Annotated in this window: 47 protein-coding genes (2 of these 47 cut by a window edge); 28 read left to right on the forward strand and 19 right to left on the reverse strand. The window is 47.4% G+C overall.

The features are described 5' to 3' along the window. The 3 genes from QN395_RS07535 to QN395_RS07545 form a co-directional block, all read left to right on the forward strand. Positions 1-485, forward strand: partial view of a CoA pyrophosphatase gene (locus QN395_RS07535; RefSeq protein ID WP_323493100.1) — the 3' portion only. It extends 202 nt beyond the left edge of the window; 485 of the gene's 687 nt are visible here — the last part of the coding sequence; its start codon lies off the left edge, out of view; its stop codon occupies positions 483-485. Between the two features lie 167 nt (positions 486-652). After that, on the forward strand, positions 653-1603 hold the full coding sequence (locus QN395_RS07540) for a CobD/CbiB family protein (protein ID WP_322119572.1): 951 nt from the start codon (positions 653-655) through the stop codon (positions 1601-1603). 251 nt (positions 1604-1854) lie between these two features. Beyond that, positions 1855-2184 carry a DUF3579 domain-containing protein gene (locus tag QN395_RS07545; RefSeq protein ID WP_322119571.1) on the forward strand — a complete coding sequence of 110 codons (330 nt, stop codon included), beginning with the start codon at positions 1855-1857 and terminating at the stop codon, positions 2182-2184. A 19-nt stretch (positions 2185-2203) separates the two neighbouring features. Here QN395_RS07545 and QN395_RS07550 read toward each other — a convergent pair whose 3' ends face one another. Next, positions 2204-3118, reverse strand: coding sequence for a LysR family transcriptional regulator (locus QN395_RS07550; RefSeq protein ID WP_322119570.1), 915 nt, complete (start codon positions 3116-3118; stop codon positions 2204-2206). 244 nt (positions 3119-3362) lie between these two features. Between QN395_RS07550 and QN395_RS07555 the strand changes: the two genes are divergently transcribed. The 5 genes from QN395_RS07555 to QN395_RS07575 all read left to right on the forward strand — a co-directional run bounded on the left by QN395_RS07555 (position 3363) and on the right by QN395_RS07575 (position 9297). Further along, entirely contained in the window at positions 3363-4097 is a 735-nt protein-coding gene (locus QN395_RS07555; protein WP_323492218.1) for a histidine phosphatase family protein, read from the forward strand. 9 nt (positions 4098-4106) lie between these two features. Continuing rightward, positions 4107-4871: an SDR family oxidoreductase gene (locus tag QN395_RS07560; protein WP_322119568.1), complete on the forward strand. Its 765-nt coding sequence runs from the start codon at positions 4107-4109 to the stop codon at positions 4869-4871. 77 nt (positions 4872-4948) lie between these two features. After that, on the forward strand, positions 4949-6178 hold the full coding sequence (locus QN395_RS07565; protein WP_322119567.1) for an acyl-CoA dehydrogenase: 1230 nt from the start codon (positions 4949-4951) through the stop codon (positions 6176-6178). A 264-nt stretch (positions 6179-6442) separates the two neighbouring features. Next, positions 6443-7207, forward strand: a complete 765-nt coding sequence (locus QN395_RS07570; protein ID WP_322119566.1) for an SDR family oxidoreductase — start codon at positions 6443-6445, stop codon at positions 7205-7207. 392 nt (positions 7208-7599) lie between these two features. Then, on the forward strand, positions 7600-9297 hold the full coding sequence (locus tag QN395_RS07575; RefSeq protein WP_322119565.1) for a long-chain fatty acid--CoA ligase: 1698 nt from the start codon (positions 7600-7602) through the stop codon (positions 9295-9297). A 326-nt stretch (positions 9298-9623) separates the two neighbouring features. Here the strand turns inward: QN395_RS07575 and QN395_RS07580 are convergent, their stop codons facing one another. The 3 genes from QN395_RS07580 to QN395_RS07590 all read right to left on the reverse strand — a co-directional run bounded on the left by QN395_RS07580 (position 9624) and on the right by QN395_RS07590 (position 13509). Next, positions 9624-10142, reverse strand: a complete 519-nt coding sequence (locus QN395_RS07580) for a GAF domain-containing protein (protein ID WP_322119564.1) — start codon at positions 10140-10142, stop codon at positions 9624-9626. Positions 10143-10414: 272 nt separating this feature from the next. Next, positions 10415-12283 (reverse strand): signal peptide peptidase SppA, encoded by a 1869-nt coding sequence (gene sppA, locus QN395_RS07585; protein ID WP_322119563.1) that lies wholly within the window; start codon positions 12281-12283, stop codon positions 10415-10417. Between the two features lie 164 nt (positions 12284-12447). Then, a complete protein-coding gene (locus QN395_RS07590; RefSeq protein WP_322119562.1) occupies positions 12448-13509 on the reverse strand; it encodes a S1/P1 nuclease in 1062 nt (353 codons plus the stop codon). Positions 13510-13992: 483 nt separating this feature from the next. Here QN395_RS07590 and QN395_RS07595 point away from each other — a divergent pair, with 483 nt between their 5' ends. Continuing rightward, the gene (locus QN395_RS07595) at positions 13993-14541 is read left to right on the forward strand and encodes a hypothetical protein (protein ID WP_322119561.1); all 549 of its coding nucleotides are present in this window, start codon (positions 13993-13995) and stop codon (positions 14539-14541) included. Positions 14542-14776: 235 nt separating this feature from the next. Beyond that, on the forward strand, positions 14777-16399 hold the full coding sequence (locus tag QN395_RS07600) for a peptide chain release factor 3 (RefSeq protein WP_322121615.1): 1623 nt from the start codon (positions 14777-14779) through the stop codon (positions 16397-16399). Positions 16400-16452: 53 nt separating this feature from the next. Here the strand turns inward: QN395_RS07600 and QN395_RS07605 are convergent, their stop codons facing one another. Together QN395_RS07605 and QN395_RS07610 are read right to left on the reverse strand one after the other, a co-directional pair. Beyond that, complete coding sequence (locus QN395_RS07605; RefSeq protein WP_322121614.1) at positions 16453-17187, reverse strand: YoaK family protein; 735 nt, start codon at positions 17185-17187, stop codon at positions 16453-16455. Positions 17188-18185: 998 nt separating this feature from the next. Then, positions 18186-18347, reverse strand: a complete 162-nt coding sequence (locus QN395_RS07610; RefSeq protein ID WP_322119560.1) for a hypothetical protein — start codon at positions 18345-18347, stop codon at positions 18186-18188. A gap of 312 nt (positions 18348-18659) precedes the next feature. Between QN395_RS07610 and QN395_RS07615 the strand changes: the two genes are divergently transcribed. The 4 genes from QN395_RS07615 to QN395_RS07630 all read left to right on the forward strand — a co-directional run bounded on the left by QN395_RS07615 (position 18660) and on the right by QN395_RS07630 (position 21176). Beyond that, on the forward strand, positions 18660-19025 hold the full coding sequence (locus tag QN395_RS07615; protein ID WP_322119559.1) for a pentapeptide repeat-containing protein: 366 nt from the start codon (positions 18660-18662) through the stop codon (positions 19023-19025). Positions 19026-19118: 93 nt separating this feature from the next. Continuing rightward, positions 19119-19472 (forward strand): DUF5071 domain-containing protein, encoded by a 354-nt coding sequence (locus QN395_RS07620; RefSeq protein WP_323492217.1) that lies wholly within the window; start codon positions 19119-19121, stop codon positions 19470-19472. A gap of 70 nt (positions 19473-19542) precedes the next feature. After that, positions 19543-19788, forward strand: coding sequence for a hypothetical protein (locus QN395_RS07625; RefSeq protein WP_322119557.1), 246 nt, complete (start codon positions 19543-19545; stop codon positions 19786-19788). Between the two features lie 506 nt (positions 19789-20294). Then, positions 20295-21176, forward strand: a complete 882-nt coding sequence (locus QN395_RS07630) for a pirin family protein (protein WP_322119556.1) — start codon at positions 20295-20297, stop codon at positions 21174-21176. Positions 21177-21638: 462 nt separating this feature from the next. On the opposite strand, the gene QN395_RS07635 is transcribed toward QN395_RS07630, so the two are convergent. The 3 genes from QN395_RS07635 to QN395_RS07645 form a co-directional block, all read right to left on the reverse strand. Next, a complete protein-coding gene (locus QN395_RS07635; RefSeq protein WP_322119555.1) occupies positions 21639-23108 on the reverse strand; it encodes an MATE family efflux transporter in 1470 nt (489 codons plus the stop codon). A gap of 124 nt (positions 23109-23232) precedes the next feature. Then, positions 23233-23832: a TetR/AcrR family transcriptional regulator gene (locus tag QN395_RS07640; protein WP_322119554.1), complete on the reverse strand. Its 600-nt coding sequence runs from the start codon at positions 23830-23832 to the stop codon at positions 23233-23235. A 317-nt stretch (positions 23833-24149) separates the two neighbouring features. Then, positions 24150-24752 (reverse strand): LysE/ArgO family amino acid transporter, encoded by a 603-nt coding sequence (locus QN395_RS07645; RefSeq protein ID WP_322119553.1) that lies wholly within the window; start codon positions 24750-24752, stop codon positions 24150-24152. A 100-nt stretch (positions 24753-24852) separates the two neighbouring features. On the opposite strand from QN395_RS07645, the gene QN395_RS07650 reads away from it, so the two are divergent. Beyond that, entirely contained in the window at positions 24853-25752 is a 900-nt protein-coding gene (locus QN395_RS07650) for a LysR family transcriptional regulator ArgP (RefSeq protein ID WP_322119552.1), read from the forward strand. A gap of 63 nt (positions 25753-25815) precedes the next feature. Here the strand turns inward: QN395_RS07650 and QN395_RS07655 are convergent, their stop codons facing one another. Beyond that, the gene (locus tag QN395_RS07655) at positions 25816-26784 is read right to left on the reverse strand and encodes a cupin-like domain-containing protein (RefSeq protein ID WP_322119551.1); all 969 of its coding nucleotides are present in this window, start codon (positions 26782-26784) and stop codon (positions 25816-25818) included. Positions 26785-27693: 909 nt separating this feature from the next. On the opposite strand from QN395_RS07655, the gene QN395_RS07660 reads away from it, so the two are divergent. From QN395_RS07660 to QN395_RS07705, 10 genes are all read left to right on the forward strand, one after another. Beyond that, positions 27694-30435 (forward strand): TonB-dependent receptor, encoded by a 2742-nt coding sequence (locus tag QN395_RS07660; protein WP_322119550.1) that lies wholly within the window; start codon positions 27694-27696, stop codon positions 30433-30435. A 327-nt stretch (positions 30436-30762) separates the two neighbouring features. Continuing rightward, positions 30763-31737 carry a BadF/BadG/BcrA/BcrD ATPase family protein gene (locus tag QN395_RS07665; RefSeq protein ID WP_369124356.1) on the forward strand — a complete coding sequence of 325 codons (975 nt, stop codon included), beginning with the start codon at positions 30763-30765 and terminating at the stop codon, positions 31735-31737. A 73-nt stretch (positions 31738-31810) separates the two neighbouring features. Then, complete coding sequence (locus QN395_RS07670) at positions 31811-32545, forward strand: GntR family transcriptional regulator (RefSeq protein WP_322119549.1); 735 nt, start codon at positions 31811-31813, stop codon at positions 32543-32545. After that, positions 32542-33654, forward strand: a complete 1113-nt coding sequence (gene nagA, locus QN395_RS07675) for an N-acetylglucosamine-6-phosphate deacetylase (protein WP_323492421.1) — start codon at positions 32542-32544, stop codon at positions 33652-33654. Before QN395_RS07670 ends, nagA begins: the two co-directional genes overlap by 4 nt. Next, complete coding sequence (locus QN395_RS07680; RefSeq protein ID WP_322121612.1) at positions 33647-34657, forward strand: SIS domain-containing protein; 1011 nt, start codon at positions 33647-33649, stop codon at positions 34655-34657. The genes nagA and QN395_RS07680 overlap by 8 nt, the downstream gene beginning before the upstream one ends. Before the next feature lie 160 nt (positions 34658-34817). After that, entirely contained in the window at positions 34818-36188 is a 1371-nt protein-coding gene (locus tag QN395_RS07685) for a sugar ABC transporter substrate-binding protein (protein WP_322119547.1), read from the forward strand. A 2-nt stretch (positions 36189-36190) separates the two neighbouring features. After that, on the forward strand, positions 36191-37060 hold the full coding sequence (locus QN395_RS07690; RefSeq protein WP_322119546.1) for a sugar ABC transporter permease: 870 nt from the start codon (positions 36191-36193) through the stop codon (positions 37058-37060). Beyond that, complete coding sequence (locus QN395_RS07695) at positions 37060-37887, forward strand: carbohydrate ABC transporter permease (RefSeq protein ID WP_322119545.1); 828 nt, start codon at positions 37060-37062, stop codon at positions 37885-37887. Before QN395_RS07690 ends, QN395_RS07695 begins: the two co-directional genes overlap by 1 nt. After that, positions 37884-39398, forward strand: coding sequence for a beta-N-acetylhexosaminidase (gene nagZ, locus QN395_RS07700; RefSeq protein ID WP_322119544.1), 1515 nt, complete (start codon positions 37884-37886; stop codon positions 39396-39398). Before QN395_RS07695 ends, nagZ begins: the two co-directional genes overlap by 4 nt. A gap of 290 nt (positions 39399-39688) precedes the next feature. Beyond that, a complete protein-coding gene (locus QN395_RS07705; protein WP_323492422.1) occupies positions 39689-40816 on the forward strand; it encodes a sn-glycerol-3-phosphate ABC transporter ATP-binding protein UgpC in 1128 nt (375 codons plus the stop codon). A 130-nt stretch (positions 40817-40946) separates the two neighbouring features. On the opposite strand, the gene QN395_RS07710 is transcribed toward QN395_RS07705, so the two are convergent. From QN395_RS07710 to QN395_RS07720, 3 genes are all read right to left on the reverse strand, one after another. Further along, on the reverse strand, positions 40947-42227 hold the full coding sequence (locus tag QN395_RS07710) for an MFS transporter (protein WP_322119543.1): 1281 nt from the start codon (positions 42225-42227) through the stop codon (positions 40947-40949). Between the two features lie 544 nt (positions 42228-42771). Beyond that, positions 42772-43641 carry a DMT family transporter gene (locus QN395_RS07715; protein ID WP_322119542.1) on the reverse strand — a complete coding sequence of 290 codons (870 nt, stop codon included), beginning with the start codon at positions 43639-43641 and terminating at the stop codon, positions 42772-42774. A 259-nt stretch (positions 43642-43900) separates the two neighbouring features. Beyond that, positions 43901-44110, reverse strand: a complete 210-nt coding sequence (locus tag QN395_RS07720; protein ID WP_323493101.1) for a hypothetical protein — start codon at positions 44108-44110, stop codon at positions 43901-43903. On the opposite strand from QN395_RS07720, the gene QN395_RS07725 reads away from it, so the two are divergent. Continuing rightward, the gene (locus QN395_RS07725; protein WP_322119541.1) at positions 44109-45794 is read left to right on the forward strand and encodes a diguanylate cyclase; all 1686 of its coding nucleotides are present in this window, start codon (positions 44109-44111) and stop codon (positions 45792-45794) included. The two genes, QN395_RS07720 and QN395_RS07725, sit on opposite strands and share 2 nt — an antisense overlap. A 199-nt stretch (positions 45795-45993) precedes the next feature. Here QN395_RS07725 and QN395_RS07730 read toward each other — a convergent pair whose 3' ends face one another. From QN395_RS07730 to sodB, 5 genes are all read right to left on the reverse strand, one after another. Continuing rightward, complete coding sequence (locus QN395_RS07730; protein ID WP_322119540.1) at positions 45994-47781, reverse strand: glycoside hydrolase family 15 protein; 1788 nt, start codon at positions 47779-47781, stop codon at positions 45994-45996. Between the two features lie 346 nt (positions 47782-48127). After that, positions 48128-48931, reverse strand: a complete 804-nt coding sequence (gene otsB, locus QN395_RS07735) for a trehalose-phosphatase (protein ID WP_322119539.1) — start codon at positions 48929-48931, stop codon at positions 48128-48130. 8 nt (positions 48932-48939) lie between these two features. Beyond that, complete coding sequence (locus QN395_RS07740) at positions 48940-51207, reverse strand: trehalose-6-phosphate synthase (protein ID WP_322119538.1); 2268 nt, start codon at positions 51205-51207, stop codon at positions 48940-48942. A gap of 48 nt (positions 51208-51255) precedes the next feature. Continuing rightward, entirely contained in the window at positions 51256-52359 is a 1104-nt protein-coding gene (locus QN395_RS07745; protein ID WP_323492423.1) for a mechanosensitive ion channel family protein, read from the reverse strand. Positions 52360-52909: 550 nt separating this feature from the next. Then, positions 52910-53488 carry a superoxide dismutase [Fe] gene (gene sodB / locus QN395_RS07750; RefSeq protein ID WP_322119536.1) on the reverse strand — a complete coding sequence of 193 codons (579 nt, stop codon included), beginning with the start codon at positions 53486-53488 and terminating at the stop codon, positions 52910-52912. 348 nt (positions 53489-53836) lie between these two features. Here sodB and QN395_RS07755 point away from each other — a divergent pair, with 348 nt between their 5' ends. Continuing rightward, the gene (locus QN395_RS07755; protein WP_322119535.1) at positions 53837-54376 is read left to right on the forward strand and encodes a DUF3455 domain-containing protein; all 540 of its coding nucleotides are present in this window, start codon (positions 53837-53839) and stop codon (positions 54374-54376) included. Positions 54377-54787: 411 nt separating this feature from the next. Here QN395_RS07755 and xseA read toward each other — a convergent pair whose 3' ends face one another. Further along, positions 54788-56149 carry an exodeoxyribonuclease VII large subunit gene (xseA, locus tag QN395_RS07760; RefSeq protein ID WP_322119534.1) on the reverse strand — a complete coding sequence of 454 codons (1362 nt, stop codon included), beginning with the start codon at positions 56147-56149 and terminating at the stop codon, positions 54788-54790. A 1061-nt stretch (positions 56150-57210) separates the two neighbouring features. On the opposite strand from xseA, the gene QN395_RS07765 reads away from it, so the two are divergent. Next, on the forward strand, positions 57211-57671 hold the 5' portion of the coding sequence (locus QN395_RS07765) for a MotA/TolQ/ExbB proton channel family protein (protein ID WP_322119533.1). 145 nt of this gene lie beyond the right edge of the window; the window shows 461 of its 606 coding nt (coding positions 1-461); the start codon lies at positions 57211-57213; the stop codon falls past the right edge of the window.

Below are 57671 nucleotides of genomic sequence, written 5' to 3' on the forward strand. Positions count from 1 at the left end.
CAGTATTGATCCCCTTAGTCATGCGAGATCAAGGTTTGACATTGCTGCTGACGCATCGGGCTGCTCATTTAAATGATCATGCCGGGCAAATCAGTTTTCCTGGCGGACGATGTGAGGATAGTGACGGCTCGGTTGTAGAAACTGCTCTGCGCGAAGCTGAGGAGGAGGTTGGCTTGCACCGCAAGCACGTTGATGTGATCGGTATTTTGCCTGAATATCTTACCGGAACTGGTTATCAGGTAACGCCTGTAGTGGCATTAATACAGCCACCGTTTGAATTGAAAATTGATTCATCTGAGGTTGCTTCTTTATTTGAAGTGCCATTATCATTTTTAATGGATGGTCAAAATTATCAGCGTCGTGCGTTTGATTTGCCAAATGGGCAGGGGCAACGCGTTTTTTATGCGATACCATACCAACAGCATTTTATCTGGGGTGCAACTGCCGGTATGTTGCGCAACTTGTTCCATCTGCTGCGCGCTTGATTTTGTTTTTCAATAAGTTTCTCAATGAAACTGAATATGGCAAAGCATGAATAACAGTCGGCTTATTAGAAAAATAATCAGGAACTTCATAATCTGAGTAAATCAGTTTACACTTGTCGCATTTGCAAATCCGTTTCTAGCTGGAAACGCTATAAACTTATCCAACCATGACATTCATTTCCATACTTTGTGCCTTACTGATCGAGCAATTGAAACCTCTGCGGGTGGATAATCCGATTTATTTACAAGTACAAAATTTAGCAGTAAAGATAGAAGCTTGGTGTAATGCTGGTAAAGCTAAGCACGGTCGTTTGGGCTGGTGGATTTTAGTCGTTGCGCTTACGCTGCCGACGGCTTTGATCTATTGGCTATGCTTACGCCTCAGCCCTTTTGCTGCTTTGGCATGGAATATTGTTATTGTCTATTTGACGCTTGGCTTTCGTCGCTATAGCCACTACTTCACTTCTATTCAGCTCGCGTTAAGCTCGGGCGATGAAGCTGCTGCGCGTGCCTACCTCGCTGAGTGGACGCACTTAGATACCTCCGATATGGATATCTCCGAAATCTCCAGACTCGCTGTAGAGCGCTCGTTAATCGCTACTCATCGCAATGTTTTTGGCGTGTTCTTTTGGTTTTTAATGCCAGTTGGCCCTGCCTGTGCGGTCATGTATCGGGTTGCTGAATATCTGGCTCGTGCCTGGAATGAGCCAGAACACATGCGTAACGAAGAGTTTGGTCTATATGCGACTAAAATTTTTTATTGGATTGATTGGGTACCAGCTCATTTGACCGCAGTTGCTTTTGCAGTCGTCGGTAATTTTGAGGACGCTGTGTATTCTTGGCGTAATTATGCTGATCGTTGGTCAGATGAGTTGGTCGGCATCATTTTATCTGCCGGCGGTGGCGCATTAGGTGTTCGATTAGGGGATCCGGAAGCAAAAGCGATGGTATTGAGCGCAGACGCTAGTGCGGTCGATATTGATAGCCTGGATATTGAAAGTCAGCCCGGTGCAGAGGCATCGCCAAGATCGCTACAAAGCGCTGTTGGCCTGGTTTGGCGCGCTTTATTATTATGGATGCTGCTCTTGCTGCTGTTATCGTTTGCAGTTTGGTTGTGATCTGGATATTTAAATCAGATTAAATTGAAAATTAAAAAACCCACATGATGTTGATGTGGGTTTTTTACTCTTTACTCGCGATAAAAATGCACTATAGTAAGGAGAATAATTTGGGTTTAATAGATGTCCCGATTTTTATCTTTAGGCGGTTTTTAAACCAAGTCTTCTATAAGATATAATACTCATGTATTTTAAAAGCTAGGCACATCAAAAGCGTGCCCAGGTTAACCTTCTAGCAACGAGCCGCCCACATGGCCGATTCCGACAAAAACAATTTAACTCCGGTACGCGAGTTTTTTATCCAGGGTCTTACCAGCGACGGCAAGCAGTTTCGGCCAAGCGACTGGGCAGAACGCCTGTGCGGTGCCATGTCCTGTTTTCGTCCTGATGCTGGCAGAAACGCACATTTGCAATACTCACCTTATGTTCGCCCGATTTTATTAAATGGTGTGCGCTCTGTTGTCGTGAATGAAGCAATTCGTGAGATAGAGCCGCTGGCATATCATTTTGTGGTGAGCTTTGCCAAAGACAATGACTTGCAAATCATTGATGCTTGTTTGTTGCCTGACCCTATCAAATAATCCCCGATTTTTAAAAATCTCACGCCATCATCGAAGCTTGAAAAGCTAAGGTGATCTGTTCCCGTAACCAGCGATTTGCCGCATCATTTTCTACATTCTGATGCCAGTATAAATACACGTCCCAAGATGGCATCGGCAGCGGTAACGGAAAAATCTGATTTCCGAACTGTTCGTTCGCAATCCTGGCATAAGCCTCTGGCATTGTCAGCAATAAATCGGTCTGACTGGTGACTCTGCATGCAGCGAAATAATGCTGGCAGCGCAAGCGAATACGCCGTTGTAAGCCAAGCCGGCTTAATTCAAAATCCTCCAGCCCAGGCCCTTTACGGCGCGAACTTGCCAGAATATGCTCTGCTTGCAAATAGGTCTCTAAATCGAGTTTGCCTTGTACCAGCGGATGATCTTTGCGCGCCATCACCACTGTCGTGTCTTGCGATATTTTTTGACGACGAATCTCGTTTGGCAGCGGTAATAACACATCAATAGCAGCATCTACTGTGCCTGCCGCTAACTCGCTGACTAGTTCCCTACGTTCAACTTGTATTGCCGCCAGATCAATCGTTGGTGCTTGCTGGGTGATGCTGGTGAGTAGTGGTGGTAGCACGGTCGATTCCAGCACATCGCGTAATGCCAACGTAAATTGTTTGCTCGCAATAGCGGGATCAAATCGACCAGCGTCCGACAAAGTGACTTCCAGTCCGCGCAGAGCCAATCGCACTGGTTCTATGATGCTACGCGCCAATGGCGTAGAAACCATGGCATGTCCCTGCCTTACAAATAGCGGATCATCGAACAGGTTGCGCAAGCGATTCAGCGCATGACTAATCGCTGGCTGCGTCAGATATAGTTTTTGACTGGCACGCGTTACGCTGCCTTCTGTGTAGATCGCTTCAAATACAGAAAACAAATTCAAATCAACTTTAGATATATGCATAAAATTAATGTAATTTAATTATAACTATTCATTTGATAGATTGTAGCGCAAGCTTTACCATGATTCACAAAGTTAATTTGGCAAGTTGATCGACTGAGTTGATTGAATAAATACGTTGAATAAATACCTTGAATAAGTTCATTCAATAAGTTCGTCTACCTAGCCGAACAATTCAGTCAGTCATGAAATCAATCAACTCAGCCAGGCATTTAAATTCAAGTTGGACAATTAAACGGGACAAGCAATGGGACAGATTTATCTGGTACGTCACGGACAAGCTTCTTTCGGTAGTCAAAATTACGATCAATTATCCGAGCTAGGCGTAGCGCAAGCCGTGCAGCTTGGTCAATGGTGGAGCGCTCGCAATCTGGAGGTGTCACGCGTCGTCACTGGCAAGTTGCTACGTCATCAACAGACTGCCAAAGCCTGCATAGCTGCTGTGCAGAACGTGGCTGCTGATGCACTCAATACAGATGCATGGCAAGAGGACGCTGGCTTCAACGAATATAACCATCACGAGGTTTTGGCCCGGCATGTTCCCGCGTTTGATGACCCTTCCGCAGTCAAGCGTTTTTTGATGACGCCAAACGCCAAACAGGTGTTTCAAACTATTTTTCATGAGGCGATTGCGCGTTGGATGACGGGTCTATATGACGCTGAATATACTGAATCATGGGCAGAGTTTCGTCAACGCTGTATCGCAGCGCTGGAGCGTCAATTAACGTATCCCGATCCTGCAAAAAATATTGTGATCTTTACCTCCGGGGGCACTATTTCCGCTTTGTGTCAGCACGTGCTGGGTTTCCCTGATCCGCGTTTTGCCGAATTGAACTGGTCGCTGGTTAACAGCGGCGTGACACGTTTCCATGTCCAGCCGGCCTTAGTGCAAGGTCAATCGCCACGTTTGGCATTGGCTTACTTAAATAATTTTTCTCATCTGGAGTTATCCAATAACCCCGGTCATATCACTTACGTTTAGGAGTTGGAGATGACAGATTTGTTTGATTTAACTGGCAAGGTCGCACTGGTCACAGGTGCCAGCCGTGGCATCGGTGAAGAAGTCGCCAAAATGCTGGCGGCTCATGGCGCGACGGTGATTGTCTCCAGCCGCAAAGCAGAGGCTTGCGAAGCGGTGGTTGCTGCGATCCAGGCTGCAGGTGGCAAAGCTGAGGCACGCGCCTGCCACATTGGTGAAATGGCGCAGATTGATGCGCTATTTGCTGACATCACAGCCGCACACGGTAGACTCGATATTCTCGTGAATAACGCAGCGACCAATCCACATTTTGGACACATTACGGAGACTGATCTGGGCGCCTTTCAAAAGACCGTTGATGTCAACATTCGCGGCTACTTTTTCATGTCTTCTGCGGGTGTCAAATTGATGGCAAAAAATGGTGGTGGCAGCATCATCAACGTCGCCTCGGTTAATGGTGTTGTCCCCGGTGGCATGCAGGGTATCTATTCGATTACCAAGGCGGCAGTGATTGCGATGACGAAATCCTTCGCGCTGGAGTGCGCCGCAATGGGTGTGCGCGTGAACGCATTACTGCCAGGTGCCACAGATACCAAGTTTGCCTCTGCCTTATTCCATAACCCCGTCATTTTAGAAAAAGCATTGAACCGTATTCCCATGAAAAGGATTGCAGAGCCAAGTGAAATGGCAGGTACCGTTTTATATCTCGCCTCGGCCGCATCTAGCTATACAACGGGCGCTTGCATCAATGTCGATGGCGGTTATTTAGTTAATTAATAGCGATATAAAACTCATCAGATTGAATCGAAAAGTCGATCAAATCGGGTCGATCAAATTTCCCTTAAAGGTAGAACATGGATTTTCAATACAGCCCCAAAGTTAAAGCATTACAAGCGCGTTTAATCGCGTTTATGGATGCTCATATTTATCCCAACGAAGCTAATTTCTATGGTGAGATTGCGGCCAACCGCAAGGCCGGTGATCCGTGGATTCCGACCAAGATTGTAGAAGAATTAAAAGTCAAAGCACGCGCAGCCGATTTGTGGAATTTGTTCTTGCCCGAATCCAGCCATGGCGCAGGCTTGACCAACTTGGAATACGCACCGCTGTGCGAAATTATGGGGCGTTCTTTATGGTCAGCAGAAGTGTTTAATTGCGCCGCGCCGGACACCGGCAATATGGAAGTATTTGCCCGCTACGGCACGCCAGAGCACCAAGAAAAATGGCTGAAGCCTTTGTTAAATGGCGAGATTCGTTCTTGCTTTGCGATGACAGAACCAGCTGTTGCCTCATCGGATGCGACTAACATCGAAGCGTCGATCGTGCGGGATGGTGATGAGTACGTGATTAATGGTCGCAAATGGTGGTCATCTGGTGCCAACGATCCGCGCTGCAAAGTATTCATTTTTATGGGTAAGAGCGATCCTGACAATGCAGATCGCCATAAGCAGCAATCGATGATCATTGTGCCGCGTGATACCAAGGGCGTGACGATTCTGCGTGCACTGCCTGTCTTCGGTTATGACGATGCGCCGCATGGTCATGGCGAGGTGTTGTTTGAGAACGTGCGTGTGCCGGCATCTAATATTCTGTTAGGTGAAGGTCGTGGTTTTGAAATCGCCCAAGGTCGTCTTGGTCCTGGCCGTATCCATCACTGTATGCGCCTGATCGGCCTGGCAGAACGTGCGCTGGAAGATATGTGCAAACGCTCGTTGACACGGGTTACTTTTGGCAAGCCGGTAGCAGAGCAGGGCGTGACATTAGAGCGGATCGCAAACAGCCGTATTCTGATTGATCAGGCACGCTTACTGGTGTTGAACGCGGCACAAATGATGGATACCGTCGGCAACAAAGCAGCAGCCAAAGAAATCGCTATGATTAAAGTGGCGGCACCCAACATGGCATGCACGGTGATTGACTGGGCAATACAAGCGCATGGCGGTGGCGGTGTGTCGAATGATTTTGGCCTGGCCTATTCTTATGCACAAGCGCGTACTTTGCGTTTAGCCGATGGTCCGGATGAAGTGCATCGCAACCAGATCGGTAAGATGGAATTAAAAAAATATAAGACCAATACGCACTAATAAGCACTAAATCACATTAAGTTGAATCGTAGAATTGAATCTTAGTTTCAGTTTCTAAAATCAACCCTGAAGTCTCTCAAATTTTTGTTGAGGCTATCAGGGATTTTTGCATCATAGAACGTGTTATTTATCTCAATCAAGACTTACAAAAAAATGCCCCGACTAGGTGTAGCGACGACAACAGTATTTCCAAGCGGCTAGGCGCTGCAATGCTTTGAGGAGTTTTGCGTAAGTCCATCAAAAAAATTAATGAATGGAGACAATATGCCCGAGATCACATTTAAAGATAAATCCGTACTGGTCACAGGTGCCGCCAGCGGCATAGGACGAGCTGCCGCCTTAGCGTTTGCTAAAGCTGGTGCCAAATTAACGATTGCCGATATTGATGTGGTCGGCGCGGAGGAGACGCAGGCCATGATCTCGTTTGCTGGCGGTACCGTGCGATTTGTAAAAACCGATATTTCTAAAGCGGCCGAAGTGGAGTCTTTGATCGCCGGGATTGTGAACGCCTATGGCCGCCTGGACTGCGCTTTTAATAATGCAGGTATAGAGATTGAACATCACGCATTGGCTGACTCCGACGAGGCCAGTTTCGACAAGATCATGAACGTCAATGTGAAAGGCGTCTGGCTTTGTATGAAGTATGAAATCAAGCAGATGCTGCAACAAGGCGGCGGCACTATAGTCAACACCGCCTCGGTCGCCGGTTTGGTCGGTGCGCCTATGCAGCCGATTTATGCCGCCAGCAAACATGCCGTGGTTGGGTTGACCAAAACCGCCGCTGCCGAATATGGCCGCGCAGGTATCCGTGTCAATGCGGTGTGCCCGGGTGTGATCCGTACACCGATGATGGATAACGCGATCGCCCGCGAACCAAGACGCGAAAAAATGATCCAAAAATTGCACCCGATCGGCAGGATTGGCGAGGCATCAGAAATCGCCAATGCGGCACTGTGGTTATGTTCAGATTTGTCTTCGTTTGTAACAGGACATCAACTAGCAGTTGACGGCGGACTGACGGCGATCTAAGTTATAGCTGCATAGCATGGATTTAAAATGAGTTTGACTTAAATCCTTTTTTTACATCAGCTATTTAATAAAATAGGGGAGTATATCTATATATTGGCTTAATAACTAGGTTTTATATGGACAATAAAAAATACAGGTAGTGAGTATATTTTATTTAAATTCCTGCTGCGCGCATAAATATCGATAGTTGTATCGTCTAAGCAAGTGACTAAATAATTGAAACGGTGGTAGAAAAATAGTAGGAAAAGCAGCAAAAAAAACAGGAGAGCGAGTGACAGCCCAATAAGCCGTAATGAGCAGTAACGAGCCGCAATGAACTAAGTTGCAAGCAAAAAATAAGTACAAATAATTATAAATAAACAGATTTCATTTCCAACAAAGTGAGAGAGACAATGACAGATTTTCCTTGGATCGCATCCTACCCAGCTGGTGTCCGCTGGGACGCAGAGTTACCGGTTATGCCAGTGCCACAATTGCTTGATCATGCCTTGGAAAAATGGCCTGATCATCCGGCTCTCGACTTCATGGGTAAAAAGACCAGCTACCGTGAGTTGCATGCCTTGGTCGAAAAAGCCGCCGCAGGATTTCAGCAATTGGGTGTCAAGCCTGGTGTGCATGTTGGTTTGTTTTTACCGAATACGCCGCACTACGTGATCAGTTTTTTTGCCGTATTAAAAGCGGGCGGTACGGTTGTCAATTACTCACCGCTGGATGCGGAAAAAGTTCTGGAGCATAAAATCGCCGACAGTGAGACTGACTTGCTGGTCACGCTCGATATGATCATGCTATATCCGCAGATGGCAAAAATGCTCGGCCATACGCGCCTGAAAAAACTGATTATCGGCAACATCGCCGAGATGTCGCCTTACCCCGACGCCGTACATGCCAATCTGGAGAAAGCGCAACAACTGTGCGCAATTCCTGATGATGCGCAGCATGTGCAATTTGCCCAATTGTTAGCAGGCGAAGCAAAGTTCAAGGCGATTGTAGCGACCGATCCCAAAGATGCGATCGCCGTTTTACAGTACACCGGCGGCACGACAGGTTTGCCTAAAGGTGCCATGCTGACGCATGCAAACTTAACGACAGCATGCAGCCAGATCAAAGAGACGCTGAATGTTAGCCCGCCGATTCTGACCGAAGGTGCAGAGCGGGTTCTGGCGGTGCTGCCGCTGTTCCATATTTATGCTTTAACCGTCGATATGTTGTTTGGCGTCTCTATGGGCGCAGAGATATTTTTGCATACCCGATTTGATGTGGAAGCCGTAGTGAAAGATCTGGCCGGTAAAAAAATCACCATCTTCCCAGGTGTGCCGACAATGTATACCGCCATCATCAATTATCCCGATATCAAACAATACGATCTGAGTTCGTTGAAGTTTTGCAACTCCGGCGGCGCACCTTTGCCAGCGGAAGTATTGCAGCAATTTCAGAGCATTACTGGTTGTAGTTTGCTTGAAGGCTGGGGTATGACAGAGACCTCACCAACGGGTACGTTTACTTCGCTATTTAGTAAGCGCAAAGCAGGGTCTTGCGGCTTGCCAGCACCGGGGATTAATTTTAAATTTGCCAGCGTGGATGATGCTCGCAAGTATGTGGGCATAGGCGAGCGTGGCGAGATTTGTGTTGCGGGTGCCAATATCATGAAGGGCTATTGGAAGAAGCCAGAAGCGACCGCAGAGTCCTTTACCTCTGATGGATTTTTCCGTACAGGTGATGTCGGCTACATGGATGAAGACGGTTTTGTCTACATCGTGGATCGCACCAAAGATATGATCTTATGCGGTGGTTACAACGTCTATCCACGCAATATTGAAGAAGCGATTTATGAGCATCCATCGGTTGCCGAGGTCAGTGTAATCGGCATACCGGACGCCTATCGTGGTCAATCGCCAAAAGCATTTATCAAACTCAAAACCGGTGCTGCCGCATTTACTTTAGACGAATTGAAACACTTTTTGAAAGACAAACTAGGTAAACACGAGATGTTGCAAACCATGGAAATTCGGGCTGACTTGCCGAAGACGCCGGTAGGTAAGTTATCAAAGAAAGAGTTGTACGAAGAAGAGGCGAGAAAGCTGAAGGCTTGAGATTGAATTTTGATGTTTTGAGATGACAGTTTTAAAGTTGAATTTTAAAGCCGAATTTCAAAACACTCTGCAAGCTTGATCTGGGTGCTTATGAGGTGAATTATGGGGAGTATGCGCTAATTTTTATGAGTCGTCCAAATAATAATTGGATAATACGACATCTAATTATGATACATATACCCAGTATATTGTTTTTCTATTTTGAGATACATTGAAATAGCGTAGAACAGTTCAGATAGTTCCAGACAAATAAACCCAGATTTCCATTAGCTCAAATCCCAATGGAAAATCTGGGTTTAGATTTTATACAGACAGCTATTTCAGCCTTAGCTAAAATCCGTCGCATCGACAAACGCCGCAACCATCGCCTCTAATCCTTGCTGATCTTCTGCGCTAAACCGGTTCAGACTTGGGCTGTCGATGTCGAACACGCCAAACAATTCACCGTTCTTGATCACGGGAATAACGATCTCCGAATTCGATGCCGAGTCACAGGCGATATGGCCAGGGAACGCATGCACGTCGGGTACCAGTATTGTTTTGCGTTCTGCTGCTGATGTACCGCAAACACCTTTGCCAAATGCGATCCGGGCGCAAGCAACTTTGCCTTGGAAAGGGCCGACCAATAATTCTTGCTTGTTTGTATTGGCACTAGGCGCCGATGCTTTGGCCGGCTTTACCAGATAAAAACCTGCCCAATTTAAATCAGCGATGGTGTCATAAACCAGTGCAGAAAATTGTGCCGCGTTGGCGGTGAGATCGGTTTCGCCTTCCAAAATGCTGATCACTTGGCGAACAAGTAATTGGTAATCGGGCTTGGTGCTGGCGCTAGGTGGTGTGAACATAGTGTGGATGCTTGAGTAAGAAGACAGGATAAGAAATGAAGTATCTTAGTGAAGACCATGCATTATCCCAGAATTTCTATCCGAGTCACCAAACGTATTCCCACTTAAACTTTGCCGATAGAAATTCGGCACTTAGATTTTGGACGAAAAAAAGGGCAAGCATCTTATTGCTTACCCTTTTTAGTTTTTACCCTTACTCGTTCTGGCAGAGCTACATCAAATCAAGTCAGACAGAATCAAATCGAGCCAGATCATCGTGCTACATCCGGTTATTAAGGGACGCTGCACAGACAATGTGTCATCGCCGCATAGCCTTTGTTACCTTTATTGATGTCAGATAACCAGCTCAATTCTTTTGCCATCTGCATGGCGGATTCTGGTGGTAAGCCAGTCGGGACAATCGCCATTTTGAATTGGTCGTTTAATACGGTAGCAAATGCTTTTGCGACGGATGTACCAAACATACTGAAGACGCGATCAAATTTGGATGGCTCGCGCTCAATATACACAGTGCGGTAATCCGCACCGAGTTTAGCGCGCTTGGCTGCCGATGCCAGAGCATCGCCATAGGTGCCAACCGTGTCGACCAAACCGCGATCTTTGGCTTGCTGACCTGTCCAGACACGCCCTTGTGCTACTGCATCAATTTTCTCTGGCGTAGTTTTGCGCGCCTTGGCTGCTTTGGTAGTGAAATCATCATAGATGTGGTTGATGCTGGCTTGTATCACTTCACCAAATTTAGGGTCCAGCGGACGTAGCGGATTGAAGCCGTCCGCCAGCCAGGTTGTGGTTGTGCCACCAGTATGTACGCCGATTTTATCCAAGGCTTTGTCAGCAGTTGGCAAGATAGCGAATACACCGATTGATCCAGTGACTGTGGTCGCGTCGGCGATCACTTCGTCAGATGCCATCGATATCCAATAGCCGCCAGATGCTGCTACGTTACCCATAGAGACGACTACCGGTTTGCCTGCACTACGGGTCAACTCCAGTTCGCGACGGATTAGTTCCGAACCAAAGGCGCTGCCGCCAGGGGAATCAACACGCAGAACGATTGCTTTGATCTGGTCATCCTCGCGCGCTTTGCGGATCAGGTTGGCAGTAGAGAGGCCGCCAATCGCTCCCGGTGGCGCCATCCCTTCGCTGATCTCGCCAGAAGCGATGACAACACCGATGGCATCGCCCAGAATTTTTGGTCTTAGTGAGGCCAGATAATCGTCAAATGCTACTTGCTTAAAACTCTTGTTCTGATCATCGCGAGCACCTTTGGAAATCATTAACTGGCGAATTTCATCACGGGTTTTCAGACCATCCAACAGCTTGGCATTGACCGCCATTTTTGCTGCGTCACCGTTAGTCGCTTTTAGCAAATCGGGTAATTGATTGATGCCTTGCATGATGCTACCAGCGGGTAATTTACGGGCTTTTTCTACATCGCCGGTATAACTTGCCCACATCGCGTTATACAAATAACTTTCAGCTTCAGTTGCTGCGGCCGACGGTTCGTTGGCGATATAAGGCTCGGCAAAACTCTTATAAGTACCGACCTTAATCAAGTTGACTGTGATGCCGAGTTTGTCGAGCGCATCGCGGTAGTAATTGCGATAGCGACCAAAGCCAGTCAGCATCACATTACCCATTGGGTGCATATACACTTCAGTCGCATGCGAGGCTAAAAAATATTGGCGCTGATCAAAACTGGAGCCCCAAGCCACTACGGTTTTGCCGCTAGCTTTAAAGCGATCAATCGCCGCAGCGACTTCGCGCAACATCGGCAAACCTGCGCCTTGCATCTCATCTGTCATGAGGACCAAACTAGTAATCTTTGGGTCTTTGGATGCGCTGTCCAGCACCGCCAAAATATCTCGTAGCTGCATCGTTTTTTGTGCCGTACCTTGGGCTTCTGCCAGCAAAGTATCGCGTGCGCTACCGGCGTTTTGTTCAACCAGGCTGCCTTTTAACGTCAGCATCAGCGCAGTTTTATCATCCAATTTTTTTCCTGGGCCAGAGAAAATACCAATGGCAATCACGATAATCAGAGTCAGCAAGATTAAATTAAGAATAAGGCGGCGGCCAAAATCCAGAGCATTCCAGACAAAAACAATGCTGTTTTTTATCCAGCGGATTGGGGTGAAAGACATGCGTGCTCCTGAAAGTAGGAAAGTATAGAAAAAATCAAAGTAAATGCCGGACGAGAACTATTGGGGACTGCTGATGACAATTGACGATAACTGGCGATAGCTGTTGAAACTAAAGGCGCTATAGCATAGAGCTAAAAAGCGCCGTATTGTGATTCAGATGAAAATTATTCTGGCCAGATGGCTTGTAATACTTGCGCCAGATGAGCGCCAGCTTTCGTCAACGCATCTTCTTTGACGTTATACATGGTTTTTTCATACGCTAACGGTAAGGCGATAGACCAATTATTTCCTTTGACGTTGGGTGTACGCTGACTAAATTGCGCGCCGCCAAAAACCAGACGGGCGTTGCGGATCGATTCGTCTGCCCACAGCACTGGCCATTCTTGTATTGGCGCTGCATCTACGGCAACAGTTTTCGCTTTTTTCGCCAATGATTCGTTCATCCTGCCGCGCTTAAAATTTAGCGGCACATCGTCCCACAGCGAATGTAAATTACCACAAGGGCAATTTAAGGCATTGCCGCCAATGGTATTAGATGTTTTGTCATATTGCGTGTCGTCGGGATTAATGATTTTACCGTCTGCATCAAGATAAATCGAACCTACATGCAAAGGCTGGTGGATATCGCCAACATAATGTGTCAGCAACTCTAAGGCTTCGCGCGGATCTTTAATGCTAAATGGTGCTGGTGCCGGTTTGCCGCTCAGCACATCGATACTTGCCTGAATCGCGTGCACTACATCATGATCGCTGGTTCCTGTGTAACCTGTTTTGTAGTGGTCGTGCTGCAAGCTCACATCGGAGTAGTGATATTGTTTGTGACAGCTTTCTTCATCCGCGGCCGGGTTACAGTTGCTTTGATTGCGACGGACAAAATCAGCCAGTGCCTTGATGTCTTCCGGATTTTCAAATGGCTGACATTCTGGATAGCGTCCTGGCACGGTGTAAGCGTAGTCTTTTTCAGGGCTGATACCTTTTGCACAATCAGCCCATACGGATACTAGCTCCAGACTGCGATTGCCCAAAATGGATTTAACTTTTTCACCCGCCTTAGTCCCGACCAGCATCGCATCGGCAATCGCGCCTACTGTTTGGTGCCCGTCAGCGCCCCAGGCAAAAGCCAGTTGAGGTAAATAAACCAGGCTAGCTAGCATGCCAGCCATTATCTTTGAATTTATTCGTTTATTACTGCGGTTCTGCATAGAGTTATTAAGGCGTGTAGGCATACGATGTCCGAGGTATCCAAATAATTTTGATTAAGAGGGTAATTAATGAGTTTCAGTAAAGACATGGTTTAATTCTAGTCAAAGCTATTATCGCAACTTCTTTTCTGCGGGAAAGATTAAACCATTTTTTTGCATAGACCGTCGTTAAACCGAGAATTCCACTACATCGTTACAAATCCATGCAAAACCTAATGCATCGCTGAAGGTGTTGTCTGGACTTCCCCTAATTTCGTAGACAACTCTTAACTTCCAAACTTATTGTTCATTTTTTAAATCACAACATCGGATTTCCATAGGACTTACGCAAAATTGTCCCGTCAAGGCCTAGCGACGAAGATAGTACTTTAGTGCAGCTAGGGGCTAAAACGCAGCTGGAGCGGTTTCGCGTAAGTCCTATTCCATACTATTTCCTGAATGATGATTTACACCAAACTTTTAACCATCATTGACATTATTCTCATTTGAACGAGAGTAGAGTTCGTGATGGAAGAATATAATAAATACTTCCAATTAATATCAGAATCGCCCTGTCTCAATTGCGCTACCAATAATCTGAAAAATAATATCGGTATTGCTGCAATTTTATTGTTCTATTTTCCAAAAGAATGTATGCGACCACACGGAAACTTTACTACTTATATTGATGGCCAGGTATTGGTGTCAGAAGTGCGTGGGCAATGGAATATTGAACTACTGGACGCGTGGTTTAACGCGATGATGCCGCATATTGAAGAACTTTCTGCAAAAGGACTATGGGGCACGGTAGGGATCATGCATGATTCTTTGCTGTGTTCTCGCGAAGCCTTGGAAACATTAGCTTACAGAGCACAAATTGCAGTAGATAAGCGTCATTTGGTTTGCAGCGCATTTGTGGCAAAACAAGATGTTGAAGGACGTAACTTTATCGAACCAGTTTATGAAAAATTCTATAAAGGCGTTTGCCCGATCCAGTTTTTTGAAAACTACGAAGATGCCAAAAATTGGGTTATTCAGCAATGCGCGGATGTGACAAAAGCACATCTTCTTGATTAAGTCCTGCTGCTTTATTAATGCCAAATAGCTCATTTTCAATAACTGTCAGCACAACTTATCAGCACAATCAAACGGCGTATATTTTATTGAGCGTAAATAAACTGGCGAGATAAAAAACTATGGCGTGTCTTATCCACAATTCGACACAAACCCCAAACACCGTTAAACTTGTAAGCTTTTGTTTAATTTGGCCAATACCGTGTCTGACCTCAATTCTCCCGCCGATTCTGAAGCAATTCAGCCCTCTGTCACCGTTTCCAGTGATTTGATTAACCGCGAGGTTGAGCGTCGCCGTACTTTTGGCATTATTTCTCACCCAGACGCGGGTAAAACCACGCTGACCGAAAAACTTTTGATGTTTTCCGGTGCGATTCAGTTAGCGGGTACGGTCAAAGCGCGTAAGAGCGGTCGCCATGCCACCTCGGACTGGATGGAGATTGAAAAGCAGCGCGGCATTTCTGTCGCATCCTCCGTGATGCAGTTTGAATATCGTGATCACGTCGTCAATTTGCTAGACACACCAGGCCACCAGGATTTTTCTGAAGATACTTATCGTGTATTAACGGCAGTTGATTCTGCCTTGATGGTGATTGACGCTGCTAAGGGTGTGGAGGAGCAAACCCTCAAGCTGCTAAATGTATGCCGCATGCGCAATACGCCGATCATCACCTTTGTCAACAAGATGGATCGTGAAACCCGCGATCCTCTGGAATTGCTCGATGAGTTGGAATCAGTATTAAAAATTAAGTGTGCACCAGTGACATGGCCGATCGGAATGGGTAAAACCTTCCGCGGTGTGTACCATATTCTGCGCGATGAAATTTTGCTCTTCACACCAGGTAGCGAGCGTGCTGATCAAGAATTTGAAGTCGTCAGCGGAATCAACAATCCTCGTCTGGCAGAAATGTTCCCGCTAGAAATTGAACAGTTAAAAATGGAAGTGGAACTGGTGCACGGCGCCTCCCATCCGTTTAGTCTGGATGATTTTTTGGCAGGTGTTCAGACGCCTGTCTTCTTTGGTTCTGCAATCAATAACTTTGGCGTGCGCGAGATTCTCAATGCCTTGCTGGATTGGGCGCCGGCACCGCGTGAGCGTGATGCCAGCGTGCGTTCGGTAGCACCAAAAGAGGTGCCGTTCACTGGATTTATTTTTAAAATTCAAGCGAATATGGATCCCGCTCACCGTGACCGTATCGCCTTCTTACGGGTTTGTTCTGGGCGTTTTGAGCGCGGCATGAAACTCAAGCATTTACGCTTGAACCGCGAGATCAAAGTATCTTCTGTCGTAACCTTTATGGCGTCTTCCCGCGAGCAGGTGGAAGAAGCGTATGCAGGCGATATTATCGGTTTGCCGAATCACGGCAATATGCAAATTGGCGATAGTTTCTCTGAGGGCGAATTATTGCAGTTCACAGGGATTCCTTACTTTGCACCTGATTTTTTTCGCACAGCACGGATTCTGAATCCACTGAAAATCAAGCAATTGCAAAAGGGTTTACAGCAGCTGGGTGAGGAGGGCGCGGTACAAGTATTTAAGCCCGTGGTCAGCAGCGATTTGGTATTGGGCGCGGTTGGAGTATTGCAGTTTGAAGTGGTAGCAAGCAGGCTTAAAAATGAATATGGTGTCGATGCTGTGTTTGAAGGTACCAGCATCAGCAGCGCCCGGTGGATTACTTGCGACGATAAAAAAATGCTGGCTGATTTTGAACGCTCCAGCGCTGGCGGTAATATCGCTTTTGATGCTGCTGGCAATATGGCTTATCTGGCGACCTCCGGTGTCAATTTAAAGTTGACACAAGAACGTTGGCCTGGTGTGGTGTTCCATGCGACCCGTGAGCACGCCGCTAAGCTGGATTAAAATCCGAGGAAAAATCAAACAAAACCGCTAGTGAGAAATTACTGGCGGTTTTTTTATGAGGATTTAAATCGTGGCGCCAAAGATAAAGTCACCAGCGCAATCGCCAGCGGCAAAGTAGAAATAAATCCCAGATATTTGAATCCTGCTGCGCCGACTAAGCCTCCAATAAAAAATGCCGAGATCAGCATTGATTGTATTTTTAATTTAGTGCGATTGGCGACGACTTCCGATTGACTGGGGATGGTTTTGTTACGGTTCCAGTAAATTAATTTACCCAATTCAATCCCTATATCTGTGACTAAACCCGTGACATGCGTGGTACGGATTTCTGCGTTAGAAATTTTAGTAATCAGCGCATTTTGTAATCCCATCACATAGCACAACAATACCGCGGTGAACGATACCGTGATCACTTCATGCTGGCGCAATGTCGTACCGACTAGACCAAATAGTAAAAGCAAACTAGCTTCTAAAAGTAATACCGGTGTGTAGATATAGTCCGGCGTATTGCGTTTGGCATAGTTGACGATAATCGCGGTGCTGGCCGATCCTGAGATAAACGCAGCAAGCATCAGCAATGCCGCAAATGCGGGTATCAGCCGGCCTAAAATAATGTCATCTGCAGCTGAGGAGACGATCCCCGTCATGTGCGAGGTGTATTGCCCCACCGCCAAAAATCCACCGGCATTAAGCGCGCCAGCATTACAGGCTAAAGCAACACCCAGATGCAAATTGGTTTGCGCCGTGCGTTGAGGTGAGGTCAGTTGAGCAAGATAACTAAGTGGCATAGCGGCAATCGATGCAGATGTGAGCAAGTCCCTGAGATATTTAGGAGGATGATTCAGTGTAGCGGACGAAACGGAATAGCAGCAAGCTGATACGCTGATACCGTCGCAAATCAAAGTAATTTCAGGACTTATGCAAAACCGCCCCCCGCTGTGTTACAGCGCTGATCTGTACAAGTTGTCACTCGATCTGACAGGATGCATCAGATCGTGAATGTCGCGGTTGTGCCCTTAGGAGCTGGTCAAATGATTTTCTTAAGCGTCCGCATAGGGGCGAAAGCTGACATACGATTAAATCCAGTAGACATAAGCTTCCTCGGTGCATAAACTATCTCGCTTATCACGAATACAATTTTTAAGATAGATAAGCTACTTTGGTTGTTTGGAACTGGTTCGGAAGTGAGACGATCGGTATCCATGGAAGCTGTCGGCCTTTCCTGGTTATTTAGTGCTGTACCGCATATAGCGGAAAGCGTTACAGAGCAGGAGTTACGGACGGGTTGGCTTGCAAGGATGCCCGGACAAGCCGCCAGGTTATGCGGAGTTTTTTCACTCTATTTGAAGTTTGACATCTTACGAATCGATGCATACAGACGAGAATATAGCCTACCTGTCGTTGAGCTTTCATACTGCGTTGCCATTGGAGCAGCTAGCAGAGATGATTGGGCTTGTCGACGGTGAGTATGATTAAGAAAACGAGTATGAATGGGTGCTGGGCTCCTTTGGAGGGTTTTCAGACATTGATATTACACGTACTCATCGAGAGCAATCGCAAGATGTAGCGACTACGATACTTCGCTATAATTATGATAATCGAATTATCCCGCTTTCCTTGCTGGAGTAATTTATTAATGTATTACAGAACGTCGCAAGTGATTTCATGTTGCAGGGAATAGTGAATGGGCATCTTTTTGAAGAACCGTGACAGACCCGATGAAGAGCATGCTTTTCGGTCTAACTTGTCGCTCGATGCCCACGCTGCGTGTGGGTTAACTTAGTCGTTAGGCAAACATGCATCGATTCATCGCGCTCGCTCTGCTGTCACTACTCGCGTCAATGGCTGTCGCTTTTACGGTGGGCAGCGAGGCGCTTGCAGTCTTAATTCTTAGTCTGGCAGTGCTCGTCAGCTTCGTCGCCATATGCACTGGTGGGTATTCAATCATCAGCCTCATAGTCACTGCAATTTCTGAGCGTCAGAAGTTCACTCTTTGCGTAAGGCCTCTCTGGTTGAGCTTTGTAAATGCAATTGCCTCTATCGCATTTCTTTGGTGGCTCACCAAGGCTGCGGCTGTCATGGCCAACCTATGAAGTCCGCTTTCACAACTTCATGCTTCTCCGTCAGCAATGGCTCAAAATGCAAGTACAAACCGTGTCCTCACGCCAGCCTAACATTAGGTTCAAAGCAGACGCCCATACTCCGCATCGCTTCGGATACGCCTTATGGGCGCCGGTTAACCTAGCGTTAAGTTTCAAAAATGGCACATCCAGACGCACACTTAATTCTCGAACTCTATGCCGCCGGAGAGCGTTCCTTTTCCGACTTAGACCTGGACAGTATTTGCTTGGATTTTTCAGCGGCAATGCTCATGGATAGCGATTTTTCTGGATCGTTCATTAATGCAAACTTTAGGGGGGCGAATCTTGCAAGAGTGAAATTCGAGAATGGAAACGTTAAGTGTTGCGATTTCACTGAGGCCAATCTTGAAGGTGCATCGTTTAAAGGAAGTGCAATTGACGGAGCTATTTTTATTGGGGCGAAGTTGATCAATGTTAATTTTTTGGCTGCTTCTGAACAAGGGCACATTTATTCAATCGACGAGCTACCGTTCGATGCAACTTAACAAGACAGTCGATGGTGACTCCGTGTTAATGTTTACCCATTATGTTAGCTGCAGCTCGCGGTGCATATCACTTTTGCGTTATGTTTCAGCCAAATGATGCCTGTCGATAAATTTGACACAAATGCCGCAGAGATAATCGTCGCTTTGGGAAATGCTTCCGACCTTGGGCTGCTTGAGTGGGTACAAGATTTAAATTGGCCAGTGGCGCGAGTACTTGCACCGTTCCTTGCAAACCCCGGAAGCGTTGTTTTTCCCGGCATTCGCCAAGTCCTCACGTCGAATGACGATACTTGGAAGGTCAGCATACTTAACGGTGTAGTTGCTCAATCATCAGAACTGATCCGGCTTCTTCGTCATGATCTTAAACGTCTTGCGAGTGAGCCTACCCCGGGTGAACGTGCGGAAGAGCTTAACGAACTGGCGCTTGAGTTACTGGAATCGAAATGACGCCATCGCATAAAAAATCATTCCAGCGGATGCCTGCGGCGTCGCTGAATTCAAGACGTTAGCCATCACAATGACCGCATCCATTGGACACGAGTCAGCCATGCAAGCGGTACGAGATACGACGTCGATCATGGCATCTATCAGGAACGCGAGCGAGGACGATATCGTGAATCGCCTGACTGCCTTGGGATATTCAGCTTCAAGTGCAGAGAAGCTCAACGTATTCATCCCAATGGCGTTTGCGTGGGTGCTTTTGCAGCGCATGGTATTAGTTTCATTGTCTTGGGGCTTATCAGTGGCGCATGCCTCGCCATAATCCCGCCGATGTTGTGGCTCTACTCCACACTTCGTCATCCGGCTAGGCATCACTTGTCAGCGGCAGAGGTCTTGTGGTTCATGGCGGGTTGCTTTGCGGTCGGCTCGTTGGTCGGTCCGTTTTACTATCGACACATCGCGCGTAAATATGGTCTCGTTTGCTGGTCAAGCTTTCGCGGCAAGCGCCAAGATTCGTAGGGACGTCCATGAAGCGTGAAGCACTTAACGATTCAATCGAGAGAACAGCACTCTGCAAGCCGCGCGCCGCCTCTCATCTCAAACCTTAAAACATCATCGCTAGTGTCACCTCTCAGTCTCAACCAGACGTACGTTTGATGATCGCTAATAACCGCAATTTGCCTATTTCAGACGTTCATTATCTGACACGCTGCGTTCGGTTGGATTGCAACTACGACAGCTTATCCGTATAAAGTAATCTCATCGTCACGATACCTTGCAGAGATAATTTTAATAAATCCTAAATTTAATCGTTTTCAGGAGATTGTTATGACCATTAAATTAATTCGCGGCCAGACCCGCGATATTGGCTTCCCAGTGAAGCGTTTGCTGCCGGATGCAACGATAAGACGCATCGGACCGTTTGTATTTTTTGATCATATGGGTCCGGCGTTCTTCACTCCAGGTGGGCACGCCGGTGACGTTAGACCCCATCCACACATTGGTCTGGCAACGGTGACCTACTTGTTTAGCGGCGCAATGATGCACAGAGATAGTCTGGGTAGTGTGCAGCGAATTGTGCCTGGAGATATTAACTGGATGACTGCGGGACGCGGGATAGTGCATTCAGAACGTATGCCTGAGGATATCCGTGAACAAGGCATCGCAGTACAGGGTTTGCAGATGTGGGTAGCGTTGCCGGAAAAAGATGAAGAGATTACGCCAGCCTTCCATCATTATCCGGCGGATGAATTGCCACGGATTGAATGGACTGGCGTGCGGCTGCATGTCTTGGCAGGTCGGGTGTTTGACCAGACTTCGCCAGTGGTTTGTCATAGCCCCACTTTATATGTGGCCGCATGGCTGGATCTGGGCGCTACGCTGGATATTCCGGCGACAGCGGCGGCGTACGCTGAGCGAGGCTTATACGTTATCAGTGGCGGCGTCGTTGTGAATGGGCAGCCTATAGAGGCGGGCACGCTGCTGGTGCTAGAAGCTGGCGAGGATATTGTGATCAAGGCCGATGCCGATAGTATTTTGATGCTGTTGGGCGGCGACGCCTTGGAGAAAGCGCCCAGCTTGTGGTGGAATTTTGTGTCCACTTCTAAGGAGCGTTTAGAGGCCGCGAAACTAGCATGGGCCAATCAGGACACAAGCCTGTTCCCGCCGGTGCCGGGTGAGTCGGAATGGATACCCTTGCCTGATCACTAGCACTACTAAAGCGTGCCTGACATCGCGATAGTTGCTAGGTGATGGCGATATGAATGTGGGCAAAAGGGTAGTTAGGCGATGATTAAACACATCTATTCAGCGTGAGAATAGGTCTTTTTTTTATCGTCAATTTAATATACTCCCACTAGGTATATATGGAGTGTCCATTTATTAATTGGACAATAAGGCATATTTGGCAAAATAAATGGGGAGTATATTAAATTTGCCAAATTTTACGTAGATAACTGCTTGTTTATAATCCCCCGCCATGTTGTTTATTCAGGCCGATGATAAAGGGCGCACCGGATCGTTTTTTCAATGATCAGCTAACTGAATTATTCAACAAAGCTTACCGGGACGCATGTCGTTTCTGCGTGCCTTTAGCCGTAATCTTGCTGTTGCTCTAACAACCGCAGCCCACAGAGCAACAGCTTTAAGAACCATCACTTGCAAGCGAGCCGCCTAAGCTGACGCGGCTCTTTTATCGTTCAAGCGCCGCAGCAAACCATTGGTGGTGCGCGGCCATCCGATTGGGCCAAACCAAGCGCCGCCAGCAATCGCAGTCGCATTGACTACCCCATAAATCACCAGCGCAACAGCTTGCGCCAAAAATACACCAGCCAAGCCGCCGCTATGATGCATTGCCATCCAGCCACCGATACCAGCAACCGACAGGCGGACAATATTACCTAGCAACGGCCACATCAAACGCCCAGCTCCTTGCGAGCAAAAATACAGCGTCAGACCCAGTCCGAAGAAGCCATACACTGGACCAACTATATGCAGATATTGTGAACCCGCTTCCAGCATCGCCGGGTCGCTGTTAAAAATACTCAGCCAGGCGTGCGGGAAAAATGCGGCCCATAGACCAATCAGTTCTGTGACCACAAACGCCATGCCAGCGCCAATCCAGCTTGCCCGCAAAGCCCGCTCATGCTGACCTGCGCCTATGCAGGTGCCGACCATGGTGACTAATGGGCCGCCCAAGCCAAATACCAGCGGTACCAGCAAATATTCAAGCCTTGATGCAGTGCCATAACCGGCAATCGCGGCAGTGCCAAAGCTGCCTACAAATGCCGTCGCAATACCAATGGTGACATTGGTCGCAACCGTAGATACTGCGCCGATCAATCCCACTTTTAAAATGTCGCCAAACAATTTTTTCTGGAATGTGAAGTTGACCAGAGTTGGACGTAATAAGCTTTTGCTGGATCGCAGGTAAATAAAAAATACGATACAACCGACAAAATAATATGCCAGCAAGGCCATCGCACCGCCGGCAATACCCATAGGCGGGATAGGTCCCCAGCCAAAGATCAGCAAGGGTGACAAAGGAATCAATACCACCGTTCCCACGCAAGTCACCATCGCCGGAAAAGCCATATTGCCGGTACCCCGGATAATCGCCGCGAAGCAGTTAAATAACCAGATCAGCACCGCACCTGAGAATACCCAGCTGGAATAAGTGAGTGCAGCATCTAGCGAGCCGCCATTGCCGCCCATCTGGCTATACAGCCAATGTCCGCCCGTCAGCACAATCAGCGTAAACGTCAATCCAAATCCAAGCGCAATCAACATTGCATGCAACACCAATGCATCGGCATCAGCCCGCCGCCGAGCGCCCAGTGCCCGCGCAATTGCAGATGCAATCCCACCGCCTACTGCACCGCCCGACATCATTTGCATCAACATCACAACAGGGAAGGTCAGCGCCATACCTGCCAGCGCATCGGTACCTAATTTGCCGACGAAATAAGTTTCGATCAAGCCCACTGCGGCTTGTGCTGCCATCACCAAAACATTCGGTGCGCCTAGCCGCAATAAGGTCGATAAAATCGGTGCTTCCAGCAACAGCCTAGTGCGTGCATCCATTGATGTATCAGGTATGGCGGTTGCCGCTACTAGCTTTATCGTATCTGGAGTAGCGCTCATTTGAGCGCTTATGTTAGTGCTGGGAGCGGTTTGCATACGATCTTTCAATATGGGTTTGCAGCATGGTTTTACTAATTAACTCGGATTAACTTCTTGATCAATTCAGTAATTAGTTTCAAGAGTATTAATCTGCATTTTGATGTGCAAAAAATCCGCGTACCGCCGCCAGTAATTCATCTGACAAAGGATCGCCCTTGGTCGCTCTTGCCAGCGTCATTGCGCCGACCACGGTTGCCATTGCCACCAGTGCTTGCTCACGCTGAGTTTGCGCGCCTGCACCCGCCATAGTTTCAAGTGCTTTTGCCATATTTTTAATGCCGCTCAGATAGGCGTCGCGCACTGGTTTACCCGGCGTTTCGCGCATCACATCCGTCGCAAATGCCACCGCCGGGCAACCTTGGCCGGCATTATCTCTATGGCGCGAGGTCAGATAATGGTCGGCATAGTTTTTTAAACTGGCGGCACCGTCCACGCCTGAGCCTGCTTGTTTTGTGCGTTTTTCCCGGCTCTGTGCTGCTTTTGCAAAGGCGTGTTCACAGGCGACAGCGGCGAGTTCGTCCTTTGAGGCGAAGTGGCCATAAAACCCGCCATGCGTCAGCCCAGCTGCCGACATCAAATCCGCCACGCTGACACCAGCAATACCTTGCTCGCGGAATAAGCGAGCCGAAACATCTTCAATCGTCGCACGATTGGATTCCATTTGTTCGCGTGATACCCGTGGCATTACCTGCTCCCGATTTGGTCAATAAATACATCATAGATGATAATCATCATAAATAAAATAGATTATTAGTATCATCTATAAAAATTTAAAAATAACTTATTTCTAGGCTTGTTAGACGGTTGGCGGTGTTTATCTTGCTCAGGAACAGCAAGGGTATTTCCATACTGAGAGAGAATTGGGTACGGTTGTTGCAGGACTGTTTTATTAGCTGTAAATCACTCAATAGTTTTTGATGCGCAAACATGGTCGAAACTAGAGTGAATAAATAACTACTAGCAAACGACCTGTATGGATGAGGTTTTCCGGCGTCAGTATTCTCAGCCTATGAATAGCATCACGCTGAGTCCGATCATAGAAATTGCGATCGCCGTATCTAGTAAGCGCCATGCGATTGATTTGCTGAATAGCGGCGCGAGTTTGCGTGCGCCGAACCCCAGCGCAAAGAACCAGGCGAAACTAGCCATTGAGCCGCCAAGTCCAAAAATCCATCGACCCGCGCCTTGGCGCTGATTGGCTAGCGAGCCCAGAAGGATCACTGTATCCAGATAAACATGTGGATTGAGAAAAGTGAAGCTTAGACAAGTCGCTATGGCGGTGCCCAGGGATGCGCCAATCTCGGCGTTAACCACTAGGCGATTTGACTGGAGTGCTCGCTTTCCCGCAGCGATACCATATGCCGCCAAAAATATCGCTCCGCCATATCGTGCGAAAGTTAGTACAGCAGGATTCGATTGAATCAGTAGTCCAAGACCTGCAACCCCAGCCATGATCAGCAATGCGTCTGCGCAGGAGCACACTAGAACGACCGGAACAATATGCTCATTCCGTATACCTTGTCGTAAGACAAAAGAATTCTGAGCCCCGATGGCGAGTATGAGGGTTGCTCCCGATAGAAATCCAGAGAGAAAATCAGAGATCATATAAACCTAGCGCAATCAATAAAGTAATAAAGGGATAGCGCAGATTATTCAGCTAGAATCATTAAGTAAAGCTAAATATTTTTAATCTACATTAGAAAAAATGAATATCAAAGTCGATAATGCCCAGCTATCCGCATTTGCTGCCGTACTGAATGAGGGAACCTTTGAGCTTGCTGCCCGGAAGTTAAACCTGACACCTTCAGCAATTAGTCAGCGAATCAAGTTGCTTGAGGATCGTTTGGGGCAAATCCTGATCCAACGCACAACACCCTGCCAGCCTACGGCAGCAGGGCGTATATTTTTGCGTTATGCCGAGCAGGTGGCTTTGCTGGAATCAGAAATGTTTTCTGGTTTATCTGTGCAAACAGAAGATGCTTCTGTTGCCGTAAGAATTCCGATTGTCTTGAATGCGGATTCGTTGGATAGCTGGTTTAGTTCAGTATTTCAGGCGGTTGCACTTGATGGTTCGATGATATTGGATGTCAGAACCGAGGATCAGGATTACTCAATGGCGCTATTGCGCGAAGGTAGCGTAATGGCTGGAGTGAGTACCAGCACAGATGCAATTCAAGGATGTAAAGTTGAGCCGCTGGGTGTCATGCGTTATCTGGCAGTTGCTACAACGGAGTTCAAGACACGCTATTTTCCAAAGGGCGTTAATGCAAAAGCGCTTGAGCTTGCCCCTATGTTGAAGTTCAATCAAAAGGATGCATTGCAAGACGTTTTTATATCACGCTTCACGACAAATTTAATTCGACCACGTATACACATGATTCCATCTACCCGCTCATTTTTTCAGGCGGCGTGCGCAGGTCTTGGTTGGGGCATGATGCCAGAGCACATTGTTGAGTCAGCTTTGCAGCGAGGGGAACTGATCCATATCGCGAAGAAGTATCCGCTAGATATTTCATTGTATTGGCATCGCTGGAGAATTAGTTCAACTTATCTGGATCGTATTTCCTCGATGGTTCACGAGGCAGCACAAAAGACCTTGCGCTAATCATTCAAAAGTAATTTCTTTTTAGTCGCGCGTGAAAAATGCGTGTTCGCCAGCTAAGACAACTCATTCAGTTCTGCCATCCATAACGCCGCGTCTATGTGACGGAATATGCGCCGCAGGATCGTCTTGGGAAAATACATAATGTTGGAATAAAGCACCCCAGGCGGCTCTTTGATCTGGCGGTAGTTGTTTTAAATTCGTCAGACAATGCACCAGACATTCAAAGGGCGTACTTGGCGCTTGTTCAGTGCGGATCGAGCCGCCCCACCAATAGTTGATCAAGACATTGAACTTGCTCAGCGACTCCACATGATGCCACCACAAAGTTGGGATATAGACTGCATCACCAGGCTCCAGTTCTGCAACGAGAGCATGTTCCAGTGCTTGTTTGAACCGGGGGAATTGCTGAAAATCCGGCTGTTTGAACGACACCAGACTTATCGGTGAGTTGGTTGGTGCAAAGTCTAAAGGGCCAATATACAAGTTGCCCACCTGATCTGGTGGGAAGATCGTAAAGCGTCGCTTACCGCTGACAACACAGGCAATATTGTAGGAAGTGTCAATATGAGCAGGTGTCGTCACCTTGTTGCCAAGCCAGATTCGGGGAGCGATTTGCTCACTCATGAATGGCAAAACATTGTCCACCAAAAAGCCAGGCAGACATTCAGCGATTAATGCACTTTGTATCGCGAGGGAAGGTGCCTGATCAAACTGGCTGTAGCGCATGATTTGATCTAACACCGCCGAGATTGATAATTTATTCCGTAAAAAATTAAAACCATCCAACGTCTCATTATAAAAAATACGGCCGTCCTCTTGGGGCGGTGTCAGTATCACATCGACGGCGGCACCGTTATCCAGATTTTTTAAATAACGATAAGTAGCCTCTGCCGACGCTTGCTGAGCTGAGGGCCAATGTTTAACAAATCCGCGTAAGACGCAGGGCTGGTGCGCACCAATCACATCGCGCAAAAAAGTCGTTTCATCCAGGTGATGAAATTCTCTCAGTGGCTTTAATTCAAGGTTTGACATGAGTTGTATTCTTTAAAAGTAGCGATGTACTTTGATCTGGCTTCTCAAATTCATACTAGCGAAGCGGGTGGTGGTGGTCGGGTTGCTGCCTTGTTTTGATTCAAAAAATCACGAATGACGCTGAGTGTACTTCATCGTTAGATAAGACATTAATACCAATTATAGATCCAGTCCTGAATGCTATTTTATGCCTCATTCGCTAATTTGATTGCGATGGGTTTGATTTTCTTTGTTGATTTTTCAAAAAAATAGACGGTTTCTCTCTATGACAATGGACAAATTTTGTATCGATTTTTAAGCCTGTTGTTCAAGCGAGAACGCCCAAGATAACCCCCCGTCAGAAAAAATTTCTCTGCAATATCGTTTATCTGATAAATGATTAAGCTTATTTGTTTGTTGTAAAAACTAATCAGTCCACTTTTATAAAAAACATATTTGAATTAAATAATTAATGATTTAAATCAATGGCTTGTAATGTTTGTTTAATTCATCTTATTAGTACCAATATGAGTATCAGTAATACCACGTAGATACCGCTTGACAGCCACTTTTACGCTAACTACAGTGAGCCCACTGCTTCCTATTTCAGGCGAAAATCAAAGTATCAGTCGCCCCAAAGATAAAAAGCATGAGAGTGATCTTGCTAGAGATTTTTTATCTTACTCAATCAGATTCAGTTTTTATTTAACCACGGTCTGCGCATTTGAAATGCCATGGCCTGATTGAGTAAGTAAAGACCTTGTGTCGTTTTATAGAGTTAGTTTTAAATTGTGGCATTTAAGTGGTTTTGTATGTTTGACTTGGTAAGTTGCAGTATCGCGGGTGGTATCGAAACGCTCTTCTGTATAGAAAAAAATATCTCGCAGCAGGGCATCAAATTGTTTTGATTGATAAATCTTGGGGGAGTAAATGAAAAGTAATCTGACACTTAAGTTAGCACCTAAATCAACGCCTAAACTGACGCCAATCGCGTCCGGTGTTGCAGTGCTAATCATGACAGTCGCAATGTCAGCACAAGCGCAGCAAGTCGATCCGGCAGCACAAGAAGTGGTGGTTACGGGTATTCGCGCTGCTGCACAACAGTCTTTAAATCAAAAACGTAATGCGGATTCACATCTGGATGTAATCACTGCCGAAGATATCGGCAAAATGCCAGATAAAAACGTCGCTGACTCATTGCAGCGTTTGCCTGGTGTTACAACAAGTTCTGCTAGTGGTAACGAAGGTGGCTTTGATGAAAACGATCGCGTCAGTATGCGCGGCACCAACCCAAGTTTGACTCAGACCTTAATCAACGGTCACAACATGGCGGCAGGTGACTGGTTTGTCCTGAATCAAAGTGGTCCTGGTGTCGGACGTAGTGTCAGCTATACCTTGCTCCCATCAGAACTGGTTAGCCGTGTTGAAGTCCATAAGTCATCTGAGGCTAGTTTGGTTGAGGGTGGTGTTGCTGGTTCCGTCGATATCATTACTCGCAAGCCCTTAGATTTCAAAAAACAGTTCACTGCGGAAGCAACGATCGGCGCGGTCTATGCCGATTTGCCTAAAAAGACAGATCCGCAAGTGAGTGCATTGCTGAATTGGAAAAATGATGCCAATACTTTTGGCGTAATGATTCAGGCATTTTCTGAAAAACGTAGTCTGCGCCGTGATGGCCAAGAGATTTTGGGTTACGAAAAAATTGCACCTAACAGCAAAGTTGCCCTGTCTAATCCTGATTTGGCTGGAGTGTACTACCCAGGATTAATGGGCTCTGCATTATTTGAACAAGTACGTAAGCGTCAGGGTGGTTTGATTGATTTGCAATTCAAACCAAGCAATGATTTTACGATCGATGTCAATGCCTTCAGTTCGACGATGGATGCTGCTAACTATAATCGTAACTATATGATGTGGGGCACCCACTTCATCAATGGCGGTGCAGGACAAGCGCCTGATCCTGGTTATGTTGTGAGCACGACCAACGGCGTAAAAACTCTGACCAATGCTAACTTCACTGGTGTCGCTGGTACGCAATACGGCATCTACGATCAGATTTCCCGTCCTGATGCTGGTTCTGATACTAATTTTGTCAGCGTTGAAGCAAGCTGGCGTGTCAATTCGTCCTTCAAGTTAAATGGTCAGTTGGGAACTTCCAGTGGTACAGGAAAAACCTTGACACAAGACGTGGCTGAATGGGATACAGGCAAAGGTAGTGGTGCTTCCTGGGGCTTGAACGGCATTGGCAGCGCCGCCAACTGGAATCTTGGTACGACTAATAATTCCAGCAATGCCAATACTGGTCTGGATTGGATTTTCGGCGATCAGCAAGTCAGTGTCAAAGATAAAGAAACATGGGCGAAGTTGGATGGTGAATATGCGATTAATCAGGGTGTCTTTACCAACCTGAAATTTGGTGTTCGTGCGACCGAGCATAAGCGCAACAATGATTTTGTGAATAATCAACGTCCGGTTTTGGATGGCTCTGCATTCAACAATTTACCTGCTGGCGGAACAGTTTCATACCCAGGTAATTTTGGTAGTGGTCTTGGTGGTAATTTTCCAACCAACGTCTGGTCCTATACCGCTGGTCAGTTAGCGGCTTATGACGCGCAATATGCTTTGCGTCCGACCGATGGCTCTCGTGAAAACTGGGCGTCTGAGTTCGCACTTAAAGAAAACACCAGTGCCGCGTATATCCAAAGCAATCTGGAAGGTCAAGGCTGGAGCGGTAACTTTGGTATCCGTTTTGTACAAACTAAAGAAAGCGTGACCTTACCATTTGCTGCCACCGCTACGACGCCTGGTGCGATCACAACATCCCTGTTTGGTCCATTCATCCGTCAGCAATTCGATAATACCTACAACGATATTTTACCAAGTGGGAATTTACGTCTTGATGTCACCAAAGATCTGGTTGCCCGTTTTGCTGTATCGAAGACGATGACTCGCCCAGACTACGGCGCACTGGCAAGTGCGATCAGCCTGAGTCCGCCAGCAGTTGCCGGTGGTGTAGGTAGCGGTAGTGGCGCTAATCCTGATCTGAAACCGATTCGCTCGAATAACTTTGACGCGTCCTTAGAATGGTATTTTGCACCGCGTTCTTTGTTATCCGCAGGTTTGTTCTATATGGATTTGACTAGCTATGTCGGGATAGGGCAAGTCTCTAAGAGCTATATGACGTACAGCGCTCAGACACCACAAGGTGCGATGGTGCCGTATATTTTATCGGTTCCAACCAATACCAGCGCCAAGGTTAAAGGTATCGAGTTAGCGTATGAGCAGCCAGTCGGTAAGAACTTTGGTTTCTCTACTAACTACACTTATGCTGATGCCAAAGATGCTGATTCAAAAGACGTCGTGGGTGCCTCCAAAAATACTTACAATCTGAGTGGTTACTACGAAGATGATAAGTTTAATGCGCGTCTGTCCTATAGTTATCGGTCCAGCTTCTACAGTGGCTTAGATCGTCAGACTGCATTCTCGCAGGCGGCAACCGGAGCAGTGTCAGCATCCTTTGGTTATAAGATTAATGAGAATTTTGGTATCACTTTAGATGCGCAAAATTTGAATAATCCAACGCTAAAATACTATGCCTTAAATGAAGATCAGCCACGTTCTGTGTACCAGAGTGGTCGTCAGTTCTACCTGACTTTGCACGCAAAAATGTAATATGAGTGACTGAGATGTTTGATATCGATGCTAATGTTGGTGCTGATTTCAAACCCCTCAAATTATCGGTGACGGGGCATATGCTCCGTCACCTTTTTCTTAGCGAAAGTAATCTGGTCGAAGCTGTCATCCAATCACTTGATTGAGATAGATGTGATCAATATGGGTGCCATTAGCGACCCCATCGCTCTGCAAAATAAAAGAAATAATGATTCGCTAGTACAAAAGATTTTTAAATACCACTTAAATACCTATTGACAACCACTATGTAAAAGCTCTAGGATGTCTTACTGCACTGCAAAAAGCAGAATTAACAGTAAGAACTTAGTGAAAACCAATAAAAATTCTATGGGCGAGAGAGTGATTGATCAATACCAATACCTGATAGGCGTCGATGGCGGCGGCACCGGAACCCGAGTGCGTCTGGTGCAGGTTGGCGGTACTGAAGTCGGTCAGGGCAGTGCGGGACCATCTGGTTTGATGCATGGGATTGAGTCAGCCTGGCAATCGATTCTTGCCGCTACCAGAAAAGCGTTTTTTGATGCAGGGTTGGCGATGCCGCCCTTACGAGAAATTGCCGCAGGTTGTGGCTTGGCGGGTATTCATAACAAGCAATGGGCAACAGAATTCTATGTAAAAAATCCGGGCTTTGGTTCCTTGGCGATCGGAACTGATGCCGAGACAACTTTGTTAGGCGCACATCAAGGCGCGGCTGGTGCGATTATTGCATTAGGCACAGGCAGTGCAGGCGAGGCGATGTTAGTGGATGGCACCCGTCGTGAGGTCGGTGGTTGGGGTTTTCCATCCAGCGATGAAGCCAGTGGGGCTTGGTTGGGTTTAAGAGCCATCAATCATATTCAGCATGTGCTGGATGGACGCAGTCCAGAGGATGCGTTTTCTGCAGCATTATTGCAAGCGTGTGCTGGCCCTGATGCTCTTACTGAAGCTGAAAATGAGACTGAACATAAAGCGAACAGAAGCAACACTGAGAGTCGTGATCTCATATTCAACTGGCTAGCCAAGGCAAATCAAACAAACTATGCCCAGCTGGCACCGGTCGTGATTGCGCATGCACCCACGACGACCAGTGCTGGTAGCATCATGCTGGCTGCGGGTAGCGAAGTCGCTAAAATGGCGTCCGCATTAGATCCGTCGGGATTGTTGCCGATTGCTTTGTGCGGTGGCTTGGCAGAACCGATGTTGCCTTACTTGCCTTTAGATTTATTGTCTCGCATCGTAAAGCCAAAATCGGACTCAGCAGCGGGTGCATTGATTTTGATTCAGCGTCAGATCAATTATTAATATAGAACGTGCAGTAAAAATTTAATCGCAAATTCATGAGTAATTTGTAAAAACGCTTCACTAGGAAAAAACTATGCAAGCGCAATTAAGTGATTTCAAACCAGATAGCGAAAGCTCTACGCCCTTGTATCTGCAACTGGCGAACAAATTAGCAACAGGCATCCATAGCGGCATCTGGCAGCCAGACGAGGCATTGCCATCAGAGCGTTTATTGTCCGAGGTATTAGAGATTTCTCGCGTCACTGCGCGCAAAGCCATCGATATGTTATGCGAGCGTGGACTGCTCACCCGCAAGCATGGCTCTGGCACGTACATCACCCCAAAATTAGAGCAACCTTTATCCCGTCTGACTAACTTTAGTGAAGAGCTGCGTCAACGTGGTTTTGCACCAGGTTCGCAATGGATTTCACGCGAAACCGGTATCGCCGCACCGGAAGAGATTTTGTCATTAGGTTTGTCGCCCAACACTGTGGTATCGCGGCTAAAGCGCTTGCGCACTGCTGATAATGTAGTGATGGCGATAGAGAGCACGACCATACCGGCAATCTATTTACCCAATCCTAAATTAGTCACCGACAGTTTGTATGGTTATCTGGAATCGCATAACGTCACGCCGACCCGCGCCTTGCAACACATCCGTGCCGTCAATGCGACCGCTGAGCAAGCCAAGCTGGCAGGCATTAAACAAGGTGCGGCAATGCTCTACATCACCCGCGTTGGTTACTTGCCGACCGGTGCTGCGGTAGAACTGACGCACTCGTTTTGTCGCAGTGATTATTATGATTTCGTTGCGGAGCTGTTCAGATGAGTGGAACTTTGCAAGGCAATGTCCTGACTTCTTCCGGTTGGGTTAGCGGCTCTATCGATTTTGCAGAGCGCGTGACGGCAATCCATGGTGCGACAATTAATCCGGCACAAAATCAGCAAGTATATATTTTGCCCGGCTTTGTTGACCTGCATGTGCATGGTGCTGGCGGCAAAGACACGATGGAAGCAGGTGATGCTGCCGAGGTCATTGCACGCATGCACGCACAGCACGGCACGACCAGTTTGCTGGCAACTACCATGACCGCGCCCATGGCCGATCTGGAAGCAGCACTGCACGCTTTAAAGCCAGTATGCGAAATTAGAACCAAAGGCGCAGCGCGGGTACTTGGTGTCCATCTGGAAGGCCCGTATATCAATCCGGGCAAGCTCGGTGCGCAACCAGATTTCGCAAGGATTGCCTCGCTGGAACAGGTTAAGCATTTACACGATATTGCACCGATCAAACTGATCACAGTTGCACCAGAAATGGAAGGTCATTTACAACTGGTGCGTGAGCTGACCGATATGGGTATGGTGGTACAGCTCGGCCATACACTGGGTACCTATGAAGAGGGCGTCGCTGCTTTAGAAAACGGTGCCAAGGGGTTTACGCACTTGTATAACGCCATGTCGCGCCTTGATCATCGCGCGCCGGGCATGGTCGGCGCAGCACTGGCGCATGCACAATTTTCTGAAATTATTCCTGATCTGATGCATGTTCATCCTGGTGCGATCAGGGCGGCAATGCGGGCGATTCCGTATCTGTATTGCGTCACTGATTCGACCGCTGCGTCTGGTATGCCCGATGGTCAGTATATGCTCGGTCGTCAGGTTGTACATAAATGCCTGGGTGGCGTGCGACTCGAAGATGGCACGCTGGCGGGTAGCACCTTGACGATGGATCAAGCCTTGCGCAATCTGGTCAGCATCGGTCTCGACATTGAGGACGCGTCTAAGCGTGTTTCCACTTATGCCGCCGATTATCTCGGCTTATCTGATCGTGGTCGTTTGCAAGTGGATAGTTATGCCGACATCGTCGTGCTTGACCGCAAGCTCAACCTGATTGCTGTGTATGTAGAAGGAGAAAAGATTGACCTCGCAAATGCTTAAGGAAGCCTGTTCGTCCGCCGAGTTTGTGGCACATCAACTGACGCAGGACAAAGACCGTTATATCGCGTTGGGAAAACATCTCAGAGATCATCCGCCATCATCAGTCTTGACGGTGGCGCGTGGTAGTTCGGATCATGCCGCCAATTATTCGGCCTACCTGATTATGTCGCGCTTGGGTCGTATCGTTGCCTCTTTGCCGATGTCTTTAGTGACATTGAATAAGTCACCGTTGCATGCCCGCGATGCGCTGGCAATTGCAATCTCGCAGTCGGGACAAAGCCCGGATGTGATTGAGCCGATTCGTTATTTTCGTGAAGGTGGCGCTTCTACGGTGGCATTAGTCAACGATGCGACATCGCCATTAGCACAGAGTGCCGAATGGACTTTGCCTTTGCATGCAGGGCCAGAGTTGAGTGTCGCCGCGACTAAGAGTTTTATTACCTCACTGGTTGCTGGTGCGCGTGTTGCAGGCAATTGGCAAAACGATGCAGAATTTTTGAGCGCGATTGAATCATTGCCAGAAGCCTTAGAGGCGGCTACCCGTTGCGACTGGTCTAATGCTTTAGAAGTGCTAACCCCAGCGTCGCGCATTATGACCGTCGGGCGCGGTATCAGCTTCCCAGTCGCACTGGAATCAGCGTTGAAATTTAAAGAAACCTCGGTCATACAGGCAGAAGCATTTAGTGGTGCAGAGATCAAACATGGCCCGATGGCCCTGATTGATGATGGCTATCCTCTGCTGATTTTTGCAACGCGTGGTCCTACCCAAGCAGGCTTAATTGCGCTGGCAGAAGAGATGCGTGGCCGTGGCGCTAATGTGTTACTGGCAGCACCGATCGACGTCAAAGAACGTAACCTGACATTGCCTACCGCTGCCACACCAGACCTTGATCCCATCGTGGCGATTCAGGCGTTTTATGTCATGGCAGCGCACTTGTCGATCGCCCGCGGATTAGATCCTGACAAGCCACGGCATTTAAGTAAAGTGACCAAGACGAATTGAAATCGCACCAGGAAAAACACTAGTGCGCATTTGGTAACGAAAGAGCATAGCGCTTTTTTTAAAACTGTTTATAAATATACTCCTAGTTAGTATATTTATATTGTCCATAGAAAACCTGGACAATCAACGATATTTTACAAAAAAATAGGGGAGTATTCCTTTGTCAGGCAGAATGTGGCGTTCAGCGATGGGGCAGCGAGCTAGCAAAATCCTTGCAAGGCTAGCGGCATCCATGCGGCGCGCCATATTCCTATTCTCGTTCGCGGTAACGGTCTCTGTGCTTGCTATGCCTAGCGTAAACGCTACAGAAAAAATCGAATTCTGGACCATGAGCTTAAAGCCGAAGTTCATTCCGTATTTTCAAACGCTGGTCAAAACCTATGAGGTACAACACCCCGGTGTCAAAGTCGAGTGGGTAGATTTTCCCTGGGATATTTTGCAACTGAAACTCATCACTTCGATTGCGGCAGGTACACCGCCTTCACTGGTCAATCTCAGCGTGCCATGGGCAGAAGAATTTGCGCGTGACGGATTGATCGAGCCGGTTGATGGGCTGATGAAGAACAAAACGGTCTACACCAAAGGCGCGCTCGATGATCTGACTTTTCACGGCAAGCTCTACGGCTTTCCGCATTACAGCAACGTCAATGTGATTGCCTACAACCGTAAAATTCTGAGTGCTGCTGGGATCACGCAAGCACCGAAAAATATGGATGAGCTGCTAGCCTACGCACGCCAGATTGCGGCCAAAACGGGCAAAGCTGGCTACGCGCCTGCGCTAGGCAAGATCGATGGTTTTTTGATGCAGCAAGGTCTGCCGCTCATCAAAGATGGTAAGGCTGTATTTAATTCGCCCGCCCATATCGCCTTGATCAAAAAGCTTGCTGACACCTATAAGGCGAACGGTTTTTTGAAAGATAAATTATTCGCCGAAGATAATTTCCCCGCCGTGGTGGATGCCTATCTGGGCGGTCGCCTAGGCATGATGGTCAGCGCGCCAACTGCCTTAAAACGTATTCAGGCTGACTCTGCCGAAATCTATGCCAATACTGCGATTTTCCCTGCGCCTGTTGGTCCCACGGGTATTGCCGACGGTGGTTGGATGTTCAACTTCGCTGTACCAAAAGGCGTCAATCCCCGATCGCTTCCCGCGATTGCTGAGTTTGCCCAATTTCTGACGAACGACGAGAATCAATTAGCCTTTGCTAAGATTGCCAAAGTCATGCCGACCACGGTCAAAGCACTTGCTAATTCTTACTTTGCACAGATACCGGATCATGCGGGCGCAGCAGAAATTGCGCAGACCGTTGCTGCTGGTTCTATGCAGTATTCACGCAGTTTGTACGTGGATGGCATCACTGATTACGATGAGTTGCGGCGGTTTTTGGTGCAGGCAGTAGAGGCGGGAATGACGGGCAAAAAAGAGATCAAGCTGGCACTCGATGAGGCAGTGGCGATCTGGAATAAAAAGCTGGCGGCTGACGTTAATGCACAAACCCACGCCAGAACGATGGCGAAGGAAGACAACTGATCATGTCCGCCTTTCGACGACATAATGTGATTGCCTATGTATTCCTCGCACCGGCTTTGTTGTTGCTCGCGTTGTTCTCGTTCTGGCCAGTGTTATATGGCTCCTATCTGAGCTTTACCGATTTCAGTTTAGTCCGCACGACGCATTGGATGGGTTGGGATAATTATCGCTACATCTTTGGAAATGCAATGTTTGTCAGCGGTCTTAAAAACTCCCTACTATTTTTATTCATCGTCCCGTTTATCCAGATTGGCGCAATCGTATTGGCGACGCTGGTCAATACCCAATTGCCAGCGATACGCTGGTTCCGTGCGGCTTATTATGTGCCGGTGGTGACCACGGTTGCAGTAGTCGGGATTATGTGGGGATTTATGTTTCACGATCAGGGCGCATTGAATTATGTGCTTCTGAAACTTCACGCCATCAATCAACCGCTGGGTTGGTTATCGGATGACAGTCTAGCGATCTTCTCGATTATGTTTGTCTCCCTCTGGCGCGGGCTCGGTTGGTATATGGTGATGTACTTGGCAGCGTTGCAATCCATTCCCTCTGAGATGCAAGAAGCCGCTGTACTCGATGGAGCAAATCTATGGCAACGGTTTTGGAAGATCACCGTACCCATGCTATTTCCAACCATCATGGTTTGTACCATCATGTCCGTTTTAGCTGCGCTGAAGGCATATCAGGAGGTCGATGTCCTGACACAGGGCGGTCCGATGAATTCAACTTTTACCGCGCTCTACTATGCCTACGATCAGGGTTTAAAACATCTGAAATTGCCACGCGGTCTTGCTGCAAGTTTTGTGATGTCATTGTCTTGCATTGCCATCGCATTAGCCTGCCTGCGCTACTTGAAGCCGAGGCACCGGTGATGTCGCATTCTATCCAGCATCTGTTTAAAATTATTCTTCAATATACGGTGCTAATCGCGTTAGCAGTGCTGTGCGTATTTCCATTCTGGTGGACGCTGGTAGTGGCGGTATCGACTGAGGGCAATATTTTTGAATTCCCGCCCAGCTTTATGCCACAAGCGGTATCAATGGACAATTTTATTGAAGTATTCCGCGTGATCCCGATGATCGCGTTTTATAAAAATTCCTTGCTAATTACCGTAGCGACTGTGTGCTGGAAATTACTACTGTGCTCACTAGCTGCTTATCCGCTGTCACGTATGCGCTTTAGCGGTAGCAAGCTGGTTTTTGGACTGATACTGGCAACCATGATTTTGCCGTCAGAAGTGAATTTTTTGGTGAACTTTATCACTCTGACCAAGATAAGCTTGGTCAATACTTATACCGGTGTGATCTTGCCGAATGTGGTGACCGCGGTATCGATACTGCTGTTGAAACAAGCCTTCGATGAAGTACCACAAGACCTGATTGATGCCGCCAGAGTGGATGGTGCACCGGAGTGGATTATTTTCTGGAAAATCGTTTTGCCATTGATCACGCCATGGTTAGCAACCGTCGGCATTTTGACTGCGGTGGAAGCGTGGAATGACTATATCTGGCCTTCTATCGTAATTAGTAAGCCCGATGATTTTCCTTTGTCAGCAGGTGTGCTGTATCTGCGTGGTACTTACGGTAGCAGTACACGGGTGATTGCTGCGGGCACTATTTTGACGATCGCGCCGGTACTCGTCGCCTTTTTATTTACCCAGCGCTTTTTTATGCGCGGCATGGATGGAGCAGTGAAATGACAAACATAATGACTAACGCAGCGGCAAAAAAAATCGCAGGTCAACTGATCATGATACGTATGCCCGGTACCTCGCTTGATGCAGAGATGGCGCAATTTTTACGTGACAATCATATCCGCGCAGTTTGTCTGTTTCGCCAGAATATGATGGATGCTCAGCAGCTAACTAAGTTCACGGCAGATTTGCGAGAAGTCATGGGGCCAGATGCCTTGATCGGCATTGATCAGGAGGGCGGAGCGGTAGTGCGTTCGACCTGGGTGCCGCAACCGCCCGCTGCAATGTCGTTGGGAGCTAGCGATGATCCTGAGCTATGTCGCGCGGTAGGTGCGGCGGTAGCGCGTGCTGTGAAAAGCCTGGGCTTTAACTGGAATTTCGCTCCGGTACTGGATCTCAATAATAACGTTGATAATCCCGTCATCTCTGAACGCTCATTTGGCTCTGATCCGCAGAAGGCAAGCCGATTAGCAATGGCGTGGATGGAAGGTAGTTTGTCCGAGGGCGTAGCGTGCTGCGTGAAACATTTCCCTGGGCATGGCGACACCAATGTCGATTCGCACCGTGATTTGCCGACGGTCGATAAGTCTCGTGCAGAACTGGATGCGCTTGAGTTTGCACCTTTTCGTATGGCCAAAGACGCCGCGCCAGCGATGATGACGGCACACATCGTGTATCCCGCACTGGATGCCGATTATCCCGCCACGATGTCGAAAAAAATCCTGACCGGTATTTTGCGCGATGAATGGAATTATCAGGGCGTCGTCATTACCGATGGCATGGACATGCACGCGATCGCCGGTCGTTATGGCGCAGGCAAAGCCGCCGTGATTGCCTTGGATGCGGGTGCTGATCTGGTGATGGCCTTAGGCACCAGGGAAACCCAGATCGAGACACTGGCAGCCTTGACTGATGGCATACAAAACGGGCAGATTGACGCGACAGGATTGCAGCAACGTCTGGCACGCGTCACCAGACTAACGCAACGGTATCCATGCCAACAAACGGGGCATCAAATCGCCTATCAAACCGAAGCACAAGATTTGCAATTAATGGCAGAGGGCTGGAAACGCGGATTGACGCCTTACCATAATCCAAAAGCGCCGGTACCCGGCAGTAAAGTCCGCTTGGTGATCAGCGCCAACGTCGTCAGCGACGGCGTCTCGGAAGCGGGTGTCCATTCCGAAAAAGTCAGCGCGATGTTGAGTGAAATTTATGATGTCGATACCGTGCAATTTGATCGGGCGAACGAATTTGACTGGAGCGCATTACCCGATGATGGTCGCTTTACGATACTCGCCTCCACAATCCGTTTGCGTTACAACGATAAAATCCGTCAGGAATGGAAACCGGATTTGCATCTGGTGTTATGGAATCCGTTTCAGTCGCTGGACATTCAATCGCCTGCATTGATTACCTATGGTTTTGCTACGCCAGCGATTGATGCCGTCGCTGCTTGGCTCCGTGGAGATATTCTTGCTGAAGGTAAATTGCCTGTGGTTGGTTTTGACGTTTGAGAAATTTGGTAGCAGGAGTGGTGTGCATGACGCACCCTAATCATTACTTTTACTTGCCCAATAAACATAAGGGGTTACAAAGGAAATGCTGCCACCAGCCGCATGAGTATTGGACATCCGTATTAGGTTTTTGAACTGGCTCTGGATGTTGAATTGCAACTGTTGCAGTCGCCTTTCTTTTGCTTACATTTTCTTTGGCAAAGCAAAGAAAAGTAAGTGGCCGCCGGGTTACTCCCGGCATGTCACTACCAAGTGTAAAAATGTTAGTTCGAGAGGACACCGGAACAAAAATGGCTCAAGTCCAACTACGCAATATCACAAAACACTACAACGACACCAAAGTCATCGAAGGTATCAATCTCGATATCCAAGACGGTGAATTCATTGTTTTTGTCGGCCCCTCGGGTTGCGGTAAATCGACTTTGCTACGCATGATCGCCGGATTAGAAGACATCACGGATGGCGAGCTATTCATTGATGGGGAACGCGCCAATGATATCCCGCCAGCCAAGCGCGGTCTGGCGATGGTGTTCCAGTCCTATGCTTTGTATCCGCATATGTCAGTCTACGACAACATGGCATTCAGCTTGAAAATGGCGGGGCAAAAAAAGCAGCAAGTTGACGATGCCGTTCAGCAGGCTGCTGGCATATTACAGATCAGCCATTTACTACAACGCAAACCAAAAGATCTGTCCGGTGGTCAACGCCAGCGTGTCGCGATTGGTCGCGCGATTGTGCGTCAGCCCAAACTATTTTTATTTGATGAACCACTCTCTAATCTTGATGCCAGTCTGCGCGTGCAGATGCGGATTGAGTTGAGTCGGCTGCATCAGGATTTAAAAACGACAATGATTTATGTGACCCATGATCAGGTGGAGGCGATGACCTTGGGTCAACGTATTGTTGTATTCAATGCTGGAAAAATAGAGCAGCTTGGTACGCCGTTAGCGTTATACGAACGTCCCGCCAATCTGTTTGTTGCAGGATTTTTAGGCGCCCCGAAAATGAATTTTCTGAGTGCGGAAGTGACCGCGCTCAATGGCAAGGATGCGCAGTTAAGCTTAAAAGATGGAACTAGCTTGACCTTGCCTGTGATTACATCACAAGTCGCTATCGGTGATCTTGTTACGTTGGGCATGCGTGCAGAGCAACTAGCTTTACCGCATACAATAAGTGGCTCACCGGAAGCGCCTTTATTGCAGATTTCCATCGATTTTGTTGAACATCTAGGTGATGCCTCAGTGATTTATGGACACCTCGCCAATGCCAAGAACGATCAGCAAAGTCTCTCCATTAAATTGAGTGCGGATTTGTGCGCGATCTTGCCCGCGTTAAAGGCAGGTAGCCAGATCGATGTGGTGATGCCTTTATCCCGTTGCCATTTGTTTGATGCCACAGGGCAGGCTTGTCGTGCTTAAACGTGGCCAAGCTGATGTGATTTGTGCGGCATGCTAGGCAGAAGTAAAAAAAGCGCATTCTGTTTTTTTAGAGTGCGCTTTAGTTTAGTTGATGCTTGCTAGTCTTTAGACCCACTCTGCGATAGCATAATCATACTATTACAGGTACTTTCTGCTCTGCCTCGAATTTTAAAAATCGAGATAAGATCAAGACCGGCACGGCAGAAATCAGCGCCCAGACAAAGAAATTTTTATACCCTAAGGCGATCTGGATATCGCCACTGATCATTTTAAAAATGATGAAACCCAACTGCATAACACCCGATCCCAATGCGTAATGTGCGGTCTGGTATTTGCCAACCGCCACCACCTGCATGATGAATAAAATAATGCCGACAAAACCAAAGCCATAACCAAACATTTCTATACATAGTGCGGTAGTGATGATGCCGAGGTTGCTGGGCAAATTGCTGCTCAAGAAGACAAATACCAAAATAGGCAGGTTCATCGCAATAATGAGATAAGGTAGTGCGCGCTTAAGTCCCAGCCAAGAAGTGAAATAACCGCCGAGTACACTACCTGTTAAAAATGCGATGGTTCCCGCTGTGCCGTACACGATACCGACTTCATCGGTGGTCAAGCCCAAACCACCAAGCTCTTTGGCCTCACGCAAAAATAGTGGCCCTATGGTTTGTACCTGGCCTTCTCCGGCACGGAACAAGATGATGAAAATGATAGCGATCCAGATGCCTGGCTTTTGAAAAAAATCAATGATGACGTCTTTCAGAATCCAGAATGCACCTTTGAGTGAGGTTTTCATCGGCGCATTTTTTGTCCCCGGTAAGGCCCACAAATTGTAGAGCGCAAGCACGATCAGCATCACGCTCAGAATCCCAAAGATGATCATCCATGCATGGGCTGGGTCCATGTGCTTTTCGAGATAGCCGGCCAAATAAACTAAGCCGCCTAAAGAAAAAAATCGAGCGGCGTTAAAAAATGCGCCTTGCCATCCTGCATAAGCAGCCTGCTGTTTATTGCTTAGACTCGCCATATACAAACCATCGCAGGCAATATCGTGAGTCGCGGAGGCAAACGCCACCACCGCGAGTAAGGCAATACTGACCGCGAAATACATGGGTAATTGCAGCGAGAGTGCGACCAGACCCAAGCTTACGCCACCGATGAGCTGAAAAATAACCACGACGGATTTTTTACTACTGGCCAATTCCAGAAATGGACTCCATAAGGATTTGAAGACCCAGGCAGCGCCGATCAGTCCGGTCCATCGCGCGATCTGGTCGTTTGGCATCCCCATACTTTTGTACATCAGGCCCGCGACCAATGCGACGGCATAAAATGGCAAGCCTTGCGCAAAATACAGCGTAGGAATCCAGCGCATAGGATGTCGGTGAGTGGTCTGTTCAGTGCTCATCTTGATGATCTCTCAGGGTTTTCGGCTAGATTATTGTTCTGCTCGCTGCAGCTCGGTTCGGCTCGTAGGCAGTGGAAGAATGCTATCCATTTGTCTCAGCGGACAACATACAAGGCGAGAAATCTCAGGTCAACTGGTTTTGTTTAAATAATGCCACTTTAATTCCACTGGTGTGCTTGATTTAAAAAAATCAGATAAATTCTTTTAATCAATCACAAAAAGTTCTCAATGACGATTAACTCCCCATTTTCGAGTCACGTAATTTGTGGTGTTAATGACGCAGAATCGCCAGATTGGCGAACTGGTATGGTGGTTATTTGATGGGTGCGCTTGATCTGGCTTGATCTGGCTTGATCTGAATTTGATGCTGAAGTTGCTTGCGCAGAGTTTTGTTCTGTTATCTGTGTAATTTCTTAAGTTGAATATACTCCCCATTTTTTATTTTAAAAATGACGTATTGTCCAGTATTCTTCTGGACACTTAAAATATACGTAGTGGGAGTATATTAATTCTATGTGTCTTATGTGGTGTTCTTTGTCTTTAGTCAACGCCCGGGTTTAACCACCAAAGCCACGCCCAGCAACGCGATTGCCATGCCCACAGCGGCGGTGACGGTAAAGCGCTCGCCAAACATGAGCCACGCCATGACCGCAGTGACTGCAGGAACCAGATACATATAACTGGTGACTTTGGTCGCCTCTCCGTTGCGTATCAGGATAAACAGTACCGATATACCGACGCCAGATAAGACAAAAATAGACCATGCCATTGCGCCGAAAAATTCTGGTGTCCAGAGTATTGTCTGGGTTTCCAGCATCAATGCAAATGGCAGCGTTAAGATCAGCGATGCCAAAAACTGGATTACCTGGCCTGTGCGTACATCAAAGGAAGGGCAGGTTTTCTTTTGATACAAGGTGCCGATGGTCATCGATAACAGTGCCATGACTGCCAACGCAATGCTGGCTGCCGATAAATGTACGACAGAGATTTTGTTCGCTACGACCAGACCGACACCGATGATCCCGAAACCTAGACCGATCCATTGTCTGCCTTGCGTTTTTTCTCCAATTGCTGGCCCCAATACGGCGGTCAATATGGGCTGAGTGTTAACGATCAAGGCTGCCAGCCCGGCTGGCATGCCAAGCTTGACTGCGCACCAGACGCCACCCAGATACCCAGCTTGCATCAGCACACCTGCCACCGCAATATGTGGCCAGGCGGATCGTGCAGGCCAGGGCGCCCGCATGGTCACTGCCAGTACTCCCATAAACAGGATGACACCCAAGTACCGCAAGCATAAGAAAGTTAGCGGCTCGGCATAAGGCAGGCCGTATTTAGCAACGACGTAGCCAGAGGCCCAGATAAAAATAAAGATGGCGGGGAGGAAGCGGAGTCGTGAAGATGAATTGATCATACGTAGAGTGGGCTAACAACGCGCTCTGCAGCGAGTTGCCTTAAATAAAGTGACCGCCATAATCTCATAGGAGTGCGCTGATTTTATTTTTTCTATGGATGAAATGAATAGGTTTAATTCTGCACTACACGATGTTTAGACGAAATTATTTCATCGCATTTGATGTAACGCGGCTAAGGCAAAAACGTGCTTAACATTTATTTGCATTATTGTCTTGCCTATTTAACCAAAGTGGAGGAGACGGCGTACAATAATTACATCAATTTTTCTGCATGCCGTGATTTTCATCAGGCTTGATTCTATGTCTCGCACCTGCATTTGCACCTGCATTCAAGCTTATATTCAAGCTTATATTCAAGCTTATATTCAAGCTTACATCAGCACTGATTTTTTGCAGTGTCGACAGCGGTGCTTTGGTCTGACTGATGATACATATGCAACTCTTGAAAAACTTGATGGCAGCTCTCATGAATCTCTTACCCAATAGTTTTAAAAGTCGCCTGGTCGGTTTATTTGGTGGACTAGCGTTGCTGATCGGCGTCCCTGTTTATTACCATGTGAATCACGTGTTTTCTGAGCGATTGATTATCGAACGTGGGAATGCAGTCAGGGATCTGGCAGTTGCGGTATCTGCAGTGCTGACTGCCAATCTGCAAGAGCGGCAAAGAGAGATTGAGTTAATGGCAGGTAGTCCCGTCTTCCGTCGATTGCCATTGTCTAGCAGCGATACAAAAGATGCCGTCAATCGCTTGCGGCGTTCTTACCCTTACTACAGCTGGCTTGGTGTCGCAGACACTGTTGGCATAGTCCAATCTGCCGCTGCCGGTTTGCTAGAAGGTAACAGCGTCGCAGAACGCCCTTGGTTTAAGCGTGGCAAAGAAGGGGCTTATGTCGGCGATCTGCATGAGGCAAAATTATTGGCCAAGCTTTTACCGCAGAGCGAGGGTCAAGGGCCAGTGCGGTTTATCGATTTTGCAGCGCCCGTATTCGATGATAACGGTGTACTGCGTGGGGTACTAGCTGCGCATGCCCATTGGCGTTGGGCGGGTGATGTAATTCGTGTCTTGGAACCGAAAAATGCCCGCATGAATAAACAGGAAATTTTTATCGTGAACGCAGATCATGAAATCATTTATCCAGACCTACCGGAATTGCATGCGCAAAAAATCCCACCACCGGTGTTATCTGGAAAAGATTTTGTGCTGGATAACTGGGGTGGTAACACAGCGTATCTGAGTAGCTCCATCCTCGTCACAGAGGTGATTGCGACACGTCCGCTCAACTGGCGCATTGTAGTCAGGCAACCGGCAGAGATAGCGCTAGCGCCAGTGACTGAATTACGACGTACTTTATTATTATTTGGGATCGTCGCAGCGATTCTTTTTATCAGTAGTATTTATTGGGTCGCTTCCAAAGTCAGCAGTCCGTTGGAGCGGCTGGCAAGCACTGCTAGACAAATCGAGCGCGGTGATGAAAACGCCGTATTAGAATCGAATGCGGGTTCCAACGAACTCCGCGATCTAGTTGATGCATTAAGCGGTATGACGGATCAGCTTTTGTATCGCAAGAGAGCCTTACTAGAGGCAAATTTGTCACTTGAACGCAAAGTCACTGAGCGCACTACAGAGCTGGCTGCCGCCAATCAGGCTTTGCACCATATGGCGCGGCGCGATTTGCTGACCGGACTCGCAAATCGTTTGTCTATCAATGAAACCTTATTCTCCGAGTTTGCCCGTATGCAGCGTACTGGCGTGCCTTATGCCGTATTGATGATGGATATTGATCATTTAAAAAATATCAATGAGCGTTTTGGAGACGAGGCCGGAGATAAAGTATTAGTTGAGGTCTCGGCCATCATCAGACATGCCGTGCGCTCCACCGATGTCGTCGGACGTTTGGGCGGCGAGCGATTTTTCGCTTTATTGCCTGCGGTCGATTTGCCTGCCGCAGTCGCCATGGCACAAAAAATTGTCAATGCTGTCAATCAAACTACATTGCCGGTCGTTGAGCAAGTCACCGTCAGTATTGGTGTCGCAATCGCCTTGACTGAGCATGATAATGACAGCGTCGCCTTATCAGAAGCAGATCAGCATTTGAATGCCGCTAAGCGACGGGGACACAATCAAGTCGCCTACGAATTGCACGATACATGATTAGGCATGATTCCCATGCTAATAATTTGAGGACTCGTGTATGTTCACGGATATTCACGTATATTCACGCATCTTCTCGAATAGATTAGATTTTTTGTTGTTCGGCCAAAGCTGATAATGCAATTACTCGCGCGTACAAAACGGCGACATAGGACTATGTTTGTCGCCTTCGTCATCATGACATGATGGGTGTTATTTTTTAATAGGCTTCATCCCAAGGCATACTCAAGCGCGAGGCGCACTGGATCAAGCCAACCATACTATAAGTTTGTGGGAAGTTACCCCAAAGCTCGCCTGTTTCTGGCGCGACATCTTCTGCTAGCAGACCAAGCGGATTACGATGTGTCAGTACTTTCTCAAATAATTCTCTGGCTTGCACTTTTTCACCAATTTGCGCCAGCGCCAAAATCCACCACAGAGTACAAACCAGGAAAGCTGTTTCTGGTTTGCCGAAGTCGTCTTCTTCATCATATCGCAGCAAAAAATCACCCCGACGTAATACGGTGCCGATCTTATTTACTGTGCTGATAAAGCGTGGGTCAGTCGCCGGTAAGAATTGAAACTCCGCCATGAGCAATAAGCTGGCATCTAAGTGTTCGCCGCCGAAGGTTGAGACAAAACTTTGCATTGCCGGATTCCACGCAGCTTCGCAAATATGGTGATGCATTTTGCTGGCATTACTTGACCAGTAATGTGCACGATCAGCTAGCTTGAGTTGGCCTGCAATACTCGCCAAACGATCGCATGCAGCCCAGCACATGATGCTGGAAAATGTATGTACACGTTTAGAGCCACGTAGCTCCCAGATACCGGCGTCAGGCGTGTTGTAACTGAGGATCGCCTGATCGCCCAGACGTTCCAGATCATCAAATATTTTCCGGTCAGCAGGGCGTGCCAGACGCATATCAAAAAACGCATGAGTACTTGCCATAATCGCGGCACCAAAGACATCGTTTTGAATTTGGTTATACGCAAGATTACCAACCCGGACTGGCCCCATCCCGCGATAGCCAGCCAATGCCGGTGCGGTATTTTCGGTCAGCGTTGCTTCTCTGCGAATGCCATACACTGGTTGCATCGGCGTGTCGCGGGTATCGGCAATGATGTTGAGTATGTAGCCTAAATAGCGCTCCATCGTCGCAGTCGCACCCAACCGGTTTAGGGCATTGATCACAAAGTAGGCATCTCGTAGCCAGCAGTAACGGTAATCCCAATTACGTCCACTATTTGCTGCTTCCGGTATTGAGGTAGTCACGGCGGCAATGATCGCACCGGTATCGTCAAAGGCATTTAGTTTTAAGGTAATGGCAGCGCGGATAACGACATCTTGCCATTCAAATGGGATGGCAAGATTGCGTACCCAGTTCTGCCAATAATCCAATGTCTGTTCATAAAACGAGCGCCCGACATCATGCGGTGATCCGTTCACCGTTTCGTCGGGCCCCATCATGAGTGTGAGGCTATCTTGCAGGAAGAAGGGGCGCTCGGTCAGGATCGCAGAAATTGATGCATCCGTTGTCAGACGCATCGGTGCTTCGCCACCTAGATAGGAAATATGATGGGTACCGCTGCGGACTTCGGCACGTTCGTGACCATAATTGATAGTCGGTCTGATACGTAATGCAATCCGTGGACGACCAGATACAACCCGAATAATTCTGACCAGCATAGAAGGTGAGAACAGGCGGCCATGCATGCGAAAGCGCGGCGCAAAATCAATTACTTCAAAACTATTTCCGGCTGGATCGGCAAAGAGGCTGCTCAAGATGGCGGAGTTTCTTTCATATTCTTGTTTGACCAATACCGCATCTCCTAATTGGATATCGATCAGGCCTGATGCATTTTCAGGATCTTGTTTTTGCAGCAGAGCGCAGCAGATAGGGTCACTATCAAATACCGGAAAACACCACCAGACGATGGACGCTTTTTGGTCAATCAATGCGCTGGTGCGTGAGTTGCCTATTAATCCAAGATTGAGTGTTGACATGCTGAAATTCCTTTGCAAAAATCGTTGATCGGGCAAGCTCATTTACTGCTTAAATATTCTTCCGTCTTCCTGAAACCTCGATAGAGAATTGAGAAATAAGTTGATCCGATTAGTTAGCCGTTTACCTACTTAAATGCCCATCCTTATTCGTACATAAAAAGGTTTTATTTAATATACTCCCCATTAATTTAGTGAAATATGCTCTATTGTCCAGTAATTATATGGACAATTAAATATACTAATAGGGAGTATATTTAATTGGTGAATTAATCGGTCAAGTATTTTGACCGGATTGGTGTCTGCGTTTATGTTTTTCTTTGCGTCCCAATTTATTCCACCAACGGACTCAGCCGCTCATGGCGCTGGTTACATTTTTCCACTTCGGCATCGTTGCTAAACGGGCGATTAATTCGTCCAGTAATCTGACAATATCCAGACGGTGATTCAGATAAAATTCTGCGGCAGTGTCGTCCGAACGCTCTATCCGCAAGCTTAGCCAGTCTTTTCTGTGCATGTTAAAAACATCTTCATCAGTGATATCGTCACCGACATAAATTGCGGTAGGTGCCTGGCAGGATTCACACAAGCGCTGCAAGGCGATACCTTTGTTCGGTGCGCCTGGTGGCAAGAGATTAAAGACACATTTTCCGGTGCCGATATCTGCTTCTGGAGTGACGCGTGCAAATAAAGCGAGCAAGTGTTTTTCGGCCAGTGTGCGATTCGTGGCAAGTCGATAATGTACTGAGAGCGAGTAGGTTTTATTTTCTATCCAGATCCCCGGGTCTATGCTGGAATGCGTTTGCAATGCCACGTTTAATCGGGCTTCCCACTCATTGCAAAGTGCTTTGTAATGTTCAGCATCTATCGTCTCACCGGGCAGTCCTTCTATCCCATGATTGCCGATCACATAGTCCGGCACAAATGCGAGCCGGGTACAAATATCCGCAATCGAGCGGCCCGTGATAATCGCAATCGGTGCGTACTCCGATAGGATGGTTAGCCGCCGCAATACAGGAGCCGGCAAACTGGCCTTGTCTGGTTGCGTCACGATAGGCGCTAAGGTGCCATCAAAATCAAACGCGCATAGCATGCCAGGTCTGACGATGTCGTTGAGCCTGTGCATACCTTGATCAAAGAATGAAGTTAACATTATTCCCTTTACTGAACGCGGCGCAATGATGCGCGGCTATGTGAGTGAATTTTAGACATTACCCGTTCGCGCTGACGCAGGCGGGCGGCGTCCAGCAGCATGTGACCCGCCCAGCGATAGACATTAAAATCTTTGACCATTGCACGCATACTGCGCATCCGCTCTCTCTGCTCAATTTGTGGCATACGTAACGCCCGGTAGAGTGCATCTGCGCCTTGCTCAATATGATATGGGTTGATGATCAGAGCTTCATGTAGTTCTCGGGCGGCACCGGTAAACTGGCTGAGTATCAATACACCTTGCTCATCCATTCTGGCAGCGACAAACTCCTTGGCGACGAGGTTCATACCATCATGCAAACTCGTGACCATGCAGACATCGGCAGCCCGGTAATATGTGGTTAGTTCGTCCTGCTCGTGATGCTCCGCTTTAAGGATAATCGGTGTGTAATCAGCGCTAGAAAACCGTTGATTAATCTTATCCATCAAGGCTCTTACCCTCGTTTCAAAATTTTGGTATTCCTCCAATGAAGACCGGCTTGGTGCCGCGATCTGTAAGAAGGTAAATTTGCCCACGAGGTCCGGATGCATTTCCAGCATTTTTTCTACCGCTGCAAAGCGTTCAACAATACCCTTGGTATAGTCGAGCCGGTCAACGCCGATGCCGAGTAACTGATCGGGTGCTAACGATAGTCGTTTTCTGATTTCAGCACGAGATTCCTCGACTGTCAGAATATCGGCGGTATCGTCTTCTGGCCATGCAATCGAAATCGGATAGTTCTCAACTTGTGTGAGTTCGCCCCGGCATGTGATGGTAGAGGCTTCGGTTTCTATTCGTGTTTCTAAATATCGATCGACGGTTTCCAGAAAATTTTTGCGATGGAAGGGGGTATGAAATCCCAGAATCGTACTGCCCAATAATCCGTCAAGGATTTCTTCACGCCATGGGCAAATGCCGAACGATTCGGAGTTGGGCCAAGGTATATGCCAGAAGGTAATAATGGTCGCTTTGGGAAGAACATCTCGCACCATACGTGGCAATAAGGCGAGGTGATAATCTTGTACCAGCACAACAGGGTCGTCCCTGCTGACCTCCTGAATGACTGCATCCGCAAAGCGCTGATTGACTGCAACATACTGATCCCAATCAGAAGAGCGAAACACCGGTCGCACGTGTGCGATGTGGCATAGCGGCCATAAACCTTCGTTTGAAAAGCCGTAGTAGTATCCTTTTTCTTCCTGCTCCGTTAACCAGACGCGCCGCAAGGTGTAGCTAGGGTTTTTGGGCGGCACTTTGACATGATCTTTACTATCAACTGTTTGCCTGTCACCAGATCCGCTACCATGCGCAATCCAGGTACCCGAGCAGGCTCGCATTACCGCCTCTACCGCAGTTACCAGACCACTGGCCGGACGTTTAACGACGATGCCGTTGGGTGTTTCTGTATGGATATATGGTTCTCGGTTAGACACCACTAGTACCTGATCGCCCGCCAAATCAACTTGTAGTAGCGACTTCAGTTTGTCTGGTGTCCATAATTGAGAAGGCGATTCTTGCCCGCGACGCTCCTGGCGATATTCATGTAGTAAGGATTGCAGGTCGCCCATCAGGGGTTGCATTTCTGACGGTGTTTTTTCTTTTATGCTTGACTCTGTTTTTGGTAGCAATTCACCGCGCAAAATACTTTTGACACTGTTCATCCAACCCAAAAAACTGATGTGTGCAACCAGTACGGTGATGAATGAAATCACAATCGCTAACAAGACAAAAATAATGATGGCGTATTTTTTTGTATCTGCGCTGCGTCGCTCAATAAAGCTCATATCGTGTACTAAGATGAGCTTGCCAAGTAAGGTACCGTCTTGCATTAATTCGCGCTCAGAGATGTGTACCGTCCCTTGCGGTAAGCGCAAGAGTGAGCGATTCGGACCTTGCGACTTTAGCCCATCTCTGCATCCGATAGAGTCTGGATAAGTTCTGGTCTTGTATAGCAATTTGCCATTGTCATCGCAGAAGCCCAGTGCATATAAACGTTCATCTTCAATGGCACGATCAAACAATTGATCGATCCGTTTTTTAGCGCCTGCCGGTACGTATTCGAGTAAAGGATCTTGTAAAGCATTGGCTAATGATTGCGAGCGAATTTCTAGATCACGGACAAACCAACGTACGGTCAAATCATCCATCAATGGAACGACAATATAGGCAAACATCGCCAGCACCAATGCCAGCGGAACGACGAAGCGAAAAGATAGTTTTAGTGAACGTAATTTCATCAAATGACCTTTATGTCGATCTTTATGTAGAATTTTCTATAGGGTTTTCTATACCGTAGAAGGAATTGGATTTAAAACGCCGAGGTTCATGTCGCGATTCGGGCCGTGATTCATACCGGGTGATACGACATGCAATGTCCTGGTTGGGTAGGCAAAACTGACACCGAGAGAGCGGAACTGTTTCAACAGCGCCAGATTGATGGCTTGCTGAATATCCATATAGGCGTTGTAGTCTGGATCGAGCACGTAATACACCACCTCAAATTGCAGTGCTCCGTCTGCGTAAGATTTGAAGTGCGCGCGGTCAAACCGGATATTGAACTGATGACCCGTGACGATTTTTTTTGCGATTTCTGGAATTCGTTCTATCTGCTCCAGTGGGGTTTCGTAAGCAATCCCAAATTTAAATACGACGCGTCGTTCTTGCATGCGCTTGTAATTACGAATTCTGTTTTTTAGTAACTCGGTGTTCGAGAAAATAATTTGTTCGCCGCTCAGGCTGCGCAAGCGTGTCGTTTTCATGCCTACATATTCGACCGTTCCCATGTAGCTATCGACCACAATAAAGTCGCCGATCACAAACGGTTTGTCGAGCGCAATAGAAACAGAAGAAAAGATGTCGCCCAGAATATTCTGGACTGCCAGAGCCACGGCAATACCGCCTATACCGAGACTGGCGACTAAAGTGGACACGTTGAATCCAAGATTGTCCAAGATAATTAAGGTGGCGATCATCCACAAGATGATCCGACCGACCATTCCTGCCAAGACTAAATGGGTGGCGCCATCGGGATTGTTTTCTCTTTGTCGTAAAAATGCGTTATCGGCAATCAGACTAATGATGCGTGTTCCCCATAAGGCAATTTGGGTGACAAGAATGATGATCCAGGCGAAATGCAAACCGCGATCAATGCGGGTCGGAAAATCGAGCTGACTGATACCTGCAAGTAAGGAGATTCCGATTAAAAACGGTAAGCGGGTCGCTTTTACTATGTGTTCGACATAGCCTAAAAAATGTAATCGCTCTTTCAGTTTTAAGCGTTTAAGCTGGTGTGTTGCAAACGCTTTAAGTAGCAGCAGGGCGACCAACGTGAGCAAAAATACAGTGACAGCGAGCGTCAAATCATAAGATGTATATTCAAATGAAAACATAGCGATCCTTTGTGTAAAGGCAGGATGTCGTTGATTTGCAAACGATATGCATAAGCAATACCTGCAATGCCAGCGATTGGTGCTTAGTTATTCGTGACGCGTCATCAATAGAAGAGACGCAGCGGTGTTGATCGTTAGCGGCGTAGAGCAAGATCAACGTCATTTGCCGTGTGTTGCCAGGTTGCGCAGATCAATATTGGGTGCTGATGCAGTCCTGCAGTGGCGGCGTAAAGTATTGTTATTCCAAGAAGAGTTGTATTTTATTTAAGAAAGTAGATAGGTCTTTTTAACCTTTTGCTACGTTAATGGAAAACGATTATAGCAAAATATATTTGGACAAATGTAATTTGCCGAAGTGCAACAGTTTGGATGGAGTAGAATTGATGCAAAAATAACATCTTTATACTCATCGTTACGCCGAGTAGAGATGAAAAAAATGGCTACCCGCCGAAGCGAGTAGCCATTTGTTTTGGAGCCGAGAGTTAAGCTGAATTTCCTACATTGCTGGATTAATTAGCAATGCATTTCTCAGAAAACTGACGCTAGCTTTTTAAGCCAGATTAGCCGCCGCAAAATCCCAGTTCACCAAAGCCCAGAATGCTTCCAGATATTTTGGACGTGCATTGCGGTAGTCGATGTAATAAGCGTGTTCCCACAGATCACAAGTGACTAATGGTGTGTCTGTCGTAGTCAATGGCGTAGCCGCGTTAGATGTGTTGACGATATCTAATGTGCCATCAGCTTTTTTGACCAGCCAAGTCCAGCTAGAACCAAAATTACCGATACAGGATTTAGTGAAGGCTTCTTTGAAGGCATCAAAGGAGCCCCATTTCGCATTGATTGCATCAGCTAAGGCACCGGTTGGAGCACCGCCGCCGTTTGGCTTCAGACCGTTCCAGTAGAAAGTGTGGTTCCAGATTTGAGCGGAATTATTGAAGATACCAGTAGAAGATTTTTTGACGATTTCTTCCAGGCTAGCATTTTCAAATTCAGTACCTTTGATCAAATTATTTAAATTCGTGACATACGTCTGATGATGCTTACCGTAGTGGTATTCCAGAGTCTCTTGAGAGATATGCGGTGCGAGTGCATCCAGTGCATAGGGCAGTGCCGGTAGGGTATGTTCCATTTTGCATCCTTTGTTGTTCGTGGTTCGGGGGAAAACCCCCATTGTAATAGCTTCGCGTCAAGCTTGCATCTTCCTATTTTATTGTTAATAAATCAGATGGTGAGAGGGAAAATTGTTCCCAATATAGTGTTCAATAAGGGAGCCAATAGTGCATCAAAGAATGCGCGTAAAAAATTGCCAAGGAGAACATTAAAACTTGATTTGTAAGTATATGTAAAGAATTTGTAAGAATTTGAAACCGATTGGTATCTGGCTGCGTATCTCTATCTGACTGCCAAAATCACGAGCAGATCAACAGAAAACGTATCCTTATTTACTATCTTGCCTACAAACCATTAGGAAAATGTTATGAAAACTTCTTTACGCTTATTATCCGGCGCGGCACTCATCTCCTCTTTGGCCGCTTGCAGTTCTATGAGCTCTATGATGAAAGCACCAGATGCGCCTGCCGCAGTTGCTGTACCTGCAGGCAATAAACTGGTCATGATGGCGGTTGGTGCTGGCGATCTGACGTATGAATGCCGCGTAAAAGCAGCGATGCCAGGTGCTTATGAGTGGGTGTTTGCTGGACCGACTGCCGTGTTGTCAGATCAAAGCGGTAAAGCGGTGGGCAAATATTATGCTGGCCCGACTTGGGAAGCCAATGACGGTAGCAAAGTCACTGGTAAGCAATTGGCGGTGACCCCGGGCGCAGCCAATGCGATTCCTTTGCAATTGGTTAAAGCTAATCCATCTATGGGTAATGGTGCGATGACTGATATCAGCTATATCCAACGTCTAAATACGATGGGTGGCATTGCGCCATCAGATAGCTGTGCTGCTGCCAATGTTGGCGCTAAAAAGTTGGTCAAGTATCAAGCAGATTATTACTTTTACAAAGCGATGTAATCGAGAGATATTGCGACCAATCATGGTCGCGATATAAAGTGCGCTTTGACGATCATGTAGTGGCGGCATTTGAAAAATCCATTTGCCGCTGTACTTTGGGGATGCCGCTGGCATCCCTTTTTTTGTCGATATGGTTTGCTGGGGATGTATAAATAAATCAGCTCAATTAAACCCAGATTTTCCATTAGACCGCTACCACTTCGCAAAAAACGCAGATGGCGTGCGGTCTTCAGAGGGATAACACCACCGCGATTTGAGTGGCAGCGCTAAAGCGACAATTGCACCTTTGGCGAACTGCCTGGCGTTGTCGCTCCTCCTAGCAAGATGCAGCTTGCGTTGTCGTCGCGTCTAGCCAGTCAGTTCGCCAAAGGCACACTTGTCGCTGTTCCAATGGAAAATCTGGGTTAAAAATTAATCCAGACTTGGTTGCACGCCATTCACGCTGATCTCAGTCGTCCCGTCAGCCAATCGCACTGTAATCTGGCTATTCGGATGCAAGTCCTTACCAGAGCGTATTAGTTTGCCTTTACGGTCACTCAAAATAGCGTAGCCGCGCTCCAGTGTTCTTTGTGGATTGAGCATTTCTAGCTGCGCTTTTAAGCCCGCCAGCGCTACTCTTTGAGTACCCGTCTGATGCTTAAAAGTGGTGCTCAACCTGCGTTGTGATTCTTGCAAATTGGCCCGATATGCCTGCATGTCTGGCCGATTGCCTTGAAGCCGGGTTCGTAATTGATGCCAACTGGCATGGGCCTGCTGGCGTGGGATTGCACTGGCAAATTTGAGACGTTGCACAGCACTTTCGAGAGCTAATTTTTTCGCTTTGATGGCGTTGATCGGACTCACTAAACGCCGTGTCAGCCAATCGACATTCTGGTTTTGATTCGCCAGTTGTCTTTGCATTCCCCTTTGCAGATGGATGCGGTATTGCAGCAGCGTTTCCAGCCAGTCTTCACGCGGTGCTGCCGCTAATTCAGCCGCTGCCGTAGGAGTAGCCGCACGTACATCGGCGGCAAAATCGGCAATGGTGAAGTCAGTTTCATGGCCCACGCCGCTGATTACAGGCATCGCGCAATGGCTGATTGTGCGCGCCACGATTTCTTCATTAAATGCCCATAAGTCCTCAATACTTCCGCCGCCGCGACAGACCAGCAGCACATCACATTCTTCACGCGCCGAGGCGGTAGCAATTGCTTGCGCAATTTTATTTGCCGCACCTTCGCCTTGTACTGGTGTAGGGTAAAGGATGACGTTGACATGCGGCGCGCGTCGTTGCAGCGTGGTCAACACATCGCGCAATGCCGCCGCTTGCGGACTACTGACAATCCCTATCGTTTTAACAAAATGCGGAATAGGGCGCTTATGCTCTGGATCAAACAGACCTTCTTTTGCCAGTTGTGCTTTTAACTGCAAAAAAGCTTCGTACAAATTACCCACGCCGGCGCGACGGATTGCTTCTACATTTATTTGATAATCGCCGCGCGGGGCATACAAACCGACCAATGCGCGGACTTCAACTTTATCGCCCTCGCGCGGCATAAAGTCTGCGTATTGCGAGCGGCCACGGAACATGACTGCCCGCACTTGTGCCTGCGCGTCTTTTAGCGTGAAGTACCAATGTCCAGAGGTGGCGCGGGTGAAATTAGATATTTCGCCGGAAACCCACGTCAGTGGGATGTTTCGTTCTAATAATTGCGCAACTGCTTGGTTTAGCGCCGATACTGTGATTACAGATGGCGTCAATATTGGAGTTTCAGTACGGGATTCTGGATTCATAAAGCTGAGCAAGTCAAAAGCTGTCCACAGAGGGAAGGGTTGGTCATCAGAATGTCATTAAGTGTTAATGATGTCAAAAATATTTCCCGAGTCTTTCTTAAGTCATTGATTTTAAAAAGAATATTATTCTTAGTAAATTGCGGTGAAAAAAAGAAAATCCTTATAAATCAAGGACTTTAGCGAAGCTTCTTGATCTTGTTCACAAACTTATCCACAGTATCAGCGGGTACTTATATCTTGTTATACAAAAATAGTATGGCGATTTGATTGGACATCAATTAGCTTGATCTGCTGCCTATTTTATTTGCAGTAAGCTAATATTTAATGAAAACAATGACTTAGCGACAATCACCGGGTTTGTGCACAATCTTATCCACAAAATGTGTGCAGAAATAGTCGCTACCTGTGAATAAGTAGATGTCGAAATCCAGTTGCGCTTAAAACTTAAGCAAAAAGGGTCATATTATCCTGTTTGCTCAATTTAAAGGCATGTTCTATATCGCTATAAAAATCATGGACTTGGCGTTATTCACAAAGCTTCTTCACAGTCTTATCCACAAAATATGTGCAGAACCTGGGTACGATCTGTGAATTTGCGGCTTACGAACGATAACCGGGCGTAAGTAAGTGGTTTACCCACAAAAACATCAATTTGCCCGTTAATTAAGCAGCAAGTTAATTAGCTTATAAATCAGCCACTTAGGGTTATCTGCTTGCCTTGTTCACAATGTTATCCACATTAACTGTGCAGAACTTATCTCGTTTTGAGATTGCTTACGCCATCAAAATTGCGGATAAGCCGCTGCTTAATTCTGTAGCAGCAAGATAAAACTGATTAAAATCAAAAGCTTAACAAGCTACCCCAGAGTTATCCACAATCTTGCACACAGAATTTGTGCAAAACTATCTTAACTTCACGACCGGACGACACTATCGGATTGTCTAAAAGATAATTTAAGATTTTCGCCAACGATACTTGCTCGCAAGCAGACAACGCGCTACATTGCGGGGTTAGATGCTTTCCCTCCACACATTACAAATCCAGGACTAAGGAGTCACTTTTGTTTGCCATTATTCAAGCGGCTGGCTGGCCTATTTACCTTTTGTTAGTCGCGTCGATTATCGCGCTGGCATTAATTATCGAACGTACTTTGTCCCTGCGCCGTCAGCGTATTTTGCCGCGCACCTTGCTGGATGAAGTGATCCGCGTGTATCACGCTGGCAAAATCAAGCAGGAGGTGATTGATCAATTGTCCAATAACTCTCCATTGGGAAAAGTGCTGGCGGCTGGTTTGCGTAATGTCAACGCGCCCCGTGAAGTCATGAAAGAGTCCATTGAAGAAGCTGGTCGTGGCGTAGCGCATGAATTAGAACGCTTTTTGACGACGCTGGGCACGATCGCATCGTTGGCGCCGTTAATGGGCTTGTTCGGCACGGTGGTCGGTATGATCGAGATTTTTGGCTCGCAAAATGCCTCCGGCGCCAATCCAGCGCAATTAGCTCATGGTATTTCTGTGGCTTT

This window comes from Undibacterium sp. RTI2.2, from assembly GCF_035018705.1.
GTDB lineage: Bacteria > Pseudomonadota > Gammaproteobacteria > Burkholderiales > Burkholderiaceae_D > Undibacterium.

Bases quoted from the DNA above. Each gene is read 5' to 3' on its own strand.
- QN395_RS07540 (WP_322119572.1), top strand. From the start codon at position 653: ATGACATTCATTTCCATACTTTGTGCCTTACTGATCGAGCAATTGAAA.
- QN395_RS07545 (WP_322119571.1), top strand. From the start codon at position 1,855: ATGGCCGATTCCGACAAAAACAATTTAACTCCGGTACGCGAGTTTTTT.
- QN395_RS07550 (WP_322119570.1), bottom strand. From the start codon at position 3,118: ATGCATATATCTAAAGTTGATTTGAATTTGTTTTCTGTATTTGAAGCG.
- QN395_RS07555 (WP_323492218.1), top strand. From the start codon at position 3,363: ATGGGACAGATTTATCTGGTACGTCACGGACAAGCTTCTTTCGGTAGT.
- QN395_RS07560 (WP_322119568.1), top strand. From the start codon at position 4,107: ATGACAGATTTGTTTGATTTAACTGGCAAGGTCGCACTGGTCACAGGT.
- QN395_RS07565 (WP_322119567.1), top strand. From the start codon at position 4,949: ATGGATTTTCAATACAGCCCCAAAGTTAAAGCATTACAAGCGCGTTTA.
- QN395_RS07570 (WP_322119566.1), top strand. From the start codon at position 6,443: ATGCCCGAGATCACATTTAAAGATAAATCCGTACTGGTCACAGGTGCC.
- QN395_RS07575 (WP_322119565.1), top strand. From the start codon at position 7,600: ATGACAGATTTTCCTTGGATCGCATCCTACCCAGCTGGTGTCCGCTGG.
- QN395_RS07580 (WP_322119564.1), bottom strand. From the start codon at position 10,142: ATGTTCACACCACCTAGCGCCAGCACCAAGCCCGATTACCAATTACTT.
- sppA (WP_322119563.1), bottom strand. From the start codon at position 12,283: ATGTCTTTCACCCCAATCCGCTGGATAAAAAACAGCATTGTTTTTGTC.
- QN395_RS07590 (WP_322119562.1), bottom strand. From the start codon at position 13,509: ATGCCTACACGCCTTAATAACTCTATGCAGAACCGCAGTAATAAACGA.
- QN395_RS07595 (WP_322119561.1), top strand. From the start codon at position 13,993: ATGGAAGAATATAATAAATACTTCCAATTAATATCAGAATCGCCCTGT.
- QN395_RS07605 (WP_322121614.1), bottom strand. From the start codon at position 17,187: ATGCCACTTAGTTATCTTGCTCAACTGACCTCACCTCAACGCACGGCG.
- QN395_RS07610 (WP_322119560.1), bottom strand. From the start codon at position 18,347: ATGATTGAATACCCACCAGTGCATATGGCGACGAAGCTGACGAGCACT.
- QN395_RS07615 (WP_322119559.1), top strand. From the start codon at position 18,660: ATGGCACATCCAGACGCACACTTAATTCTCGAACTCTATGCCGCCGGA.
- QN395_RS07620 (WP_323492217.1), top strand. From the start codon at position 19,119: ATGATGCCTGTCGATAAATTTGACACAAATGCCGCAGAGATAATCGTC.
- QN395_RS07625 (WP_322119557.1), top strand. From the start codon at position 19,543: ATGACCGCATCCATTGGACACGAGTCAGCCATGCAAGCGGTACGAGAT.
- QN395_RS07630 (WP_322119556.1), top strand. From the start codon at position 20,295: ATGACCATTAAATTAATTCGCGGCCAGACCCGCGATATTGGCTTCCCA.
- QN395_RS07635 (WP_322119555.1), bottom strand. From the start codon at position 23,108: ATGAGCGCTACTCCAGATACGATAAAGCTAGTAGCGGCAACCGCCATA.
- QN395_RS07640 (WP_322119554.1), bottom strand. From the start codon at position 23,832: ATGCCACGGGTATCACGCGAACAAATGGAATCCAATCGTGCGACGATT.
- QN395_RS07645 (WP_322119553.1), bottom strand. From the start codon at position 24,752: ATGATCTCTGATTTTCTCTCTGGATTTCTATCGGGAGCAACCCTCATA.
- QN395_RS07650 (WP_322119552.1), top strand. From the start codon at position 24,853: ATGAATATCAAAGTCGATAATGCCCAGCTATCCGCATTTGCTGCCGTA.
- QN395_RS07655 (WP_322119551.1), bottom strand. From the start codon at position 26,784: ATGTCAAACCTTGAATTAAAGCCACTGAGAGAATTTCATCACCTGGAT.
- QN395_RS07660 (WP_322119550.1), top strand. From the start codon at position 27,694: ATGAAAAGTAATCTGACACTTAAGTTAGCACCTAAATCAACGCCTAAA.
- QN395_RS07670 (WP_322119549.1), top strand. From the start codon at position 31,811: ATGCAAGCGCAATTAAGTGATTTCAAACCAGATAGCGAAAGCTCTACG.
- nagA (WP_323492421.1), top strand. From the start codon at position 32,542: ATGAGTGGAACTTTGCAAGGCAATGTCCTGACTTCTTCCGGTTGGGTT.
- QN395_RS07680 (WP_322121612.1), top strand. From the start codon at position 33,647: ATGCTTAAGGAAGCCTGTTCGTCCGCCGAGTTTGTGGCACATCAACTG.
- QN395_RS07690 (WP_322119546.1), top strand. From the start codon at position 36,191: ATGTCCGCCTTTCGACGACATAATGTGATTGCCTATGTATTCCTCGCA.
- QN395_RS07695 (WP_322119545.1), top strand. From the start codon at position 37,060: ATGTCGCATTCTATCCAGCATCTGTTTAAAATTATTCTTCAATATACG.
- nagZ (WP_322119544.1), top strand. From the start codon at position 37,884: ATGACAAACATAATGACTAACGCAGCGGCAAAAAAAATCGCAGGTCAA.
- QN395_RS07705 (WP_323492422.1), top strand. From the start codon at position 39,689: ATGGCTCAAGTCCAACTACGCAATATCACAAAACACTACAACGACACC.
- QN395_RS07710 (WP_322119543.1), bottom strand. From the start codon at position 42,227: ATGAGCACTGAACAGACCACTCACCGACATCCTATGCGCTGGATTCCT.
- QN395_RS07715 (WP_322119542.1), bottom strand. From the start codon at position 43,641: ATGATCAATTCATCTTCACGACTCCGCTTCCTCCCCGCCATCTTTATT.
- QN395_RS07725 (WP_322119541.1), top strand. From the start codon at position 44,109: ATGAATCTCTTACCCAATAGTTTTAAAAGTCGCCTGGTCGGTTTATTT.
- QN395_RS07720 (WP_323493101.1), bottom strand. From the start codon at position 44,110: ATGAGAGCTGCCATCAAGTTTTTCAAGAGTTGCATATGTATCATCAGT.
- QN395_RS07730 (WP_322119540.1), bottom strand. From the start codon at position 47,781: ATGTCAACACTCAATCTTGGATTAATAGGCAACTCACGCACCAGCGCA.
- otsB (WP_322119539.1), bottom strand. From the start codon at position 48,931: ATGTTAACTTCATTCTTTGATCAAGGTATGCACAGGCTCAACGACATC.
- QN395_RS07740 (WP_322119538.1), bottom strand. From the start codon at position 51,207: ATGAAATTACGTTCACTAAAACTATCTTTTCGCTTCGTCGTTCCGCTG.
- QN395_RS07745 (WP_323492423.1), bottom strand. From the start codon at position 52,359: ATGTTTTCATTTGAATATACATCTTATGATTTGACGCTCGCTGTCACT.
- sodB (WP_322119536.1), bottom strand. From the start codon at position 53,488: ATGGAACATACCCTACCGGCACTGCCCTATGCACTGGATGCACTCGCA.
- QN395_RS07755 (WP_322119535.1), top strand. From the start codon at position 53,837: ATGAAAACTTCTTTACGCTTATTATCCGGCGCGGCACTCATCTCCTCT.
- xseA (WP_322119534.1), bottom strand. From the start codon at position 56,149: ATGAATCCAGAATCCCGTACTGAAACTCCAATATTGACGCCATCTGTA.